This is a genomic window from Lysobacter soyae (assembly GCF_019551435.1).
In the GTDB taxonomy this organism is placed as follows: domain Bacteria; phylum Pseudomonadota; class Gammaproteobacteria; order Xanthomonadales; family Xanthomonadaceae; genus Solilutibacter; species Solilutibacter soyae.
The window spans coordinates 224,573-282,243 of record NZ_CP080544.1 but is presented as its reverse complement, the minus strand read 5'-3'; the positions used below and the strand labels follow the sequence as shown (position 1 = coordinate 282,243).

At 60.0% G+C, this 57,671-nt stretch carries 47 protein-coding genes, 1 pseudogene and 1 riboswitch (2 of these 49 running past the window's edge); of the genes and pseudogenes, 33 read left to right on the top strand and 15 right to left on the bottom strand.

Features of this window, described 5'->3' with window-relative positions; all coding sequences use genetic code 11:
* Positions 1-453, top strand: partial view of a DUF4097 family beta strand repeat-containing protein gene (locus H8L67_RS01365; protein WP_220380017.1) — the 3' portion only. 231 nt of this gene lie to the left of the window's left edge; only the last 453 of its 684 coding nucleotides appear in the window; its start codon lies beyond the left edge, outside the window; the stop codon is at positions 451-453.
* A gap of 57 nt (positions 454-510) precedes the next feature.
* The gene (locus H8L67_RS01360) at positions 511-900 is read left to right on the top strand and encodes an MAPEG family protein (RefSeq protein WP_220380016.1); all 390 of its coding nucleotides are present in this window, start codon (positions 511-513) and stop codon (positions 898-900) included.
* 50 nt (positions 901-950) lie between these two features.
* Here H8L67_RS01360 and tyrS read toward each other — a convergent pair whose 3' ends face one another.
* Positions 951-2,159: a tyrosine--tRNA ligase gene (gene tyrS / locus H8L67_RS01355; RefSeq protein WP_255555988.1), complete on the bottom strand. Its 1,209-nt coding sequence runs from the start codon at positions 2,157-2,159 to the stop codon at positions 951-953.
* 161 nt (positions 2,160-2,320) lie between these two features.
* Between tyrS and H8L67_RS01350 the strand changes: the two genes are divergently transcribed.
* The 10 genes from H8L67_RS01350 to H8L67_RS01305 all read left to right on the top strand — a co-directional run bounded on the left by H8L67_RS01350 (position 2,321) and on the right by H8L67_RS01305 (position 11,322).
* Complete coding sequence (locus H8L67_RS01350; protein ID WP_220380014.1) at positions 2,321-3,748, top strand: M23 family metallopeptidase; 1,428 nt, start codon at positions 2,321-2,323, stop codon at positions 3,746-3,748.
* A gap of 3 nt (positions 3,749-3,751) precedes the next feature.
* Positions 3,752-4,879, top strand: a complete 1,128-nt coding sequence (locus tag H8L67_RS01345) for an anhydro-N-acetylmuramic acid kinase (RefSeq protein WP_220380013.1) — start codon at positions 3,752-3,754, stop codon at positions 4,877-4,879.
* A 353-nt stretch (positions 4,880-5,232) separates the two neighbouring features.
* Entirely contained in the window at positions 5,233-6,282 is a 1,050-nt protein-coding gene (locus H8L67_RS01340; protein WP_220380012.1) for a hypothetical protein, read from the top strand.
* A gap of 158 nt (positions 6,283-6,440) precedes the next feature.
* The gene (qac, locus tag H8L67_RS01335) at positions 6,441-6,773 is read left to right on the top strand and encodes a quaternary ammonium compound efflux SMR transporter QacL (protein WP_220380011.1); all 333 of its coding nucleotides are present in this window, start codon (positions 6,441-6,443) and stop codon (positions 6,771-6,773) included.
* A gap of 991 nt (positions 6,774-7,764) precedes the next feature.
* Positions 7,765-8,172: an OsmC family protein gene (locus tag H8L67_RS01330; RefSeq protein WP_220380010.1), complete on the top strand. Its 408-nt coding sequence runs from the start codon at positions 7,765-7,767 to the stop codon at positions 8,170-8,172.
* A gap of 207 nt (positions 8,173-8,379) precedes the next feature.
* Positions 8,380-8,709 carry a PadR family transcriptional regulator gene (locus tag H8L67_RS01325; protein WP_220380009.1) on the top strand — a complete coding sequence of 110 codons (330 nt, stop codon included), beginning with the start codon at positions 8,380-8,382 and terminating at the stop codon, positions 8,707-8,709.
* Positions 8,706-9,155 carry a hypothetical protein gene (locus H8L67_RS01320; protein ID WP_220380008.1) on the top strand — a complete coding sequence of 150 codons (450 nt, stop codon included), beginning with the start codon at positions 8,706-8,708 and terminating at the stop codon, positions 9,153-9,155. The genes H8L67_RS01325 and H8L67_RS01320 overlap by 4 nt, the downstream gene beginning before the upstream one ends.
* A 186-nt stretch (positions 9,156-9,341) precedes the next feature.
* Positions 9,342-9,644 carry a putative quinol monooxygenase gene (locus H8L67_RS01315; RefSeq protein WP_220380007.1) on the top strand — a complete coding sequence of 101 codons (303 nt, stop codon included), beginning with the start codon at positions 9,342-9,344 and terminating at the stop codon, positions 9,642-9,644.
* Positions 9,645-10,071: 427 nt separating this feature from the next.
* Entirely contained in the window at positions 10,072-10,518 is a 447-nt protein-coding gene (locus tag H8L67_RS01310) for a BLUF domain-containing protein (protein ID WP_220380006.1), read from the top strand.
* Positions 10,519-10,677: 159 nt separating this feature from the next.
* On the top strand, positions 10,678-11,322 hold the full coding sequence (locus tag H8L67_RS01305; protein WP_220380005.1) for a glutathione S-transferase family protein: 645 nt from the start codon (positions 10,678-10,680) through the stop codon (positions 11,320-11,322).
* 6 nt (positions 11,323-11,328) lie between these two features.
* Here H8L67_RS01305 and H8L67_RS01300 read toward each other — a convergent pair whose 3' ends face one another.
* Positions 11,329-12,627, bottom strand: a complete 1,299-nt coding sequence (locus H8L67_RS01300) for an AmpG family muropeptide MFS transporter (protein WP_255555987.1) — start codon at positions 12,625-12,627, stop codon at positions 11,329-11,331.
* A complete protein-coding gene (locus tag H8L67_RS01295) occupies positions 12,624-13,436 on the bottom strand; it encodes an exodeoxyribonuclease III (protein WP_220380004.1) in 813 nt (270 codons plus the stop codon). The genes H8L67_RS01300 and H8L67_RS01295 overlap by 4 nt, the downstream gene beginning before the upstream one ends.
* An 84-nt stretch (positions 13,437-13,520) precedes the next feature.
* On the opposite strand from H8L67_RS01295, the gene pyrE reads away from it, so the two are divergent.
* From pyrE to H8L67_RS01275, 4 genes are all read left to right on the top strand, one after another.
* Positions 13,521-14,183: an orotate phosphoribosyltransferase gene (pyrE, locus tag H8L67_RS01290; protein WP_220380003.1), complete on the top strand. Its 663-nt coding sequence runs from the start codon at positions 13,521-13,523 to the stop codon at positions 14,181-14,183.
* A gap of 15 nt (positions 14,184-14,198) precedes the next feature.
* Entirely contained in the window at positions 14,199-14,849 is a 651-nt protein-coding gene (locus H8L67_RS01285) for a hypothetical protein (RefSeq protein WP_220380002.1), read from the top strand.
* A gap of 41 nt (positions 14,850-14,890) precedes the next feature.
* Positions 14,891-15,094, top strand: a riboswitch (cobalamin riboswitch).
* Between the two features lie 166 nt (positions 15,095-15,260).
* Positions 15,261-17,663, top strand: a complete 2,403-nt coding sequence (locus H8L67_RS01280) for a ribonucleoside-diphosphate reductase subunit alpha (RefSeq protein ID WP_220380001.1) — start codon at positions 15,261-15,263, stop codon at positions 17,661-17,663.
* Positions 17,660-18,673 carry a ribonucleotide-diphosphate reductase subunit beta gene (locus tag H8L67_RS01275; protein WP_220380000.1) on the top strand — a complete coding sequence of 338 codons (1,014 nt, stop codon included), beginning with the start codon at positions 17,660-17,662 and terminating at the stop codon, positions 18,671-18,673. Before H8L67_RS01280 ends, H8L67_RS01275 begins: the two co-directional genes overlap by 4 nt.
* 45 nt (positions 18,674-18,718) lie before the next feature.
* On the opposite strand, the gene H8L67_RS10365 is transcribed toward H8L67_RS01275, so the two are convergent.
* From H8L67_RS10365 to coaBC, 3 genes and pseudogenes are all read right to left on the bottom strand, one after another.
* Positions 18,719-21,061 (bottom strand): phosphomannomutase/phosphoglucomutase, encoded by a 2,343-nt coding sequence (locus H8L67_RS10365; protein ID WP_305068563.1) that lies wholly within the window; start codon positions 21,059-21,061, stop codon positions 18,719-18,721.
* A gap of 12 nt (positions 21,062-21,073) precedes the next feature.
* A complete protein-coding gene (gene dut, locus H8L67_RS01265; RefSeq protein WP_220379999.1) occupies positions 21,074-21,535 on the bottom strand; it encodes a dUTP diphosphatase in 462 nt (153 codons plus the stop codon).
* Positions 21,532-22,743 (bottom strand): annotated as a pseudogene (coaBC, locus tag H8L67_RS01260) (bifunctional phosphopantothenoylcysteine decarboxylase/phosphopantothenate--cysteine ligase CoaBC). Before coaBC ends, dut begins: the two are co-directional and overlap by 4 nt.
* Before the next feature lie 114 nt (positions 22,744-22,857).
* Here coaBC and radC point away from each other — a divergent pair.
* The 4 genes from radC to H8L67_RS01240 are packed head-to-tail and all read left to right on the top strand — an operon-like array spanning position 22,858 to position 26,846.
* Positions 22,858-23,532 (top strand): RadC family protein, encoded by a 675-nt coding sequence (gene radC / locus H8L67_RS01255; RefSeq protein ID WP_434063439.1) that lies wholly within the window; start codon positions 22,858-22,860, stop codon positions 23,530-23,532.
* 45 nt (positions 23,533-23,577) lie between these two features.
* Positions 23,578-25,266, top strand: a complete 1,689-nt coding sequence (gene argS, locus H8L67_RS01250; protein WP_220379997.1) for an arginine--tRNA ligase — start codon at positions 23,578-23,580, stop codon at positions 25,264-25,266.
* Complete coding sequence (locus H8L67_RS01245; RefSeq protein WP_220379996.1) at positions 25,267-26,079, top strand: SPOR domain-containing protein; 813 nt, start codon at positions 25,267-25,269, stop codon at positions 26,077-26,079.
* A 23-nt stretch (positions 26,080-26,102) separates the two neighbouring features.
* The gene (locus H8L67_RS01240) at positions 26,103-26,846 is read left to right on the top strand and encodes an SDR family NAD(P)-dependent oxidoreductase (RefSeq protein ID WP_220379995.1); all 744 of its coding nucleotides are present in this window, start codon (positions 26,103-26,105) and stop codon (positions 26,844-26,846) included.
* A 6-nt stretch (positions 26,847-26,852) separates the two neighbouring features.
* Here the strand turns inward: H8L67_RS01240 and speA are convergent, their stop codons facing one another.
* Positions 26,853-28,742, bottom strand: a complete 1,890-nt coding sequence (gene speA, locus H8L67_RS01235; RefSeq protein WP_220379994.1) for an arginine decarboxylase — start codon at positions 28,740-28,742, stop codon at positions 26,853-26,855.
* Between the two features lie 142 nt (positions 28,743-28,884).
* On the opposite strand from speA, the gene speE reads away from it, so the two are divergent.
* Both speE and H8L67_RS01225 read left to right on the top strand, forming a co-directional pair.
* Positions 28,885-29,733: a polyamine aminopropyltransferase gene (speE, locus tag H8L67_RS01230; protein ID WP_220380675.1), complete on the top strand. Its 849-nt coding sequence runs from the start codon at positions 28,885-28,887 to the stop codon at positions 29,731-29,733.
* An 81-nt stretch (positions 29,734-29,814) separates the two neighbouring features.
* A complete protein-coding gene (locus H8L67_RS01225; RefSeq protein WP_220379993.1) occupies positions 29,815-31,752 on the top strand; it encodes a GGDEF domain-containing protein in 1,938 nt (645 codons plus the stop codon).
* Here H8L67_RS01225 and H8L67_RS01220 read toward each other — a convergent pair.
* Positions 31,749-32,087: a P-II family nitrogen regulator gene (locus H8L67_RS01220; protein WP_220379992.1), complete on the bottom strand. Its 339-nt coding sequence runs from the start codon at positions 32,085-32,087 to the stop codon at positions 31,749-31,751. The genes H8L67_RS01225 and H8L67_RS01220 overlap by 4 nt on opposite strands.
* Before the next feature lie 127 nt (positions 32,088-32,214).
* Here H8L67_RS01220 and ubiK point away from each other — a divergent pair, with 127 nt between their 5' ends.
* Positions 32,215-32,487, top strand: coding sequence for a ubiquinone biosynthesis accessory factor UbiK (gene ubiK, locus H8L67_RS01215; RefSeq protein WP_220379991.1), 273 nt, complete (start codon positions 32,215-32,217; stop codon positions 32,485-32,487).
* Positions 32,488-32,501: 14 nt separating this feature from the next.
* Positions 32,502-33,998, top strand: coding sequence for a YifB family Mg chelatase-like AAA ATPase (locus H8L67_RS01210; protein ID WP_220379990.1), 1,497 nt, complete (start codon positions 32,502-32,504; stop codon positions 33,996-33,998).
* Here H8L67_RS01210 and H8L67_RS01205 read toward each other — a convergent pair.
* Positions 33,982-35,385 (bottom strand): GntP family permease, encoded by a 1,404-nt coding sequence (locus tag H8L67_RS01205; RefSeq protein WP_220379989.1) that lies wholly within the window; start codon positions 35,383-35,385, stop codon positions 33,982-33,984. The two genes, H8L67_RS01210 and H8L67_RS01205, sit on opposite strands and share 17 nt — an antisense overlap.
* A 139-nt stretch (positions 35,386-35,524) precedes the next feature.
* Between H8L67_RS01205 and H8L67_RS01200 the strand changes: the two genes are divergently transcribed.
* From H8L67_RS01200 to H8L67_RS01190, 3 genes are all read left to right on the top strand, one after another.
* On the top strand, positions 35,525-37,819 hold the full coding sequence (locus H8L67_RS01200) for a TonB-dependent receptor (RefSeq protein ID WP_220379988.1): 2,295 nt from the start codon (positions 35,525-35,527) through the stop codon (positions 37,817-37,819).
* 120 nt (positions 37,820-37,939) lie between these two features.
* Complete coding sequence (locus H8L67_RS01195) at positions 37,940-41,260, top strand: hybrid sensor histidine kinase/response regulator (RefSeq protein WP_220379987.1); 3,321 nt, start codon at positions 37,940-37,942, stop codon at positions 41,258-41,260.
* A gap of 51 nt (positions 41,261-41,311) precedes the next feature.
* The gene (locus tag H8L67_RS01190) at positions 41,312-42,139 is read left to right on the top strand and encodes an alpha/beta fold hydrolase (RefSeq protein WP_220379986.1); all 828 of its coding nucleotides are present in this window, start codon (positions 41,312-41,314) and stop codon (positions 42,137-42,139) included.
* Between the two features lie 5 nt (positions 42,140-42,144).
* Here H8L67_RS01190 and H8L67_RS01185 read toward each other — a convergent pair whose 3' ends face one another.
* Positions 42,145-42,810 carry a response regulator gene (locus H8L67_RS01185; RefSeq protein ID WP_220379985.1) on the bottom strand — a complete coding sequence of 222 codons (666 nt, stop codon included), beginning with the start codon at positions 42,808-42,810 and terminating at the stop codon, positions 42,145-42,147.
* Positions 42,811-42,976: 166 nt separating this feature from the next.
* On the opposite strand from H8L67_RS01185, the gene H8L67_RS01180 reads away from it, so the two are divergent.
* Both H8L67_RS01180 and H8L67_RS01175 read left to right on the top strand, forming a co-directional pair.
* Positions 42,977-44,704, top strand: a complete 1,728-nt coding sequence (locus H8L67_RS01180; protein WP_255555986.1) for a D-(-)-3-hydroxybutyrate oligomer hydrolase — start codon at positions 42,977-42,979, stop codon at positions 44,702-44,704.
* A gap of 79 nt (positions 44,705-44,783) precedes the next feature.
* Entirely contained in the window at positions 44,784-46,526 is a 1,743-nt protein-coding gene (locus H8L67_RS01175; protein WP_220379983.1) for a potassium/proton antiporter, read from the top strand.
* On the opposite strand, the gene H8L67_RS01170 is transcribed toward H8L67_RS01175, so the two are convergent.
* Both H8L67_RS01170 and H8L67_RS01165 read right to left on the bottom strand, forming a co-directional pair.
* Positions 46,523-47,401, bottom strand: coding sequence for a BPSS1780 family membrane protein (locus H8L67_RS01170; protein ID WP_220379982.1), 879 nt, complete (start codon positions 47,399-47,401; stop codon positions 46,523-46,525). The genes H8L67_RS01175 and H8L67_RS01170 overlap by 4 nt on opposite strands.
* A complete protein-coding gene (locus H8L67_RS01165) occupies positions 47,398-48,126 on the bottom strand; it encodes a glutamine amidotransferase (RefSeq protein ID WP_220379981.1) in 729 nt (242 codons plus the stop codon). The genes H8L67_RS01170 and H8L67_RS01165 overlap by 4 nt, the downstream gene beginning before the upstream one ends.
* Before the next feature lie 60 nt (positions 48,127-48,186).
* Here H8L67_RS01165 and glyQ point away from each other — a divergent pair, with 60 nt between their 5' ends.
* The 3 genes from glyQ to H8L67_RS01150 all read left to right on the top strand — a co-directional run bounded on the left by glyQ (position 48,187) and on the right by H8L67_RS01150 (position 51,608).
* The gene (glyQ, locus tag H8L67_RS01160) at positions 48,187-49,104 is read left to right on the top strand and encodes a glycine--tRNA ligase subunit alpha (protein ID WP_220379980.1); all 918 of its coding nucleotides are present in this window, start codon (positions 48,187-48,189) and stop codon (positions 49,102-49,104) included.
* On the top strand, positions 49,101-51,173 hold the full coding sequence (gene glyS, locus H8L67_RS01155; RefSeq protein WP_220379979.1) for a glycine--tRNA ligase subunit beta: 2,073 nt from the start codon (positions 49,101-49,103) through the stop codon (positions 51,171-51,173). The genes glyQ and glyS overlap by 4 nt, the downstream gene beginning before the upstream one ends.
* Positions 51,174-51,242: 69 nt before the next feature.
* On the top strand, positions 51,243-51,608 hold the full coding sequence (locus H8L67_RS01150; protein WP_220379978.1) for a hypothetical protein: 366 nt from the start codon (positions 51,243-51,245) through the stop codon (positions 51,606-51,608).
* A 14-nt stretch (positions 51,609-51,622) separates the two neighbouring features.
* Here H8L67_RS01150 and H8L67_RS01145 read toward each other — a convergent pair whose 3' ends face one another.
* From H8L67_RS01145 to H8L67_RS01135, 3 genes are all read right to left on the bottom strand, one after another.
* Positions 51,623-54,706: an efflux RND transporter permease subunit gene (locus H8L67_RS01145; RefSeq protein ID WP_255555985.1), complete on the bottom strand. Its 3,084-nt coding sequence runs from the start codon at positions 54,704-54,706 to the stop codon at positions 51,623-51,625.
* The gene (locus H8L67_RS01140; protein WP_220379977.1) at positions 54,703-55,839 is read right to left on the bottom strand and encodes an efflux RND transporter periplasmic adaptor subunit; all 1,137 of its coding nucleotides are present in this window, start codon (positions 55,837-55,839) and stop codon (positions 54,703-54,705) included. Before H8L67_RS01140 ends, H8L67_RS01145 begins: the two co-directional genes overlap by 4 nt.
* A gap of 74 nt (positions 55,840-55,913) precedes the next feature.
* Entirely contained in the window at positions 55,914-56,714 is an 801-nt protein-coding gene (locus tag H8L67_RS01135) for a TatD family hydrolase (protein WP_220379976.1), read from the bottom strand.
* A 44-nt stretch (positions 56,715-56,758) separates the two neighbouring features.
* On the opposite strand from H8L67_RS01135, the gene hrpB reads away from it, so the two are divergent.
* A protein-coding gene (gene hrpB, locus H8L67_RS01130; protein WP_220379975.1) for an ATP-dependent helicase HrpB crosses the window boundary here: on the top strand, positions 56,759-57,671 show its 5' portion. The gene runs 1,589 nt beyond the window's last position; only the first 913 of its 2,502 coding nucleotides appear in the window; its start codon is at positions 56,759-56,761; the stop codon falls past the right edge of the window.

Here is a 57,671-nt window from a genome sequence, read left to right as displayed (position 1 = left end):
GCTTCCAAAGAAGTCACCACCGTCAACGGTGCGATCAAGCTGGGCAACAATGCCCGCGTCTCCAATGACGTGACCACCGTGAACGGCTCGATCTTCGTGGCCGATCATGGCGTGATCGGCGGCGACGTCGCCACAGTCAACGGCGGCATCGGCCTAGTGCGTTCGGAAGTCGGCGGCGATGTGGCCACCGTCAATGGCGATGTCACCGTGGGCATCGGCTCGCACGTCAAGGGCAAGCTGATCGTCAAGAAGCCGACCAACAACAGCGTGTTGCCGATCTCGATCGGTCCGAACCGCATCCCGCGCATCATCGTGGGACCGAACGCCGTGATCGACGGCGAATTGCGTTTCGAGCGCGAAGTGAAGCTGTACGTGCACAGCTCGGCCAAAGTAGGCAAGATTTCCGGTGCCAAGCCGGTCAGCTTCAGCACGCCCACCGCACCGGCCAACTGAGCCCCGACGCCTGGCGTTCGCCGCGCTACCATGGGCGGACTTCCTTGGAATCCGCCCATGAAAATCGCTTACCTCTGCATCCTGATCGCCGTCCTCCTACCCTACGTCTGGGTCACGATCGCCAAAGCCTCCGGCAAGCGTTACGACAACCGCGATCCGCGCGGCTGGTTGGGCAAACAAACCGACGCCAAAGCGCTGCGTGCCAACGCCGCCCAACTCAATGCTTTCGAAGCCCTGCCCGGTTTCATCGCTGCGGTGTTCATGGCGCAATTCGCGCAAGTGAATGTCATGCACATCACGCTGTGCGCGGTGGCCTTCATCGTCTTCCGCATCCTGCACGGCGTCTTCTATATTGGCAACAAACACCAATTGCGTAGCTTGGTGTGGTTTGGCGGCCTGATCTGCGTGCTGATCTTGATGGGAAGCGCGATCGTCAAAATCGTTTGACGCATTTGCCTGCGCGCCATCGGACATCCGCGATGTCCGATGGCCACACGTCAGGCGTGAATCAGCTTCACCCGCGCAAAATTGCGCTTGCCGACGGCCAACATGCCTTCAAAGCCCGGCGTGAACAGCAGACTGCCGTCTTCGAACACTTCACCGTTCACGCGCACCGCTCGCTCTTTCAATTTGCGATTGGCTTCGGCATTGCTCGGGGTGATGCCGGCGGCCGTCAACAGGGCCGCGATACGCAAACCTTCCGCAGTGACAGCGATTTCCTGCAAAGGGATGTTGTCCAGATTGCCTTCGCCGCGTACCGCCGCTTGCCAACCATCCACCGCGCGCTCGGCCTCTGAAGCGGTGTGGAAACGCGTCGCCAACTCACGGGCCAAACGCAGTTTCAAATCACGCGGATTCAATTGGCCGGATTCGATCTCGCCGCGCAAGCTGCGCGCTTCCTCGATTGAGATGTCGAAGCTCAACAGATCGATCCACTTCCACATCAGATCGTCACCGATCTTCATGGTCTTGGTGACGATATCGATGGCAGGTTCGTCGATACCGATGTAGTTTCCGAGCGACTTCGACATTTTGTTGACGCCGTCCAAACCTTCCAGCAAGGGCATGGTCAACACGATCTGCGGTTTCTGTCCGTGCGCTTCTTGCAGCCCGCGCCCCATCAACAAGTTGAACTTTTGATCGGTACCACCGAGCTCGACATCACTTTGCAATGCCACCGAGTCGTAGCCCTGCACCAGCGGATAGAGGAATTCGTGGATCGCGATGGGCTGTTGGCCGGCGAAGCGCTTGGAAAAATCGTCGCGCTCCAACATCCGCGCCACCGTGTGTTGCGAGGCCAGCTTGATCATGTCGGCGGCCGACATCTTGTCGAACCACTCACTGTTGAAACGGACTTCGGTGCGTTCGCGATCGAGCACTTTGAAAACCTGTTTCGCATAGGTTTCCGCGTTGGCTTTCACGTCCTCGCGCGTAAGCGGCTTGCGTGTCACGTTCTTGCCGGTCGGGTCGCCGATCATGCCGGTGAAATCGCCGATCAAGAAAATCACTTGATGGCCGAGATCTTGGAACTGCCGCATCTTGTTCAACAACACGGTATGGCCGAGGTGCAAATCGGGCGCGGTCGGGTCGAAACCGGCCTTGATGCGCAACGGGCGTCCTGCTTTCAGGCGCTGCTCGAGCTCGTCGCGTTTCAGCAATTCATCGGCGCCGCGACCGATAATCTCCAAGGCATGTTCAACCGTCACTCTCTTTCCTGAATACGTTGTGGTTCTGGGGATGTCGGACGATTCACTGCCGACAATCGGAAAAACGCGAAAACCCATTCAGAATCATGCGGTTGACGCGTCCCGTTCAGCTCCCTATGTTAGCCCGTCATACGGCCTTCACGCGATGCTGATTCTCCTGAATGAAAAACGTTCACCAAGACCCCGCGCGCCAGACCCGACTTCGCGACCTTCGCCAAGCCGCCCTCAGCCGATTTGTCGCCTCCAAATTTCCTGAAGGTCGTTGGAGCCGTCGCCAGTGGGCACAGGCCAGCGTAATCGCTTCGATGGGCCTCTTGGCCGCCGCGTTGGTGCCGGGCATGGAGCACGCCGTCGGTCCGGCCGGCAGCGAACTCAAGTCGTCGGCCTTGTCGCTCAGTATTCCGTTGACGCTGCCGACCGCAGATGCCGGCGCGAACCGTCCGGAACCCGGTGAATGGCAGCGCGTCAATTTGCGCAAAGGCGAAACCCTGACCGCATTGTTGTCGTCCTTGGGATTCAACAAGAAAGACGTCCAGGCCTTTACCCGACATCCCGAGACCCGCACCGAATTGGCGCGACTGTCGTCCGGCTCCGAAATATCGGTGCTGGCCGATACCGCGAATGCCCTGCAAGCCGTGCGTTTTCCGCGCAGCGAAGGCGAAGTGGAATTGCGCCGCAAGGGTGACGGCTTTCTGGTGAAGACGCTGGAAGCCAAAGAAGAGACCCGCACGGTGGTGCTGTCGGGCACGGTGGGTCGCGACTTGATGTCGTCGGCGCGCAAAGCCGGCCTCACGCGCCAAAACATCGAAGAGATGACCGATGAAATCTTCAAGTACGACATCGACTTCGAATCCGATTTGAACGCCGCAGACCGCTTCAGCGTCGTGGTCGATCAAACTTGGAAGAACGGACAGCTGATGGAGACCAGTCCTGTTCTGGCGGCGTCGTTCACGGTAGGCAATGAATTGCATACCGGATTCCGCCATGTGCGTGGCGGCAAGGCCGAGTACTTCAGCGCCGAAGGCCGTGCGTTGAAGCGCCCCTTCATTCGTATGCCGATTCCTTACGCACGATTGAGTTCAGGCTTTGGCGGACGCCGCCATCCAATTCTGGGCATCACCCGCATGCACAAAGGCGTGGATTACGCCGCTTCGACCGGCACACCGATCATGGCGGCCGGCGATGCCCGCGTGAAGTTTGTGGGACGCGGCCATGGTTACGGCAATGTGGTGGAACTCGATCACGGTGGCGGCCAAACCACCTTCTACGCCCACATGTCACGTTTCGCCAAAATACGCGTCGGCCAACATATCGACCAAGGCACCGTGATCGGCTACGTCGGCAGCACCGGCTTGTCGACCGGGCCGCATCTGCACTACGAATTCCGCGTCAATGGTGTTTACCGCAATCCATTGACGGTGACGATGGCACCGCCGGCACCCCTTTCCGGCAAAGACCTTGTGGCGTTCCGTTCGGAAACACGACGTGCGATGGACAAAATTCGCACCGTGGAAAAAATCATCTATCCCGGTTCGGCTAAAGTGGTGGCGGTAAGTACGTCCACTACGAAAGCATCTAGCAAGGGATAGCACATGACTCAGGCGGAAGGCCTGTACATCGGATTGATTTCCGGAACGAGCGCCGACGGCATTGACGCGGCGCTTGTGCGTTTTGGGCCTGATGAATCCGTCGCCATGGTCGCATCCCATGCCCATCCGTGGCCGGAAGCACTGCGCTCCCGCTTGATTGCATTGGGACAAGGCGGACCGCTGAACTCGCTGGAAGAGTACGGCAGTCTGGATGTGCAGGTGGGCGAGCAGTTTGCCGATGCCGCGCTCACCTTGCTGCGTGCTGCGAATGTTGCGCCATCGGACGTGCGGGCAATCGGCTCGCATGGACAGACCATTCGCCACCGCCCCTACGGCGCGGCCGGCGATGGCAAGTTTCCTTTCACTTTGCAAATCGGTGACCCGAATTTGATTGCCGAACGCACCGGCATCACCACCGTGAGTGACTTCAGGCGACGCGACGTAGCCGCAGGTGGGCATGGCGCGCCGTTGCTGCCGGCGTTGCATCGGGCCCTTCTGCATTCCACGGATGAGAATCGCGTGGTGTTGAACCTTGGCGGCATTGCCAACATCACCCTATTGCCTGCGAGCGGCGACGTGCGCGGCTTTGATACCGGACCTGCCAATGCATTGATGGATGCTTGGTGCCACCAGCACACCGGCCAGACCTATGATGCGGGTGGCGCGTGGGGCGCCAGTGGCGAGGTCAACGACGCTTTGCTTGCGCGGCTCTTGTATGACCCTTGGTTCGCCGCGCCCCCACCGAAAAGCTCCGGCCGTGAGCAATTCCACCTTGAGTGGGTGAAGTCTCATCTTCTGGAGTCGCTGAAACCGCAGGACGTCCAGGCGACCTTGCTGGCACTGACAGTGCGCACCGTTGTCGATGCCATTCAAACAACGCAGCCTGACACCGCCCGACTCTTGGTCTGTGGCGGCGGCGTGCAAAACGCGAACTTGATGTCGGCCTTGCAGACGGCGATGAAGGACACGAAGGTTGAATCGACCGCATTGCACGGACTCGACCCGGATCAGGTGGAGGCGATGGGGTTTGCGTGGTTGGCGCGTCAGACTTTGCTTGGGCTGCCGGGGAACTTGCCTTCGGTGAGTGGGGCGAAGGGGCTGAGGGTGTTGGGGACTGTTGCGGTTGGGTGATGGCGCATTCGTGGCGGGGATTCCCGCGGTGTGGCGCTCCGTATTAGGCTGAAACTTTCCCTGTTTGCACTGTTATTGTTGCAACTTGTCGTATAAATAGGTCGGGGCGGGACGAAGGGGCTGGAAATGGCTTGCACAATAGGCGGGAAACGCTCTGATGACCCGGGTCGGGATTGTCTTATACGGCACCTTTCAATCTAAATAGAAGTTAGACCCCACGTGATCCTTCCGATACGCCCATGAACGTAGCTTTCCTCTTCAATTCGGATCACCCTACGTTGGGCAGCTATTACGGCGGCCCAGTAATGGACTCGATTCTAGGCGCGAACGTCCTGCAAGGGGAATCGCGCTCAATGCGTGTTTCCGTTGGCGATATCCTTACGTTCAATGCAGTGTCTCGAAGCAAAGACCGGACTTACAGCGCTCTCGACAGGCTATGTCGCGCTGTATATGTGCCCGTTTCATTCGACCGCCTTAGAAGATCTCAACTGGAGGCGACATACACTGCCGCGACGGTCTATTGCTGGCTTTTTCAGAATATGACGGAAATAGCAGCTGAGCAGCTCCACCTCAAACTTCAGAGCGCCGCCTCATACCTAGGCTGCATGGATGTGGATTTCTCAAATCCGCTTCACTTGCAGTTCTTTCGGAACAGCTTGATCGAGAAGTACAGACTGACGGGAACGCGATGCGCTGTCTTTTATGACATGGGTCACAACGAAGACCCAGATATTTGCATCAAGGATGCATTTGAGCATGAAGGCTTTGAAGTTGAATACGAAGATCAAGGCGCTCGTCGCACAATTTTTGACAACTATGACTCCCTGGATCATTTCAAGCGGGTAGAGTCGTTCAAAGCCTTCTGTTCGAGGCTTCCTGGCCTAAGCAATGATGATGCGTCGGCGCTTGCGCACAGCTTGGAAGAGCTCCATCCAAAACTGTTTGACGCATTCGCGGCAGCGGCACGCACACTAGAGCGAGCGGAGACAGAAGAAGATTATGCTCAAGCATCTCTCTCGGGTCGGCGACTACTCGAACGAACCGCGGATGCCCTTTTTCCTCCTCAAGAGCTTGACTGGAACGGACGCAAAGTCGGCCCCGCGCAGTATAAGAATCGCCTCTGGGCACACATCGAGAAGGCTCTTTCTAGCACTGACTCGGCAGCGGACCGCCTGAATACTCTTGGGAAGGAGGCAGATCGCCTCAGCGAACTTTTTAACTCAGGACTTCACGCTCACCAAACTCGAGAGAATGTCGAGCTCGCGTTCCGTGACCTTGTAATTTGGCTTTCTGCCGTTATTGACATAAACCCTTCGATGGCCCGAGACCCATACCAGCCGTACGGAAGCGAAATTGACTCCTTCGCGCGGTCAGTCTTCGCGCACGCCGAGGGTGGGGTCTAACAATTCATTCAAGCCGACACCGCTTCGCGGCGCGGCTTAATTCAGGCGTTAGATGCCATCTTGCCAACCGTGTGCTCACAGTAAAAATCTTGGCGCAAGACTGTTTTATCGCCCGCTTAATCACCACTATTGCTCCTGAATCCATCAGGAGAAGAGCAATGAAAACTTGGCTGTTTCTGGCTATTGCAATAATCGGAGAAGTAGTCGCAACCTCTGCACTGAAATCTAGTGAGGGTTTCACAAAGCTAGCACCATCCGCTGTAGTTCTTGTCGGCTATGGGCTAGCGTTCTACTTCTTATCTCTTGCCCTCAAGACCATTCCAGTAGGAATTGCTTATGCAATCTGGGCGGGACTTGGCATCGTGCTCGTGGCGGCAATTGCATGGATATTTCACGGGCAGAAGCTGGACATGTGGGCATTTGTTGGCATGGGGCTCATAGTCAGCGGAGTTGCCGTTCTTAATTTGCTATCCAAGGTCAGCGCTCACTGAACCGACTGGCATCTAACAATTCGTCCAAGCCGAGCTCGCTTCGCGGCCGCGGAAATGGCACTAAGATTGAGCCATCGCCGCGGCCGCAAATCGGTCCGGCTTAACTCAGGCGTTCGCTGCCATATGAGGAAACGAGTGACCGTACCTTTAGGAGCACATCGTCTGGCAGGCGAGTTCCTTAGCGCTGCACTCGCCACTAGCCCCGTACCAACCTCGGCGGTGGCGGAGCTGCGGCGACCGGTTTCCCTCGTCGGCTTCTACTTGGTCGGTCACTCTTTCGAGCGCAGTCTCAAGGCGTTTTTGCTCGGTCGCGGCATGTCCATCGCGAAGCTCGGCAACAAACCCTTTGACCACAATCTTGTATCGCTTTCACGGGTGCTCGCAGCTTGCCGCGTTACCCGCTAGCTGTCGCCTTGGCCTCCAAGCTCCTGCAAGAGCTGGCGCCGTACTGTCGTAAGCTGGCAGTTAACAATTTTTCAAAGCCGACGCCGCTTCGCGGCGCGGCTCAACTAAGGTGTTATAGCCCATGGCGGACCTCACGGCGCTCTTGACCATCAAGCGGGACGCAGCGCTTTTGCGGTGGGCCGGCGTGCTGTTTGCTCTGTGGCTCTTCTGCACTGGGCCGCTGCGCTGGGTTGCAGCTCCAACACTTCCGCTGTGGGTCTTGGGTAGCGCACCAAACTTCTTCGCGGGCCTCACACTCACTTTTTGGCAGGCGTTCGTCGTTCCTTCCCGCCCCGCTGGATCCGCTGCCGTCGCGCTTGCCGTGCTCGCGTTCGTAGAAGCGGTGCAGTTGGCGATGCCCCAGCACCGCGCGGATCCGTGGGACCTGTTGGCCAGCCTAGTCGGGTGCTCTTTGGCTGTGCCTTCCTTGCATTGGCGCCGCCGGATGACGCAGCATAGGCTCTAGCAATTCGTCCAAGCCGACGCCGCTGCGCGGCGCGGATTAACTCAGGCGTTAGCCTGCAGAACAAGATTTCGGCAGAAAGCCATGAGAATCTCCGCATTTGTTCATAACTCCACAGAACACGTTGCCATTGTTGAGACGGATGGCATTGAACGCGTTGTAGCGATTCCCGCCAAAAAATCTGGTCGCGGCTCGTCCGTTAACGGGGGCGAACTCCTGATGCTTGCCCTCGCAACCTGCTACTGCAATGACCTCTTCCGGGAAGCAACGCGGCTCGGGATAGAAATTTCGGAAGTGAGAGTAGCTGCTTCAGCAGACTTCTTGGGCGTTGGCCTCGCTGCTGAGAACATTCGTTATTCAGTCGCAGTAATCTCAAGTTCGACGAGCGCTGACATTGACAGCCTGATCGCAGCAACGGATCAGGTTGCTGAGATTCACAACACCATTCGGTCCGCCGTCCCAGTGACACTAGAGCATCGCGCTTCAGGCTAACAATTCTTTCAAGCCGAACCCGCTTAGCGGCCCAACTTAATTCAGGCATTAGCCGCCAGTAGCAAGTCTCGTCGCAGGTCCGAAAACAGCCACTTGGCCTCCTTCAAAAATCCTGAGCGCGATTCAGCTTGATCGGCAATGTTGGGTATTGACTGTGCACTGCACAGTGTGCGATGCTAGGTCAACGTCGCCATCGCTCGGCTTGCAATGATCGAACCTGCACTTCTACAAGAGCTTCGACGGGGAACACTCGTTTTGGCTGTGCTGAGTGTCCTTAAGCATGGGGAAGCCTGTGGCGCCGATGTTCGCGCAACGCTAGCTCAGGCGCTGTTGCCCATCGAGGAGGGCGCTCTGTATCCCATGCTTCGACGGCTCGAGGATCAATCACTGCTGGTGAGCGAAAGGCGGTCTGAAGGATCACGTCTCAAACGCATGTATCAACTGTCCAAGGCTGGTGTGGCTGCTCACGCGGCAATGTCCGAGCAATGGCGATCACTTACCAAGAGCCTCTGTAAACTCAACGGAGACAACGAATGAATATGGTCGATAGCTATCTTTGTGAGGTCGGCCGTTGGCTGCCTGGGTTCAAGCGGAAAGCACAACTGACACGCATTCGGGAGGACTTGAGCGAATTTCTCTCTGACGCGAGAAACGATGCGGATCGCCGGAAGCGGCTAGCCGAATTCGGCCGCCCTGTTGTTGTAGCAGCGCGCTACGCCGACTATCCACATGTCATTCCCGGAATATTGGCACCCTCCTACATCGTGGTTTTGCTCGTCGCCATTGTGACAGCGCTGCTGATTAATGCGAGCCTGGTCATTCCACGCGGCATACACGGCGAATTTTGGCTCAGGAATCTCGGCCTAGTGTTTTCAACCACTCTTCGCGCTCTGCCAATACTGTTCACTGTAATTACATTAGTCTTTGCTGGGCTTGGCTATGCCGTGCAGCGAAGGGCTCGTGCAGCCAAGGATGGTCAATGAGCGCCGAAAGTGGTGAACCGGTTGGCCGCTAAGACTTCGTTCAATCCGAAGCCGCATCGTGTCACGGCTCATTGTGATAGCGTGTAGGACAACGCCGTGCCACTACGGAGCGCGGCTTAACTCAGGCATTAGACCTACTAGAGAATTCCCGCATCGTGATGTCGTTTTAACAACAGGAGACATGCCATGGTCAAAGTAGCCTTGTTCGTTCGCCTTGAAGCGAAACCCGGAAAAGAGAAAGAGGTTGAGAGCTTCCTTTTGAGTGGCCTTCCCCTCGTCAATGAGGAGCCTGCCACCATTGCGTGGTTTGGCATTCGCCTTGGACCAAGCACTTTCGGAATCTTTGATGCTTTCCCGGATGAAGCGGGTCGGCAAGCCCATCTCTCCGGCAAGGTCGCAGCCGCGTTGATGGAAAAGGCAGGTGAGTTGTTCTCCGAGCCCCCGTCCATCGAAAACGTTGATGTACTTGCGGCAAAGCTACCTGGTTAACAAGCCTAACAATTCGTTCAAGCCGAACCCGCTTCGCGGGTCGGCTTACTTCAGCAACTGTTTGGGCGTAAAGACGTGAGATCCGACGTGCCGCCCATGCTGAATTAAGCTGCTCTGGACACCAAAGCGTATCGGGCGCGCATGGAACGAGAAGAGACCGTTTCCAACCTGACTGTAGACACAGACGCTGACATCGCTTCAGTGGCGCGTGATTACACGTTTCTAGCCAACGGCAAGAAAACGAATTGGGGCGTCGCACCGCCACCAAGAAAATCTCGGAAGCAGGCGACAAGCGCTTCCTATCCGATCTTGGCCGAACTACTGCGCTATGTACACCAATTTGTTATCGTACTCGCACGCAGGAGGCTCGACCTTCAACACACTCAAGTCGACGCGAATCATGCGTTGGGGCTCAGGATCACACTTTATGTCAAGTCTGTATGGACTCACTTACGTCAGCGAGTCGACTCGTGACCTGCTTCCCGACGAGCTCGACGCTATTTTGCTCGACGCACGTCTTTTTAATGCCTCGGTGGGGGTCACAGGCGCACTTCTTTACAGCGATGGCCGATTCTTTCAATTGCTAGAAGGCCCTGAAGAGTCTGTCAAGAAGGCATTCGCTAGGATTCTTCAGGCAAAATCGCATTCCAACCTAAAACAAATTAGCTCCTTTGCGGTGCATGAGAGATCGTTCGAATCTTGGCACATGGGCTTTGTTCGTCCCCCAGCCACTGCTATTCAAAGCTTGTCTCAAGCGGCTTGGGAAGGCGCTATCCCTTACACACGCTCTGGGGTTGAGAAATCAGAGGGGCTCGGACTACTTCTTTATTACTGGAGCAAATGGGCTGCTGAGCCTATTCCCTCTGCGCGCTAACCCTTCATTCAAGTTTGCGGCGCGCTCAGTTAATTTTGCGCTGCTCGCGCAAGCGGTTATCCAGGGACAGACCAAGAGGTGTCTGCGGCGTATTCAATAACGTTGCTGCGTCGCAGGAACTAGGCAATCCATTCACAGTTTCACGAGAGGCACCACACGATGATCGAAATCTTCGGACACCCTTTCGCTGCCTTTGCATGGAAGCCGCTGATCGCCGCTTATGAGCGAGGCGTACCTTTCACTTTCAAGATGGTCGATCCAGATCATCGTGACAATCAAGCGCGAATGATCGAGCTCTCACCCACGGGCCAATTTCCGGCTTTGGTGAATGGCGACGTCGAGATCACGCAGTCCAACGCCGTCATCGAATACCTGGATCAATTCGGCACCGCGCCGCCGCTGATTCCCGCGAACGCAAACGATGCGTTGCGCGCGCGCATGCTGACTGAAGTCTTCGACGACTACATTGCACATCCGATGCAACGCGTTGTGGCGGAATCTCTCCGCCCGAGTGATCAGCAAGACCCGCGTCGTGCGGAAGAAGCGCGGCAAGAACTGGAGAGGACCTATCGCTGGCTGTCAAAACGCGTCGGCGGATATTTCGCCACAGGCGATGCGATGACCATTGCGGATTGCGCGGCTGCGCCCGCCCTGTTCTATGCGGACTGGGTGCATCCCATTCCAGAGGGCGCGCTCAAGGCCTATCGCGCGCGTTTGCTTGCACATCCATCGGTGGCACGCGTTGTCGATGAGGCGCGCCCTTATCGGCCATTCTTCCCACTCGGCGCGCCCGACCGCGACTAAGCCGCGTCAGGCGCCCGTGTCTGCCACGCGCGCGCGCAATTGCGGTGTCAGATACACCCATAACATGGCGGCCGGAATCAGCGCCATCACGGTAATGACAAAGTACATGCCGTAGCCCGTGCTCATGACGATGCCGCCGGCAAAGAAGCCCAGCACCTTGCCCGGCAAGTTCACCAACGAACTCAGCAGCGCGTATTGGGTGGCGGTGTGTTCTTTGTTCACCAGCGCGGACAGGAACGCGACGGTCGGCGGACCCAGCATGCCCAAGGTCAGGTTTTCAGCCGAGATCACCAGCGTGAGCACCATCAGATCACCCTTGTGCACGATCAGAAACAGGTAGAGCAGATTGCATGCGCCGCAAATGATCGTCATCGCACCGAGCGATTTCCATGCGCCCCAACGCGCCACCATGGCGCCGCCGAAGAACACGCCGAGGATGCCGACCCACACCCCCCACAACTTGGTGATGGAACCGATCTCGGTTTTGCTGAAGCCCATCTCACGATAGAACGGGCTCATGATGCCGCCGATCGTGGCCTGTTCGGGAATCTTGAACAGCAGGATGAAGGCCAAGATCGTTAACGCGAGTGCCCAGCCATAGCGGCGGAAGAAATCGGCAAACGGGTCGACGATGGCCAGTCGCATCGCCTCGCCCCAGGCTTTCGGCAGTGCGCGATGGGCTTCGGGTTCCTTTGCCAACACGGTGGCGATGATCGGCGCCACCATCAATGCCGCCATCACGTAGTACACGATCGGCCAGGAAATATGGTCCGCCATGATCAGCGCGAACGCGCCCGCCATGATCAGGCCGATGCGATAGCCCAACGAATAGGTGGCAACCAACGCGCCCTGTTCTTCCACCGGCGCGATTTCGATGCGATAGGCGTCGACGGCAATATCCTGGGTAGCGCCAAAGAAGGCCACGGCCAAGGTCGCCCAGATGAAAGCGCCCAAGTGCGACGGGGTAATGAGCCCCATGAAAATCAAGCCCACGACCACGCCGAACTGCGCACACAGCAACCAGCCACGGCGGCGCCCGAGTTTCGAGAAGGCCGGCAATCCGGTGTGATCCAGCAGCGGCGCCCAAAGGAACTTGAAGGCATACAGCATGCCGGCACTGGCAATCATGGTGATTTCTTTCAAGACGATGTTGTTGTCTTTCAGCCACATCGCCAACGTACCTGCTACCAGCAAGAACGGCAGCCCGGAAGAAAATCCGAAGAAGAACATCGTCCAGGCTTTGGGGCCGGTGAACGATTTCCACACCGAGGTCTTGCGCTTCTTTTCCGGTGCGGTTTGATTCATGCGTTGTCGTTCCAGTCGAGTTCTACGAGATAAGGGGCGTGGTCCGAGAAATACGGCTCACGAAAATGCTGTGCGCTTTTCACGTGCTGTGCGAGCTTGGGTGTGAGCAATTGGTAATCGATGCGCCAGCCCACGTCTTTGCCACGCGAGCCGCCGCGTTGGCTCCACCAGCTGTATTCGATGTCGTCCGGGCGCGCGACGCGAAAACTGTCATGCCAACCGTCGGTGGGCTGCGTACTGCCATCGCCGTATGCATCGGCGATCAATCCGTTCAACCAAGCGCGCTCATGCGGCAGGCAACCGGTGTTTTTTTGATTGCTCTTCCAATTTTTGATATCGCGCTCGGAACGCACGATGTTCCAATCACCGCACAAAACGTACTCGCGTCCACTCGTGCGCCAGGCCTCGAGCTTGGGCGCGAGCCACTGCATGACGTCTTCCTTCAGCCCTTGGCGCAATTCACCGGAGGTGCCGGACGGGATGTAAAACGACACAACGCTCAAGTTGCCGAATTGCGCTTCGATATACCGCCCTTCTTCATCGAAATCCGGCCGATCGAGGCTGGTGAGAATTCGGTCCGGCGCGCGCCGTGAATAAATGGCGACGCCGCTATAACCCTTCTTCACCGTCGAATCGCGGAAATGGACGTGATAGCCCTCGGGATTGAACAATTCGCCGGTCAGTTGATGCGCCTGTGCTTTGGTTTCCTGCACCGCCATGACATCGATGTCCTGTGTCCGGAACCAGTCGAAAAAGCCTTTGCTGGCTGCGGACCGCAGACCGTTGGCGTTGAAACTCAAGATGCGCATGGAGCGTCCAAGGAACTATCGAATTCGATGATAGCAAGCAAATTCCGTATCATTGATGCGTCTAATGAACGGTGGACACAACGCATGAATCCGGCACTTCCGGCAACCCGACGTCGCTTTCTCGAACTGGCGATGCGCATGGACGCATTGCGATTCGGCGCGTTCACTTTGAAATCGGGTCGCAGCAGTCCCTACTTCTTCAACGCCGGGCAATTCAACACGGGCGCCTCGTTGCTGGCGCTGGCTGAATGTTATGCGGATGCGTTGGCCGAAAACGGTGTGGCATTCGACATGCTGTTCGGGCCTGCTTACAAGGGGATTCCTCTGTCCACGTCGCTCGCGTGCGAACTTGCAAGGCGCGGCCGCGATTTGGACGTGGCGTTCAACCGGAAAGAGGCGAAGACGCACGGCGAAGGCGGCACCTTGATGGGCGCATCCGTCGCGGGCAAACGCGTCTTGATCGTCGATGACGTCATTACCGCGGGCACGGCGATCCGTGAGGCCATCAGCCATATCGAGACGGCGGGCGGCACGGTCGCAGGGGTGGTTATTGCCTTGGACCGCCAGGAGATTCTCGATCCCGCGCAGCCGATTTCAGCCGTCGATTCGGTACGCAACAGCACCGGTGTGCCTGTGGTCGCCGTGGCGACCCTCGCCGACTTGCTCGCCTTTGCGGCTGACGATGCCACCCTTCAACTACACCACGACGCATTGCTGGCGTATCGTTCAAGCTATGGCAGCAATTGATCGGGGGATCCAGTCATGAAATTTCAAAACGCTATAGCAATATCCGTTCTGTGTTTAAGCGCGACCGCCGCGGTGGGTGCACAAGAGCGCAAGGTGACCTGTTGGCAAGAGGGCGGCCGCCAGGTGTGCGGCGATGCCATGCCGGCAAGTGCGGCAAACAGCGCACGAAAGGTCTATAACGCCCAAGGCGTCATGACTGATTCGCAAGGCCGTGTGTTGTCGCCGGCCGAACGTGCGGCAGCGGATGCAGCCAACGCCGCCCGCACCCGCAGCGATGAAGAGAAGGCTCGCGAGGCCCGCGAGCAGATGGCTTTGGCCGAGTCCTACCCGAGCGAGCAGGATTTGAATCGCGCTTATCAATTGCGGCTGGATATTTCCAAAGGCAGCGTGATGGCCGCAACAGCGTCGCTCTCGACCCAGCGCAAAGCCTTGATCGCGGTTTTGCAGCAAGCGGCCGAGGCCGAAATGAGCGGCAAGCCGGTGAGCAAGGCGCAAGCGGATGCGGTGACCAGCCAACGCAATGTCTTGATCAGCACGATGAATAGTCTCAACCAGATGCGCGCCGAGAAAGACAAGATCGACACCGATTACCAAGCCGCTGTCGTGCGTTACCGCAAGGCCAAACTGGTGCCGTTGGACGGCCCGGTGATTCCCTTGTCGAAATAAAGAAAACCGCCACATCTTGTGTTGCCTAATTCCTACACCCCCTGTATCTTGGGGGTGTCGGTTCCGTGGCCACCCCACGGATGAAAAGGGAAGCCGGTTTGAATCCGGCGCTGCCCCGCAGCGGTACTTGGAAACGAAATCGCAGATTGCACTGGTGTTGTGACGCCGGGAAGCAGCGAAAGTAGGTCGTCCTGATACGGACGGTGTCCATAAGCCCGAAGACCTGCCGACAGCCGCGCGAAGCACAACGCGTGGTGCCGGCCGCAAGGTCTCCGGGGGGAGATGGCTGGTGCAGCAGAACGCGCCGCCGGCGTCTTGGGTTCTGCGACACCATCCGTCCATCCTGAATCTTGCTTGCCGTCTGTTGTCTGCGAGGGCCGACAACGCGTGCATCAATCAGGAGTGGATTGCATGACACAGACCAACGAAAACGCCGTACTTGAACCGGTTTCACCACCCGATCCCGCTTTCGATCTGACGCCGCCCCCGACGGCCTCAGGCATGCGGGTGCGCAAGCGTAACGGCCACGCCGAACTGGTCGATCTCAACAAGATTGTGCGCGCCATCGCGCGTGCGGCGGATGGCTTGCATGCAGTTGAACCCATGCGCGTGGCGACGCGCACCATTTCCGGTTTGTATGACGGCGCGACGACGCGCGAGTTGGACGAACTCTCGATCCGCACCGCGGCCCTGCTGACGGGTGAAGAGCCGGAGTACGGCAAGCTTGCTGCGCGCCTGCTCGCCGAGGTGATCGAGAAGGAAGTCACCGGCCAAGAGATTCACGCGTTTTCGCAATCGGTGATGCGCGGGCACGAAACCGGTCTGATCAACGATCGTTTGCTGGAGTTCGTGCAAACCAATGCGCGCAAATTGAATGCGGCGATTGATCCGGCCTGCAATTTGCATTTCGAGTATTTCGGTTTGCGTACGCTGTACGACCGTTACTTGCTGCGTCATCCGCATTTGCGGTTGGTGATTGAGACACCGCAACAATTCTTCATGCGCATTGCGTGCGCATTGAGCGAAGACGCCGGCGAAGCCATTGCGCTGTACAACACGATGGCGAACCTGGAATACATTCCGAGCTCACCCACGCTCTTCAACAGCGGTACCTGCCACGAGCAATTGTCGAGCTGTTTCTTGCTCGATTCGCCGGAAGATACCTTGGAGGCGATCTACGCGAAATACGGCGACATCGCCCAGCTCTCCAAATTCAGCGGCGGCATCGGCGTCTCGTTCTCGCGTGTTCGCGCCAGCGGTTCCTTGATCCGGTCCACCAACGGCCATTCCAACGGCGTGGTGCCGTTCTTGAAAACCCTCGATGCCTCGGTTGCCGCAGTGAATCAAGGCGGCAAGCGCAAAGGTGCGGCCTGCGTGTATCTGGAACCTTGGCATGCCGATATCGAATCTTTCTTGGAGTTGCGCGACAACACCGGTGATGAAGCACGTCGTACGCACAACCTGAATCTGGCGAACTGGATTCCGGACCTCTTCATGCGGCGCGTCGAAGAAGATGCCATTTGGTCGTTGTTTGACCCGCGCGTGACCCCCGAGTTGGTGGACTTGTTCGGTCAGGACTTCGAGCACGCGTACACGCAGGCGGAAGCGCAAAACAAGTTCGCAAAACAAATGCCGGCGCGTGAGCTCTACGCGCGCATGATGCGGACCCTGGCGCAAACCGGCAATGGCTGGATGACCTTCAAAGATCATTGCAACCGCAAGAGCAATCAGACGGCCAAGCCCGGCAACGTGATTCATCTGTCCAACTTGTGCACGGAGATTCTCGAGGTCACCTCTTCCGATGAAACCGCGGTCTGCAATTTGGGCTCGATCAATCTGTCCCGCCATTTCGACGCCCATGGCGATTTCGATTTCGACAAGCTCGGCGAAACGGTGCAACAAGCTGTGCGGCAACTGGATCGCGTCATCGATTTGAATTTCTACCCGATCGAATCCGCACGTCGCGGCAACTTGCGCTGGCGGCCGGTCGGGCTCGGCATGATGGGTTTGCAGGATGTGTTCTTCAAGCTGCGCCTGCCCTTTGATTCGGACGCGGCGCGCGCCCTTTCCCTACGTATCGCCGAAACCATTTATTTCCATGCGTTGGATACTTCCTGCGAGTTGGCCATCGAACGCGGTGCGCATCCGAATTTCAACGAGACGCGCGCCGCCTACGGTGAATTGCAATTCGACAGTTGGGGTGTGGTGCCTGCCGACAGTGAACGCTGGCAAGCCTTGCGGGCAAGGATTCAAGCGAATGGCTTGCGCAATTCCTTGCTGATTGCGATTGCCCCGACCGCGACCATCGCCTCCATTGCCGGCTGCTACGAGTGCGTCGAACCGCAAACCAGCAATTTGTTCAAGCGCGAAACTTTGTCCGGCGACTTCCTGCAGGTGAACCGCTACTTGGTGGATGAGCTCAAGAAACTGGGGCTTTGGACCGCTGAAATGCGTGAATCGATCAAACATGCGGAAGGCTCGATTCAAGGGATCGCGTCGATTCCGCAGGTGTTGCGAGACGTGTACCGGACGACTTGGGAAGTGCCGATGCGCGGCTTGATCGACATGGCCGCCGACCGCGGTGCATTCATTGATCAGTCGGCCTCACTCAATTTGTTTATGGAAAATCCGAACATCGGCGCGATGTCGTCGATGTACATGTATGCCTGGAAGCGCGGCGTCAAAACGACCTACTACCTGCGTTCGCGTCCGGCGACCCGCATCGCCAAAACCACCTTGGCCGGCACTGTCTCCGATCAAGCGGCGCTCGCCTGTTCGCTTGAAAATCCTGAAACCTGTGAGGCCTGCCAATGACTGCTGGAAAACACCTGCTCGATCCGGGTTTCGAGCTCACCCTCCGTCCGATGCGCTACCCGAAGTTCTACGAGATGTATCGCAGCGCCATCCGCAACACCTGGACGGTGGAGGAAGTGGATTTCTCCTTGGACGTGAAAGATCTGGCGCACAAATTCGGCGAGGCCGAGCGGCACCTGATAGAACGTTTGGTGGCATTTTTCGCCACCGGCGATTCCATCGTCGCCAACAACCTGGTGCTGAATCTTTACCAGCACATCAACGCACCGGAAGCGCGGATGTACTTGTCACGGCAGTTGTATGAAGAAGCCCTGCACGTGCAGTTCTATCTGACCTTGCTCGACACCTATCTGCCCGATCCTGCGGCACGTGCCAAAGCGTTCGCCGCTGTCGAGACGATTCCGTCCATTCGCAAGAAAGCGGACTTCTGTTTCAAGTGGATCAACAGCCTGCAAGATTTGCAGCGCATCGAGACACGTGAGCAGCGCCAGACATTCTTGCTCAATCTGGTGTGCTTTGCCGCCTGTATCGAAGGGCTGTTCTTCTTCGGTGCGTTTGCCTATGTGTATTACCTGCGCTCACGCGGACTCTTGCATGGGCTGGCCTCGGGCACCAACTGGGTGTTTCGTGATGAGAGTGCGCACATGGCGTTCGCGTTTGAAGTGATCGACACCGTACGTGCCGAAGAACCCGGCCTGTTCGATGCGGATTTGCAGGCGCGCGTGGTCGAGATGCTGAAGGAAGCCGTCGACTGCGAGTACGCCTTTGCGGAAGACACCTTGTCAGGCGGCGTGGCCGGCTTGTCGTTGCGGGATATGCGCGCCTACCTCGAGTACTGCGCCGACCAGCGTTTGCAGCAACTCGGTATGCCGAAACACTTCCATGCGCACAATCCCTTCCCGTTCATGGATCTGCAGGACGTGCAGGAGCTCACCAACTTCTTCGAGCGGCGCGTGTCGGCGTATCAGGTGGGGGTTAGCGGCGAGGTGGCGTTCGACCAGGCGTTCTGATCCACGTTTCAAGCACGCGCCCCGTGTCGGGGCGCGTGCGTTGTCTTAGAACGTCAGCGTCAATGCCGGATCAATTTCAAGCAACTTGGCGCGGAAAATGCCTTTGATTTCTTCGAGGCGTTCTTCGCTCTTGGCTTCAAAACGCAACACCAGAATCGGCGTGGTATTGGATGCACGCACCAAGCCCCAACCATCGACCCAGTCCGCGCGCAGGCCGTCCAACGTGGTCAGCTTTGCGCCATCGAAATCATTGAACTGGGCGAAGCGCGCGACAAAGGCATGCGGGTCTTCGACCGGCACTTTGATTTCCGGCGTGGAAATGCCTTCGGGAATTTCCGCGAACACTTCGTCTGCACTCTCGGTACGTCGGGCCAGAATTTCGAGCAGGCGCGCCGCGGCGTAGATGCCGTCGTCAAATCCGTACCAACGCTCTTGGAAGAAGAAGTGGCCGCTCATTTCACCGGCGAGCTCGGCTTCCTCTTCCTTCATTTTGGCTTTGATCAACGAATGCCCTGTCTTCCACATCATCGGGCTGCCGCCACGCCCCATGACGAAGGAACCGATCGCGCCGGTGCACTTCACGTCGTGGACGATCACTGCGCCCGGGTTGCGGCTGAGGACATCGTCAGCGAACAGCATCAACAAGCGATCCGGGAAGATGTTGTGCCCGGCGCGCGTGATCACACCCAAGCGATCACCGTCGCCGTCGAAGGCCACACCGAGATCCGCATCGCGTCGGGCGACCATGTCCACAAGGTCTTCGAGATTGTGCGGTTCGCTCGGGTCGGGATGATGGTTCGGGAAATGACCGTCAATCTCGCAGTACAGACGTTCGACGGTGGCACCGATGGCCTCCAACACAGCCGGCCCGACTTCGCCGGCAACACCATTGCCGGCATCGACGACAATGCGCAAAGGCCGTTCAAGCTGAATATCTGAAGCGATACGTTCGATGTAGGCTGGGTTGATGTCACGCGACTCGAGCGTGCCTTCCTGACCCGCTTGATGCAGTCGTTCTTCGCTGATGCGCGTGTACAAATCGGTGATGGCCTCCCCCGAGAGGGTGGTGCCGCCGACAACGATTTTGAAGCCGTTGTAATCCGGCGGATTATGGCTGCCGGTGACTGCCACGCAAGTTCCGGTACGCAGTTCGTATGCGCCGAAATACACCACCGGCGTCGGCGCCATGCCGATGTCGATGACGTTGCGGCCGGCCGCACGCAGACCCGCCGTGAGACCTTCCACCATGTCCGGGCCCGACAAGCGGCCATCACGTCCGACCACGATGTCTTTCAAGCCTTTTTCATGCATCAAGCTGCCGATGGCCTGCCCGATCTTGTGCGCCACCTCTTTGGACAATGTGTCGCCGACCACACCGCGAATGTCGTAAGCGCGGAAGATGCTCTTGTCGACGCCCGAAGCGGCACGTACAGCAGCGATCTCACGCAGTGATTGTTCGCGTGCGGCGCGCGCGGCCTGATTGGCTTGCAAACGTTGGTCAACCAAATCGGAAACGGTCACCGTGCTGCCGTCTGCAGTTTTCACAGCACCGGAGTCTTCTTCGGGCACCTCGGCTGCGCGCGCCTCGGCCGCTGCCTTTCGGCGTTTTGCTTGGGCCATCAGCAAGGCGATTCCGCCGAGCAATCCGAGCAAACCAAGAATCAACGACGGCCACGTACCGAGCCCGAGCACGCCCGGCGCAACCTCACCGGCCACGCCCAATACTTTCAGATGCGTCCCTTCGACGTCGGTGCTTTCTCCACTGGCTTTGTCGGCGATGCTCGCATCACCGGCACTCGCCAATGTCGAACGACCCTGAAGCAGCGCGACGTAGCTGCCATCGGTTTGCGTGCCAGTGACGACCGCCAAGGCCGGCGCTGCAGGTACATGCGCCAGTGCCACGTCGCCGTTGCTCAACGGCACACCCACGGCGAGCACCGTGGCGCTGCCGACTTTGACGAAGGACAAATCGGTTTTCTTGCTGTTGATGACGGATTCGGCCAGAGCGGTACGGCCGTACCCGCTCGCCGGCAAACCGGCGTACAAGGGTTCGAGATCGGGCGATAGCACTTCCGCGGCACTGGCCTCAGGCCACGCGCTTGCGAAGGCGCGTGAAGCCGCGGCACGATCTCCGGCCGCCAATGCGGATTCCACGGCGGGCGCATGCGCCGCTTTCTCTGCCGCGGTCACAGCTTTCTTCAGCACCGGGCGTAAGGCCGTCACCACCCCGTTGCGCAGATTGCCGACATTGCCCAAGCGGTCGCCTTGCTGCTTTTGACTGATGCCTTGCCAAAGCAGAAAGCCGCCGAGTCCGAGCAGCAACACGCCCAGCACCGTTTTTGCCGAATCACCGCCGGCTTTGCCCATGTTCAATTTCAAGTTCGCCATGAATAGTCCTTGTCAGCGCACGCCCGTGTGGCCGAAGCCACCTTCCCCGCGTCCGCTCGCGTCAAATGTCTCCACCACGTCCAGTGTCACACGGACGATCGGAAGTACCACCAATTGGGCGATACGATCGCCCGGTTCTATCGTAAAAGCCTCGCTGCCGCGATTCCAGATGCTGATCATCAGCGGGCCTTGGTAATCCGCATCGATGAGACCAGTGCCGTTGCCGAGAACGATGCCGTGTTTGTGACCGAGACCGGATCGCGGCAGGATGACTGCGCACAAGCCGGGGTCTTCGACATAAATGCTCAAACCCGACGGCAGCAGCTCGGTTTGACCCGGCTGCAAGGTGATCGACGAAGGCACGGCCGCACGCAAGTCCAAGGCCGCGCTCGCAGACGTCGCGTATTCCGGCAAAGGCCACTCGCTGCCGAAACGGGAATCCAGGATTTTGACTTGAAGGCGATGCGGACTCATTTCGGAAAAATTTCCTGGATATGTTGGACAAGACGGCGGGCGATGGCATGTTTGCTGTTGGGACCCAAGGTGACCTCACCGTCGGCCCAAACCAATTGCAAGGTGTTCCGGTCTGACTCGAAACCGCTGCCCGCCACGCCGACGCGGTTGGCGCAAATCATGTCGAGATGTTTGCGTTCGAGTTTGCCGCGCGCATATTGAACGACATCTTGCGTTTCGGCGGCAAAGCCGACCACGACGCGCGGTCGCAACGTATGCACGGCGACCTCGGCCAAAATATCGCGCGTGCGCGTCAGTTCAATCGTCAGGCCGGTGGTGTCGGGTTGTTTCTTGATTTTGTTTTCAGCCACGTGCGCGGGCGTGAAGTCGGCCACTGCGGCCGCACCGATATAGACATCCGCAGGCAAGGCACCCATCACCGCGGCGTGCATGTCGGCCGCGCTTCTGACATCAATACGCGTGACATCATCCGGTGTTTCAAGATGCACCGGACCCGCGATCAAGACAACCTCGAAGCCGGCGTCGCGCGCCGCCTCAGCCACGGCAAAACCCATCTTGCCGCTGCTGCGGTTGCCGATGAATCGCACCGGATCCAGATCCTCATAAGTGGGGCCGGCAGAAATGACCCATCGTGCGGCGTGCATACGCGTTTACCGACTCGCGCCCATGACGGCGTCAACCAAGGTCTCGGGTTCGACCATGCGCCCCGGCCCGTGTTCACCGCAGGCCATGTCGCCATTGTCGGGCCCGACGATCTGTGCGCCGCGGGACGTCAAGGTTTGAACATTGCTTTGCGTGGCAGCGTGCAACCACATCCGATGGTTCATCGCCGGTGCGATGTGCAGCGGCGCGGTCGAGGCGAGACACAGGGTCGTGACCAAATCGTCGGCCATGCCCCAGGCAAGTTTGGCCAGGGTGTTGGCGGTGGCGGGGGCGATCACGATGCAGTCGGCCCACCGTGCAAGCTCGATGTGCCCCATGGCGGCTTCCGCGTTCGAATCCCACAACGAGTGGCGCACTGTGCGGCCTGAAACCGCCTGCAGTGCGGTCTCACCAATGAACTGGTGGGCGTTGTCCGTCATCGCCACTTGCACTTCCGCACCGCGTTCGCGAAAACGGCGGACGAGGCTTGGGGTTTTGTAGGCCGCGATGCCACCGCAGACACACAGCAGAATCCGCTTGGCTTGATCGGCGCCACTGTCTTGCATCGGGAAAATCCCACTGGAATCGAGGTAACAGCTTACCCGAAGCGGCGCAGGCAGCCGACTGTGAGGACGCGGCGCGGACACCACACTGATGCCATTGAAATGGAGCGGCAACCCGTGCATATCCGAGATTGGCCTGTGGAAGAGCGTCCACGCGAAAAGCTGTTGAAGCGCGGCGCCATGACGTTGTCAGATGCCGAATTGTTGGCGCTATTCATCGGCAGCGGCGCGCGTGGCGAAGATGCGGTATCGGGCGCGCGCGCCTTGTTACTGGCCTGCGGCGGCATCCGCGGCTTGCTCGACAAACCGGCGGCAAGCTTGCAGCACCTCAAGGGCTTGGGGCCTGCCCGTGCCGCCTTGCTTGGGGCCGCCCTTGAGCTTGGCAACCGTCATCAGGCCGCGATGCTCGCGCGTGGCGACGCACTCACCGATCCGGCATCGGCGGCGCGCTATTTCAGCAGTCGCCTGCGCGCTTCGCCGCACGAAGTCTTCGCGGTCTTGTTCCTCGATACCCGCCATCGGGCCATCCAATTCGAAGAAATGTTTCGGGGCACCATTGACGGCGCTGAAGTTCACCCGCGGGAGATCGTCCGGCGTGCGCTCGAATGCAACGCTGCGGCGGTGATGGTCGGCCACAATCATCCCAGCGGACATAGCGAGCCAAGTGCCGCCGACCGCGCCGTCACCCAACGCTTGAAGCAGTCCTTGGCCTTGGTCGATATTCGCCTGCTCGATCATTTCGTGATCGGTGACGGGCCGCCGGTCTCGCTCGCGGCCAGAGGTTGGGTGTGAGCGCTCCGGTACAATGGCGTTCTCTCCCAAAACGCCGACAGACCTGTGAAATCCCAGCTGCGCGCCCTCGTCGAGAAGGCCATCCAATCCCTCGTTGAAGCCGGTACTTTGCCCGCGGATGCCGTCATCCCGGAATTCGTGATCGAGCGCCCGAAGGATCGAAGCCATGGCGATTTTTCGACCAATGCCGCGATGGTGTTGGCCAAGGCCGCACGGGGCAATCCGCGTCAACTGGCCAGCGCCTTGATCGAAGCCTTGCCCGAAGGCGGCTTGGTCGATCGCGTCGACATCGCCGGGCCGGGTTTCATCAATTTCCATGTCTCCGCCGATGCCTGGCGTGAGGTGGTGCGTGATGTCCATGCGCGCGGCGCCGCGTTCGGCCACAACACCTCGGGCAACGGTCACACGGTCGGTGTGGAATATGTGTCGGCCAATCCCACCGGTCCGTTGCATGTCGGTCACGGTCGGGCTGCGGCCATTGGCGACTGCATCGCGCGCGTCTTGCAGGCCAATGGCTGGAATGTGGCGCGCGAGTTCTATTACAACGACGCCGGCGTGCAAATCGAAAACCTCGCGTTGTCGGTACAAATGCGGGCGAAGGGCTTGAAGCCCGGCGACGCGAATTGGCCGGAAGCGGCGTACAACGGTGATTACATCGCCGATGTCGCAAACGCCTATTTGGCCGGCGAGTCGGTCACGGTCGAAGGCAAAACCGTCAGCGGCAAAAATGACGCCGATGATCTCGATGCCATTCGCGCCTTTGCCGTTGCGGCGTTGCGCTTGGAACAAAATGCCGACTTGGCCGCGTTCGGGGTCAGCTTCGACCGTTACTTCCTGGAGTCGTCGCTGTACTCGGATGGCAAGGTCGAGGAAACCGTCGAACGACTCAAGGCCGGCGGGCATACCTACGAGGAAGGCGGCGCGTTGTGGCTTCGCACGACCGACTTCGGCGACGACAAAGACCGTGTCATGCGCAAGTCAGATGGCACCTACACCTACTTCGTCCCGGATGTCGCCTACCACTTGAGCAAATGGCAACGCGGCTACGAGCGCGCGGTGACCGAACTCGGCGCCGACCACCATGGCTCGCTGGCGCGGGTTAAAGCCGGCTTGCAGGCCTTGGAATCGGGCATCCCGGCGGGTTATCCCGAATATGTGTTGCACCAGATGGTGACCGTCATGCGCGGCGGTGAAGAGGTGAAACTCTCCAAACGCGCCGGCAGCTATTTGACCTTGCGCGACTTGATTGAAGAAGTGGGTCGCGATGCGACGCGCTGGTTCCTCGTGGCACGCAAGCCGGACTCGCAACTGGTCTTCGATATCGACCTTGCCAAGACCCAATCCAACGACAACCCCGTGTATTACGTGCAATACGCGCATGCGCGGGTCAACAGTTTGTTGCGACAAGCTGCCGAGAAGGGTTTCAGTGTCGACCTCGCACAGGGACTCGCGCAGTTGGGCGTGATCGACGACGAAGCGTCGTTGAGCCTGATGATGGAATTGTCACGTTTTGCCGAGGTGGTGCAGAACGCCGGCATTCAGTTGGAACCGCATACCGTCGCGCAATACTTGCGTGAACTGGCCACCGCGTTCCACACCGCGTACCATGCGCGACCCGTACTGGTGGCAGATGAAGCGGAGCGCAACGCGCGTCTCGCTTTGTGCACAGCCACTGCGCAAGTATTGAAGAATGGTTTGGATTTGTTGGGCATGTCTGCCCCGGAGAAGATGTAAATGGCACAGAACCGTGGTCGCCAACCGGCCCGTCGCAACTACAACAGCAACCGCAACGCCGGGATGCCCGGCTGGGCTTGGTTGCTGATCGGCGCACTGATCGCCGCCTTGTTGTTCTTGTTCGTGCCCCGTTTCATGAACAAGGACGAGGGCGGTTTCTTCAAGCCCCAACCCAACCCCGACGCGCAGCCGATTTCCAGCAGTGGCGACGAGGCGGAAATGACGCCGGACGCACAAGCCACTGCAAAGAAATCGGCGGCCGATAAAAACGCGGCGGACCCGAACTATTCGTTCTACGACATGTTGCCGGGCGATGAAGTCAAACTGACCGACGCGCAATTGGCGGCCATGGCGAAGGCCGAAAAAGAAAAAACCGACGCCTCCGCCGCGAATGCCGACGCTGCGGCCGCGGACACCGGCGCTGCCGCTTTGCCGGAACCCATCGACACCGCCACAGCCTCCACAACGCCAGCATCGGCGCCGGCCGTGCCCGCCGCGAAGCCGACGACTGCGACCGAAAAGCCGAAGACGACTGAAGTCGCCAAGACGACGACGGCGAAAACCGTCTCGCCGAATACATCGACGCCTTACATCCTGCAAGCCGGTGCGTTCGGCCAAGCGTCGCAAGCCGACGAGTTGAAGGCCAAGGTTGCACTGCTGGGTCTCAACGCCCGCGTCGAGGAAGCCACGATCAACGGCAAGACCATGTTCCGCGTCCGCATGGGGCCTTACGCCACCGCGAGCGAGCTCTCTGCCGCGAAAACAAAACTGGGCAATGGCGGTTTGAGCGCCATTCCGATCAAGGCCAAGTAAGTCAAAACGCGCCGGAGTTAGCCATGAACACTTTATGCGTCACCGGCGCGACGTCGGGCTTCGGCCAAGCGATCGCCGAAAAATTTCTGTCTGAAGGCTGGCAAGTCATTGCCACGGGCCGCCGCGCCGATCGCTTGGCGGCGCTTAAATCGCAATGGGGCGACGCGGTGCACACGGCCGTTGTGGACATGCGCGATGAGACCGCGATTGCCGGTTTCGTGGCGGCCCTCCCCGAAGGCTTCAAACGCATCGCGGTGCTGGTGAACAATGCCGGTTTGGCATTGGGCACTTCACCCGCGCAGCGCGCCGAGCTCGCGCAGTGGAAACAGATGATCGACACCAATATCACCGGTTTGGTGACATTGACCCATGCCTTGCTGCCGTCGTTGATCGACAGCAAGGCGCTCATCGTCAACATCAGCTCGATTGCCGCAACCTACCCCTACACCGGCGGCAATGTGTACGGCGGCACCAAAGCCTTCGTATCGCAATTCTCGTTGGGTCTGCGATCCGACCTGCACGGTACAGGCGTGCGCGTCACCAGCATCGAGCCCGGCCTTGCCGAAACCGAATTCACCCTGGTCCGCAACGGCGGTGACCAAGCGGCGTCAGACACCCTGTACAAAGACGCCGCACCGATCGTCGGCAAGGACATCGCCGATCAAGTGTGGTGGCTATCGCAACTGCCGCCGCACTTGAATATCAACCGCTTGGAAGTGATGCCGGTGAGCCAGAGCTTTGCCGGATTCCAGATCCACCGGGGCTAAGCCGCCTCAGTCCAGCGGCGTGTCGTCCAAGTAGGTGTAGGCCGTCAGACCCGACTCCAATGCGGCATTCAAGCGATCGGCTTCCGACTTGCTCAAGTCCACCGCGCCCACACGGGCACGATAGATTCGCCGCAGGTCATCCAGCTTGTAGCCGACGTAGTCGAGCATCACGTCGGTCGTGTCGCCACGACGTTGCTGGGTCACGCGGCATTCGCCTTCGTGCACTTTGACCTCGATGGCATCGGTGTCGCCGAACAAGTTGTGGATGTCGCCGAGAATTTCCTGATAGGCGCCGACCAGGAAGAAGCCCAGACGGTAGCTTTCGCCTTTGCGCAGCTCGTGCAGCGGCAACGACGTATCCAGATCTTCGTTTTCGACGTAGACATCGATCTTGCCGTCCGAATCACACGTCAGGTCGGCGATGATGCCGCGCCGTGTCGGTGCTTCGTTCAAGCGCTCGATCGGCACGATCGGAAAGACTTGGTCGATCGCCCAGACATCCGGCATGGATTCAAACACGCTGAAGTTGACGAAGTACTTGTCGACCAAACGCTCGTTCAACTCATCAAGCAAGTCACGATGGCTCTTTTCGTCATATGTCAAACGCGATTTCACCGCGTGCGCGATGGCATAGAACAAATCATCAATGCGCGCACGTTGCACCAGATCAATCTGTCCCAGCGCATACAGCGACAAGCCTTCGGCATGTGCCTGGGTGGCTTCATGGAACACTTCAACCGCCGGACGTTCAGCCAACTCGGCGTGCAGCTCGCGCAAATCGCGCACCGGCTGAGACTCGTCCTCATTGTGCGGCGGCACGCGGCCTTCCGGCGCCTGCTCGACTTCGCTCACGTTGGCCACCAACACGGCGTGGTGGGCGGTCATGGCGCGACCGCATTCGGTCACGATGCGCGGCGGCGGCAGATCGTTCTGTTCGCAGGCTTGCGCCAAGGGTTGAACGATGCTCGAGGCATAGTGATGCACGCCATAGTTCACCGAGTTGTAACTGCGCGAGCGCGTGCCTTCGTAGTCGATGCCGAGACCGCCGCCCACGTCGACGTGGCTGATCTTCGCACCCAACTTCGACAATTCGACGAAGTAGCGCGTGGCTTCGCGCATGCCGTTGGCGATATCACGCACATTGGAAATTTGCGAACCCATATGGAAGTGCAGCAATTCCAGGCAATCGCCGAGCTCGGCGTCGCGCAGCGATTTCCAAAGGTCCAAAACCTGACGCGGATTCAAGCCGAACTTGGCTTTGTCGCCGCCGGAGTTCTGCCACTTGCCCGCGCCCAGCGACGCCAGGCGCATGCGCACACCCAAGCCCGGTTTGACGCCGAGGTTCTTGGATTCTTCCAGCACCAATTTCAGTTCTGACGGCTTCTCGATGACGATGTAGGTTTGCAGCCCGAGCTTGCGGCCGATCAAGGCCAGGCGGATGTATTCGCGATCCTTGTAACCGTTGCAGACGATCAAGCCGCCCGGACGCGACAAGGCCAACACCGCCATCAGTTCGGGTTTGGAACCGGCCTCGAGGCCGAAGCCTTCGCCATGATGGCTGGCCAAGGTGCCGGCGACGCCCGCGTGTTGGTTGACCTTGATCGGGTACACCGCGGTATAGCCACCGCGATAGTCCCAATCCTGCTGGGCTTGCGCGAACGCGCCCTGCAGCTTGGCAAGACGGTGGCCCAGGATGTCGGGAAACCGCACCAGCACCGGCAAATGCGCGCCGCCCTGCAAGGCGCGATTTACCGCCTCGGCCAGCGCGATTTTCGGGCCCTCGGCGCCCAGTGGCGAGACGACAACGCGGCCATCGCCGTCCACGTCGAAATACCCTTCAGACCAATGCGGTATGGAGTAGGTCTTGCGGGCGGCTTCAAGGTTCCAAGCGGACATGCGGCGAATCCAAAACGAGGGAAAGACTGCCGCCATTCTACGGTGCCGCGCATTCGCGAAACGTTGCGCCGTGTCTGCACCCGGACGCCACCTGCGCTCCGCTACAATCCGCGCTTCAACTCGCAAACGCATGGCTGAAGAGATGACTCCCAACGATTGGCACTACGAACCCTTCGAACCCACCGGCTCGGCCATCGGCTTCCGCATCAAAGGCAAGCTCGATGAAGTGCAATCGCCATTTCAGAAGATCGAGATCTACGAATCGACCGACTGGGGCAATCTGATGCTGATTGACGGCGCGATGATGCTGACCACGCGCGACAATTTTTTCTATCACGAGATGATTGCGCACCCCGTGTTGTTCACCCATCCGGCGCCCAAGCGCGTGGTGATCATCGGCGGCGGCGACTGCGGCACCTTGCGTGAAGTCTTGAAGCATCCGGGCGTGGAGAAAGCCACGCAATGCGACATCGACGAGCAAGTCACGCGCATGGCGGAAAAGTATTTCCCCGAGCTATGCGAATCCAACGGTGATGCGCGCGCCGACATCCTGTGGGACGACGGCCTCGCCTACATGAAAAATTGCGAACCCGGCAGCGTCGACATCGTCATCGTCGATTCCACCGATCCCGTCGGTCCGGCCGAAGGGCTGTTCAACGCCGCATTTTTTGCCGATTGCGCCCGTGCGCTGAAAGACGACGGCATTCTCGTCCAACAATCCGAATCGCCGTTGGCACTTCTGGATTTGATCAAAGAGATGCGCGTCGAGATGGGCAAGGCCGGTTTCACCACGTTTGAAACCCTGCCCTTCCCGCAGCCTTGCTATCCGACCGGCTGGTGGAGCGTGACGATGGCGCGCAAGTCCGGCGGTTTCGATTTCCGCGAGGCGGACGCACGCGCCAAAGCGTTTGATACGCGTTACTACACCGCTGACATCCACATCGGTGCGCGCCATCTGCCGCCCTTCGTGGCGGACGCATTGAAAGCCTGAACGAACGCGCCCGCCGGATCTTTTCGGCGGGCCGGCTTCCCACGACCCATACAGGCTGCGCGGCATACTGATCGGATGCTGGTGCGCTTGCTACTTTCGAGTTCCGCTGCCCGAGCTGCGCAATGGTTGGCGCTGCTCTGGTTGTCGATGCCCGCAGTTGGCGCGACCACAGGGGCAGTGACGCCGCCCAAAGTGGCGACGCAGATCTCCTCGACCGCAAATTTCGAGCAGGCCTTGTTCGAGTTTCATCAGGCCGAGCAGGAGAACCTGCCCCCCGAGGAATATTTGCGGCAACTCTCCGCGATTGAAACCCGGTTCGCCGGATCGCGGCGCACTTCAAAACGCAAGATCGTGATCGATGCCGAGCGCTGCCCGTACTTCGCGTTTTCAGGTGCGCAAGAATCGGCCACCTACATTGCCAGCGGCATCGAACGCGCGACGCACGCCAAGATGCCCATTGCCGAAAACATGTTCCGTCTCTGCGAGCTTGGGCTTCAAGGCGATACCTTGGATAGCATTGCCTTGGACGGCGTCATTGCGCGTTTCAACGCGCTTGAATCGCCCTATCAAAAGGCGCGCGCCTTGGCGCTTCGTGCCGACGTCAATTCTGTGCGCGGCGACATCGCAGAAGCCCTGCTCGACTATCAACGTGCACGCGCCGCCTTCGCACGCGCCGGCATCCCCGGTGCGCTGCCGAACATGGCGGTCGGTGAAGCCATCGCGCGCCGACGCATGGGCGATCTGGCCGGTGCAGAAGCGACCTTGGTCGCAGCGTTGCCGCATTGGCGCACGGCCGACAATCCGCGCGAGCTAGCTTACGTCAACATCCAGCTGGGCTTCGTGAAAATCGAAGCGGGCGATTCCGCAGCCGCAAAGGCCGCTTTGCGGCAAGCGCTACTCGAGGCGCGCCGCGCCAAAGACCCGAATATTGAAGGCGCCGCCTTGATCGGTTTGGGCTATGCACAAGTACGTAACAGTGAGTGGGCCGAGGGCTTGGCCGCCGCGCGTCAGGCCCGTGCCCTGTTGAAAGTGGAAGATCCGGCCGCGCGTCGCGACGTGGCGATGTCGCGTTACGTCGAAGGGGTCGGCTTGGCGGGAATGGGTCAACTGAATGCGGCGAGCTACGCCTTGGACGCTGCACTGAAAGATTTCCAAGCCCTCAAGAACGACCGCCTGACCGCATTGGCGCTGAAAGCCAAGGCCGACTTGTTGGCGGACCAAGGACAGCCGCAGGCGGCACTCGAAACGTTTAAGCAGTACATGGCGATCGAGGCACGCCTGCACAAAAAAATGTTGATCGAGCAGAGCACCTTGCTCCGGCAGGAGTACGAGATTCAATCTCAGGCGTTCGAAACGCGGGAGCTGCGCATAAACCGCTTGGCACAGGAACGACAACTTTCCGTGCTGCAGACGGCGCGACGTTGGCAGGGCTTGGCGCTGGTGGCGACATTGGTGTCGTTGGTTTTGGTCGGCATGTTTGCCTGGCGGCAGTGGCGGCGCGGTCGGAAATTGAATGTCTTGGCGCATCAGGATCCGTTAACGCGGCTCGCCAACCGCAATCGCATGGAACATTTCGCCCAAACGCATATGAGCCAAGCCGATGCTTCAGGTGCGCCGCTCAGTTTGCTGATTCTCGACCTCGATCATTTCAAAGTGATCAACGACACCTACGGTCATCTGGTCGGCGACATCGTGTTGAAGGAGGTCACGCGGGTGTGGAGCGACACCATGCGCTCAAACGACTTGCTTGGACGTTTCGGCGGCGAGGAATTTTTGGCCTTGTGCCCCGGCGTCGATCTCGGCACCGCCGTTGCGGTTGGCAATCGTTTGCGTCAAGCCGCAGCCAACATGCAGTTGGGCGCGATTGACCCGAATTTGAAAATCACCGTCAGTGTCGGCGTCGCGCAATACGTGAAAGGCGAAACCCGGGATCAGTGGATTGAACGTGCCGATCGCGCGCTGTACGCCGCCAAACAGAATGGGCGTGATCGCGTTGAGGCCGCCCCGCGAGCGGTTTAGAGCGCGTCGCCGTCCAATTCGCCGGTGCGAATGCGCACCACCCGTTCGAGATCCCAGACGAAAATCTTGCCATCGCCGATTTTTCCGGTGCCGGCGCTTTGCATGATCGCTTCGGTGACGGCTTCGACTTGATCGCCGGCCACGGCGACTTCCAATTTCAGCTTGGGCAGGAAATCGACGACGTATTCCGCGCCGCGATAGAGCTCGGTGTGACCTTTTTGCCGACCGAAACCCTTCACTTCCGTCACCGTGATGCCGGCCACGCCGACGTCCGCGAGCGCTTCGCGCACGTCATCGAGTTTGAACGGCTTGATGATGGCCATCACCATTTTCATCGCGGGGCTCCTTTATGCTGTTGCAAGCTTAATCGGAAACACCCGATGCGTGCTCGGGCATTTCGCCTACTGTGTTCGCCATGGGCGCGACGCAGGATGAGCACACACCCATCGAAAGGACACACCCATGATCGACTTCAGCCAATTGGATGACCTCGCCCGCCGCCTCGGCAATTTGTTGCCGCCGGGAGTGCGCGAGAACCGTGAAGAACTGCAGCAAAACTTCAAAGCGGTGTTGCAATCCGGCTTGGCGAAGCTGGACCTCGTGACGCGCGAAGAGTTTGAAGTGCAGCGCGCGGTGTTGCTGCGCACGCGCGAAAAGATCGAGATGCTCGAGCGCCGCCTGGCCGAAATCGAACGCGGCGACGACGACGCCAACACCCAGAATTTCGCCCACTAAGGTCGCCCGCCATCATGGCTTTGGCCGTCGTGCACAGTCGTGCGCGCTTGGGGGTGCGTGCGCCTGAAGTGGCCGTCGAAGTGCATTTGGGCGGCGGTTTGCCGCGCATGTCCATCGTCGGCCTGCCCGAGGCGGCGGTACGCGAATCCAAAGATCGTGTGCGCGCCGCCTTCGCCAGTGCGCAGTTCGACTTTCCGGCGCGCGCCATCACGGTCAATCTTGCGCCGGCCGATTTGCCCAAACAAGGCGGCGCCTTTGACCTGCCGATTGCCTTGGGCATTTTGGTGGCCTCCGGTCAGCTGCCGGAGAAGTGCTTGCGCGGGCGCGAGTTCATGGGCGAGCTCGGACTGACCGGCGATCTAAAACCGATACGGGGCGTGTTGCCTGCGGCATTGGCCAGCGTCCAATCCAAACGGCAGTTGGTGGTGCCGAGCGCCAACGCCGTTGAGGCCGCGCTCTGTGAAGTGGCCGATATTCGCACTGCAACCGATTTGCGCGCGCTGGTCGATCAACTCAAACGCAACGCACCGGCACCGGCCTTGCCTGCGCGCTGCGTCAGCGGAGATGACAACACGTTCGCGGACATGGCCGATGTGCACGGGCAATGGTCGGCGCGACGCGCATTGGAAATTGCTGCCGCGGGTGAACACCATGTGCTCTTTGCCGGCCCACCGGGCTGTGGCAAAAGCATGCTGGCCGCGCGGCTGCCGGGGATCATGCCGCTCGCCAGCGATGCCGAAGCTTTGGAGACCGCGGCGATCGCGTCCTTGTCCAGCCATGCCGACCCCAGCGCACCGTGGCGACGGCGCCCGTTCCGCTCGCCCCACCACACGGCAAGTGCGGTGGCGCTGATCGGCGGGGGCAGCGATCCCCGCCCCGGCGAAGTATCGCTGGCGCACAACGGCGTGTTGTTCTTGGACGAGTTCACCGAATGGAGCCGCCATGCCCTGCAATGCCTGCGTGAACCGTTGGAGTCAGGCGTGGTGCACATCGCGCGCGCATCCAAACAATTGACCTATCCGGCGCGCTTTCAATTGATTGCGGCCATGAATCCCTGTCCCTGCGGCCATGCCGGCGATCCGTCGCAACGTTGCGCCTGCATGCCGGATGCCATCGCACGCTACCGCGCGAAAGTCTCAGGTCCTTTGTTGGATCGGATTGATCTGCACGTGTCGTTGTCGCGCATCAGCGCGGCTGAACTGCATGGCGCGCACGCTCGCGGTGAATCCAGCGCGGACATTCGTGCCCGAGTCATCCGGTCACGCGATCTTCAATTGCAACGACAGGGATTTCCGAACGCCCGCCTGCAAGGGGACGCACTCACGCACCATTGCACAGCGCAAATGGCAGACGCCCCGGGTTTCCACGCAGCGGGCGAACGTTTGCGGCTATCGGCGCGCGCGAGCCACCGCGTGATTCGGGTGGCGCGCACGATTGCCGATTTGGCCGGCACCGATCACATCACGCAGGCGCACTGGATGGAAGCGTTGTCGTTCAGACCCATCCAGTGAGATAGAAAGTTGCAATGATCAAAAACACCGCCAGGGTTTTGACAATCGTGATGGCAAAAATGTCTTTGTAGGCTTCCCGGTGGGTGAGGCCAGTGACCGCCAACAAGGTGATCACCGCGCCGTTGTGCGGCAGCGTGTCCATGCCGCCCGAAGCCATCGCCGCGACGCGGTGGAAAACTTCCAATGGAATTCCCGCGGCTTCGGCGTTGCGGATGAAGGTATCGGCCATCGCCGCCAACGCGATGCTCATGCCGCCTGAGGCGGAGCCGGTGATGCCCGCCAGCGCGGTCACGGTCACCGCTTCGTTGACCAACGGATCCGGAATCTTGCGCAGCGTTTCGGCGAACAAGAGGAAGCCGGGCAACGCGGCAATGACCGCACCGAAACCGTATTCACTCGCAGTGTTCATCGCCGACAACATTGCGCCGCCGATGGCGTCCTTGCTGCCTTCGGCAAAGCGCTGGATCACGGTTTTCCCTGCGAAGACAAATACGGTGGCGATGCCCAACAACAACGCACCCTCCACCGCCCAGATCGCGGCAATCTTGGACACTTCCTGCACAACCGGCGCGGGCGCGCCGATAACGGCAGGAATAAAACTGGTCGATTCTCCGTAGAGATTCGGAATCACCACGGTCAAGACTTTGTTGGCGACCCCGACCACCAGCAACGGCAGCAAGGCAATCAAGGGGTGTGCCAAAGCGCCACCGGTGAACTCGGCCGGCTCATTGCGCAAAGGTGTCTTGGTGGCATATCCCTCGCCTGCGGCGAGCGCACTTCGGCGCCGCCACTCGAGATACAGCATGCCGACCAGCAAAATGAAGACCGCGCCCACCGTGCCCAACCACGGCGCCGCCCAGGTGTTGGTCTTGAAGAAAGTCGTCGGGATGATGTTTTGAATTTGCGGTGTGCCGGGCAGCGCGTCCATGGTGAACGTAAACGCGCCAAGTGCGATCGTGCCCGGAATCAGCCGTTTCGGAATATCGCCTTGGCGGAACAGTTCGGCCGCAAATGGGTACACGGCGAAGACCACGACGAACAGCGACACACCGCCGTAGGTAAGCAATGCACAAACCAGCACGATCGCCAACATGGCACGGCTCGCGCCGACCACCCGGATCGTCGCCGCCACGATCGACCTTGAGAACCCGGACAGTTCAATCACTTTTCCGAAAATCGCCCCGAGCAGGAACACGGGAAAATAGTTCTTCAAGAAGCCGACCATTTTGTCCATGAACAGGCCGCTGAACATCGGCGCGACCAAGCTCGGGTCGGTCAGCAACACGGCGCCGAGCGCGGCGACCGGTGCGAACAGGATGACGCTGTAGCCCCGATAAGCGACAAACATCAGGAAGACCAGGGCGGCCAGCACGATCAGGAAAGCCATGGCGGCCTCGGAGAATGGGAACTGTCACGCAGTTTGGCAGTGCGGCCCTGCCGCTGCCCTTGTCCGAAAGTACGATGCGCCGTGCGCCGCGGCAGGCGGATGATCAGCGGGTACGTATTTCGACCCTGAGGGGGAATCCATGAAAGCAACACATTTGAGTATCGCGATCGCGCTGGCGATCACCGCAACCGCACAGCCCGTCCTCGCCCAGGATCAATCCTCGTCGACCACCGCGACTGCCACCAACGAAACCGCCAAGAAAGAGGCGGAGTCCAAGAACACGCTCAACGCGGTGACGGTCACCGCCCGCCGCCGTGCGGAAACTGCCAAGGACGTCCCCGTCGCCGTCAGTGCCTTCAGCGAAGACGGCCTGAAAGATTTGCAAGCCTCCGATGTCAGCGGCCTGCAAGGCGCGGTACCGAACATGAACATCGTGCAAGGCCGTGGTTCGGCCAACTCCGTCAACGTGTTCATTCGCGGCGTCGGCCAACCGGATGCGCTGCAAACCTTCGACCCGGGCGTCGGCATGTATGTCGATGACGTGTACTACTCGCGGATCAACGGCGCGCTGTTCTCCTTGTTCGATGTCGGCCAAGTCGAAGTGCTGCGCGGCCCGCAAGGCACTTTGTACGGCAAGAATTCGACCGGCGGTGCCATCAAGATTTCAACCAAAGACCCGTTCGTTGATGCCGTGCGTTCGGTGGAAATGACGGCGGGCAGCTTCGGTCGCTTGGAAGGTCGTTTCTACATGGCCGGCAAGCTGAGTGACACCTTCGCGGCGAGCATCGCCGGCGGCGTCATGAAGAATGACGGCTACGTGCGTGACCCGCGCAACGGCAAGGAATACAACGGCGACGACACCAAAGCCGTGCGCGCCAAACTTGCCTTCCGCCCGAGCGATACCTTCAATGCCACGTTGTCATTGGATTACACCAAGCAGGATGCACCGCTGACCATGGGCCATCCCACGGCGCCGTTGACCGCCGTCGACCTCGCCACCAGCACCGTGGCGGTGTTGCAACCGGTGCCGCCGACCTATGACTATCGTGCCAGCACCTCGTTCTCTCCGGACAAGGGTCAGAAGATGACGCATTCCGGTGCCTCGCTCAACTTGACTTGGAACCTGTCGCCGGCATGGGCGCTCAAGAGCATCAGTGCCTATCGCAAGCTGAAGACCGATTCCTATATCGATATCGACGCATCGCGCTTTGAGCTCGGCGATGTGCTGGTGTCCATCGATCAGAAGCAATGGAGCCAAGAACTGCAACTGCAATACAGCAGCGATACCGTGAACGCCATCGTCGGCGCCTACCACTTGGACGAAAAAGTGCCGTCGCATCAGGAAGCCTATGCCGACGACTATTTGCGTTTCCTCGGCAGGCCGATGACCTTCACCCGCACCATCGACGACGATCTGCATAACAAGAGCAGCGCAGTCTTCGCCAATGTGGATTGGAAATTCGCGCCGACTTGGGCCTTGGCCGCAGGCATCCGCTATACGCGTGAAACGAAGACCTACAGCCGCACCACCAGCGTGTTCTACGGCGCGCCGTTTAGCGCGTTGAGCGGCCGCGACCGCACCGCCGACATCAACGATCGCAGTCAATCGTGGAGTGCCGTCACGCCCTCCTTGTCCATTACCAAGGCCTTCAGTGACGACCTGACCGCGTATGTTTCGGCCAATCGCGGCTTCAAGTCGGGCGGCTTCAACGGTCGCGCCAACAACAAGTTCGACGCCGACCATGCCGTCTTCAATCCGGAATATGTCTGGACCTATGAAGCCGGCCTGAAAATGCAAAGTGCCGATCGTCGCTTCTCGGCCAACATCGCCGCATTCCACAGCGACTACAAGGACTTCCAAGCACGCGTTTCGGAACACACCGCACCGGGCTCGGCCACGTTCTCGTTCCCGGTATTGAACGCCGCGTCGATGAAGGTCGATGGTCTCGAATTGGAAGGCAAAGCGCTACTCGGCCAAGACAAGAACACCGTGGTGTCCACGCAAATCGGTTGGATGCATGCACGCTACGGCGAGTTCAACGATCCGATCACGCAGGTCAATCCGGCTTTGGCAAACCTACACGATCATGTGCCGTTCTCGCCGAAGCTGACCGCGCGTCTCGCCCTGCAACACACCTTTGACCTCGGCGCATCCGGCGGCCTGACCTTCGGCAGCGATGCGTCCTATCGCAGCCGTACTTGGTTGTCGGTGGACAACCGTCCGGCCTTGTCGCAAGGCGGTTACACCTTGTTCGGTGCGTTCGCCTCTTGGGATTCCGCCGATTACACTTGGCAAGTGCGCGCCGGCGTCCGCAACTTGGGCGATCGCATGTACAAGACTGAAGGCCAGGAGTTCTCGAGCGTCGGCAACATCCAAACCGTGTACTACGGTGCACCGGTCAACGGCTATGTCAGCGTGCGCTATAACTTCTGATTGGTCTTGCACTGATCGCTTCAAGCAGAGCCCGGCACATGCCGGGCTCTTTTTTTACGATCGGCGCGGCGCAAACGATATGCTTGGAATGATTGTGTCGAAACGGGAAATCGAACCGCGATGTTGAGCGCCAGCGTTGTCATTCTGTGCTGCTTGATTTGGCTGACCGTCTTGTTCGCCGCAGCGATGTTGGCCGATCGCAAGCCGGCGTGGTTGTCGCGGCATTGGGCGTGGATCTACGCGCTGTCGTTGCCCGTGTATTGCACCTCTTGGACATTTTTCGGCACCGTGACCCAAGCGGCACGCTATCAATCGCCGCTGCCGCCGACCTTCGTCGGCACCATCTTGTTGTATGCCTTGGGCGGCGCGGCGGTAGTAGGTCTGGTGCGCCGCGCGCGCGAGGTCCATGCCAGCTCTCTGGCCGACTTCATCGGCGCACGCTTGGGACGCAACGCGCCTTTGGCCGCGCTGGTCACCTTGGTGGCGATTCTCGGTTTGATTCCGTACATCGCCTTGCAGCTCAAAGCGGTCTCGATGGGCTACGACCTGTTGGTCAACGGATTGCAATCCACCGAGGGTGGCCAACCGGATACCGATATCGCACCCATTGTCGCCTGCGTCGTTGCCGGGTTCGCGATTTTGTTCGGTACGCGCAAGGCGGACATCGGTGGTCACAGCCACGGACTGGTCTTCGCCATTGCGCTTGAATCGGTCTTCAAGCTCCTGGCGATGCTGGCCTTGGGTTTGTTCGTGGCGCGGCAAGGTCCGGATGCGTTTGTGGCGTCGAATGTCGCGACCCGTCCCGATCTGCAAGGCTTCGCGCCACTGGTGGTGCTCGGCATTCTTGCGATGTTTACCTTGCCGCACCAATTTCACGTCGGCATCGTGGAATGTCGTGACGAACGCGATTTGCGTTTGGCGCGCTGGGTGTTTCCGTTGTACATGGTGCTGATTTCGCTGCCGCTGCTACCGCTCGCACGCGCCGGCGCGGCGCAATTCGCAGGCTCGGCCGTGAATTCCGACCTGTACGTGTTGGCTCTGCCGATGGCACAGGGCGCCAATGGTCTTGCCTTGTTCGCTTTTCTCGGCGGCTTGGCCGCTGCCACCGGGATGACGGTGATCAGTTTGTTGGCGCTCAGTTTGATGATCGGCAATCACTGGCTCGCACCTGGCCTGCTTCGCGGTGCCTGGGCACGCGAAGCGGGCGATTTGCGCGGCCGCGTGCTGCTGCTGCGCCGCGCCGGCATCATCGTCATTGTCCTGTTGGCTTGGATCTACGGGCGAGCGGTGGCCGGCGAAGACGCATTGGCCGATGTCGGCGCCGTGTCATTTTCGGCACTCGCCACGCTTGGGCCCGCGGTGTTAGTGGCGGCGTTGTTGCCGCATACCCCCGCACGCGCGGTTTCCCTTGGCATCATCGCCGGCTTCATCGCATGGAGCTGGGCAATGTTGTTGCCTTTGTTGGGTGACGCCGGTTGGATCTCGAAAGCGTGGTTGGCCCAAGGGCCGTTCGGCATCCAAGCCTTGGCGCCTGACAGCTTGTTGGCTTTGACCGGCTGGGGTCGCTTGGCCCGCGCCGTGGGCGTCAGCTTGTTGGTGGCCTCGTTGACGACCGCACTCGCCGCCTTCGGTCTGCCGCGCACCACCGGATTGGCGCGTCGGCGCTTCGATGCGCAGACCTTGCGTCATGCCAGTTTGCGATTCCTCGGCACCGAACGCGTCGATGCCCTGCTGAAATCGGCACCGGCCACCGGCGCAGTGGATTTCGACACCTTGAACGCGGTCGAACGCGCGCTGGCCGGCGTACTTGGTAGTGCCTCCGCGCGTTTGTTGCTGGATACCGCCCAACGCAAAACCTCGGCAGAGCTCGACACGGTAGCGAGCATCGTTGGCCAAGCCTCGCAAGATCTGAAATTCAATCAGCGTGTGCTCGAAGGCGCGTTGGAAAACATGAGTCAGGGCATCAGCGTGGTGGACGCTGACTTGAAGTTGGTCGCGTGGAACACGCGTTATCAGGAGCTGTTCGGTTTCCCCGAAGGCATGTTGTCGGTGGGTATGCCAATTGCCGATGCCAGTCGCTGGGCATTGGATCGCATGGGGCAGGCAGCCACGCGCGAACAAGCCTTGGCACGCCGCCTTGCGCACATGCGCGCAGGCACACCGCATTTGTCCGAACGCATCTTTCCGAATGGCGCCACGATTGAAATCCGCGGCAATCCCATGCCCGGCGGCGGATTCGTCGCGACCTTCACCGATGTGACCGCATTCCGACGCGCGGCTGCCGACTTGCAGAACATCAACGCCACCTTGGAGCAACGCGTCGTCGAACGTACGCAGCTCTTGGATGAGGCACGCGATGAAGCCGAGCGCGCCAACGAGGCGAAATCGCGTTTGCTCACGGCGATCGGCCATGACCTGTTGCAACCCGTGCACGCGGCGCAATTGTTCACTGACGTGCTGCTGCAGCAGACACCCGAGCCTGCCAAACAACGCACACTCTCGCAGATACAGGGCGCCTTGGACGCCACGAGTGATTTGTTAGGCGACTTGTTTGATCTGTCGCGGATTGAATCGGGCGGTCTCATCGTTGAAAAGCGCGCCTTCCCTCTTAACGAGCTACTGGATCCGCTTGCCGCGCAGTTCAGCGCATTGGCCGGCGCACGCGGGCTGCGATTCCGCTACCGACCTTGCGCGCTCTGGGTGGACAGCGACCCGTTGATGTTGCGTCGCATTTTGCAAAACTTCATTGCCAACGCGGTGCGCTATACGCCACAGGGACGCGTGTTGTTGGGTGTACGTCGTGTGGGTCGCGAAGTGCGTATCGAGGTGCACGACAGCGGCGTCGGCATCGCGCCCGATTCACTCGAACGCATCTTCGAAGAGTTCAGCCGCGGCGAGGATGTCCCGGGACAGGGCCTCGGTCTCGGCTTGGCCATTGCGAAACGCTTGGCTGATCTGTTGGGCGCGCCGTTGTTGGTGCGCAGTGAGCGCGGTCGCGGCAGTAGCTTTGCGGTGTGCGTCGCCACGACAGCACCGGTCGCGCGCGCACCATTGGAGCGCGACCCGACGTTGCGCACCTTGTTGGCGGTCGATAACGACCCGGTGGCATTGGAGGCTTTGTCGCAAACCCTGCGTGGCTGGGGCTACCAGGTTCTGACCGCACACGATCTTTCCGGTGCCGCCACGCAGATGCGCGCGCATGCCGTAGACGCTTGGCTCTTGGACTTTCATTTGGACCACGGCGCGACCGGACTCGAGGTGCAAGAGGCATTGAGCCGTGAGTTCGGTGAGCGCCCAACCTTGGTGCTCACCGCCGACGACAGCGCAGCCATGCGCCGTGAAGTGCAAGAGCGCGGCCTCACGTTATTGCGCAAACCGGTGCGCGCTTTGGCGTTGAAATCGGTTCTTGACCGGATGCTTGCAGCGGTTGTGCCACCCTGACCGAACCGGGATGACAGCTTGTCCGATCCCTCCCCTCGACAAGGAGCCGATATGACCGCCCCAAACACAGCCGAAGCGCGCGTCCGTTTGCATGTTGAAGACACCGGCGGCGACGGCGCCGTGGTTGTCTTGATTCACGGCTGGCCGCTCTCGGGCGCCTCCTGGCAAGCACAGACAACCGCACTGCAAGACGCGGGCTATCGCGTGATCGCCTATGACCGTCGCGGCTTCGGTCAATCCGACAAACCGGCCACCGGCTACGACTACGACACCCTCAGTGATGATCTTGCCGATCTGCTTGATTCGCGTGATGTGCGTGACGCGACGTTGGTCGGCTTTTCGATGGGTGGCGGCGAAGTGGCCCGTTATGTTGCGCGGCATGGCACCGCACGTTTGGCCAAAGTGGTCTTCGCCGCGGCGATTCCGCCGTTCATGATGAAAACCGCAGACAACCCCGAAGGTGCAATGACACCGTCTGCCGAGGCGGACATGGAAGCCGGCCTGAAAAAGGATCGCGCCGCGTTTTTTGATCAGTTCACTCGAACGTTCTTTTCAGTGGACGGCGAGTTGAAAGTGACCGAAGCGCAACGACAAGCGGCGATCACGCTCTGCCATCAGTCGGATCCGAATGCCGCCGTGCAATGCATGCACGCGTTCTCGGAAACGGATTTCCGCGATGATCTGAACAAGGTGGATGTTCCCGCCTTGATTCTTCACGGCGACGCCGATGTGATCGTGCCGCTCGAACATTCGGGCGCACTCACCCATGCACGCATTCCCGGCAGCGAACTCGTCTTGTTGAACGGCGCACCCCACGGTTGCAACGTCAGCCATGCGCAGGCCTTCAACGATGCATTGTTGGCGTTCTTGAAGAAGTAATCAGATCAAGCCGGCAGGTGTCGGCTTGGATCACCCAACTCGAGTTCGCGAAGAATCACGCCGGCGTGGGTGCGATTGCGCGCGCCAAGGCGCTCCAGAATCGCGGTGACATGCGCCTTCACCGTGCGTTCTTGGATATCCAAACGGTCGGCGATCTGCTTGTTCAACAAGCCCTCCGCGACCAACTGCAACACACGGAACTGCTGCGGCGAGAGGCTCGCCAAACGCGAAGCCAACGCACGATCATCCGGCGAGGATTCCGCACGCTGTACCGCGGCACGCATGCCCGGCGGCAACCAGCGTTCGCAGGCCAACACCGATCGAATCGCATCGTGCAAATCATCAAGGCCGGATACCTTGGGTAAGAAGCCGGCCGCGCCATGATCCAATGCCCGGCGCACCACGCGCGGATCATCATTGGCGGAGACGACGATCACCGCCACCGCCGGGTACTGCGCGCGAATCGCGGCGAGCCCGGTCAGGCCGTGGTTGCCCGGCATGTGAAGGTCGAGCAGGATCAAATCGATATCGGGCAACTGCTCGAGCTGCGCCATGACCGCATCCAAGGAATCGGCTTCGTACATTTTCATGTCGCTCACCGCGTCGGCGGCCACCTGTTTTAAGGCGGCGCGAAACAATGGATGGTCGTCGGCGATAAGCATCGAAGGCATCTGTCGAGCCTATCAGCCCGCGCGCCATCGCGGCGTTGCACCAAAGTACGATGCAGCGACACGCAGCTCGCGCTAATGTCAGCGTATGAAAATCCTGATCCCTGTAGCCGCTGCGATGTTGGCGTCCGCTTGCGCGATGACCGGCACGAAATCCGAGGAACCGATCATGTCCGCACCTGTGACTGTTTCCGAGCATCGGCAGGGCGATGATCTGTTGACGGCCGGCCTCGGCCTCGCCGGCTTGCGTGAGATGACGGCGCCGAAGTTCGCCGATCCGGAACATCCGACCGCCGCCGAACTGCGCCGACGTGCGATTTGGTCGAACTGGCGCGGCATCGCCGACCTGTCGCCGCAAGGTGGCTATGGCGAGGTGTATGGCAGCGTCGCCAACATTCCGGGTCGCGAATTTTCAACCCTGTTGCGTTTGCCGGGCGCCACGCAACCCCACCGCGTCGTCCTGCAGTTGCCGGACAACTTCGATGCCGGCAAACGCTGCCTGATTGTGGCCGCGGCCTCGGGCTCGCGCGGCGTGTATGGGGCCATTTCCGTCGCTTCTGCCTGGGCGTTGCCGCGCGGTTGCGCCGTGGTGCATACCGACAAGGCCGCAGGCAGCGACTTGTTCGATATCGATGCCGGTGAAGGCGTCGATGCCTCGGGCATGCGCGTTGCTGCCGGCAACGCCGCGGCATTTGAACCCCGCCTCGCCGAAGGTGCCACCGGCGTTGCGTTCAAGCACGCACATTCGGAAGACAACCCGGAAGCGGATTGGGGACGCCACGTGAAGCAAGCGGCGCAGTTCGCTTTGCATCAACTCAGCGAAGCCCTGCCGAATCAAGCGCCGTTTACCTTCGAAAACACGCGCGTCATTGCCACCGGCATTTCCAATGGCGGCGGCGCGGTATTGCGCGCGGCCGAACTCGATGGCGACTGGCTCGATGGCGTTGTGGCCGGTGAGCCCAACGTCTATGTCGAGGGCAATCGTCCCTTGTATGACTTCGCGACTGAGGCGGCCATCTTCATGCCGTGCGCACTGCTCGATCTGCCGGTCGATGCCTTGCCGCAGCCGCCGATGCGCGCGCAAGTGGAGCCGCTGTGGAAACAACGCTGCGCGAGTTTGAAGGCGCAGGGACTGATTGACGGAACGACCGTGGCGCAACAAGCCGCCTCGGCGCGTGCAGTGTTACGCGCCAGTGGTTGGAAGGACATTTCGCTGACCGCGGGTGCCGCTTCGACCGGTTTCGATTTGTGGCGCGCGGTGACGGCTGCGTACGCTTCGGCTTATGGCCGCTATCGCGCAGGCGAACACCCGTGCGGCTACAGCTACACGGCGATGACGGCGCAACTGCAGCCACGCCCGAGCACGGCGGTCGAACGCAACACTTGGTGGAGCGAATCCGCCGGCATTCCGCCGGGGAATGGCATTCTGCTGAAGGACCCGCGCATGGCGCCCCCGGATTTCACTTTGGCGGGCGAACAATGCTTGCGCGCGTTGTGGACGGGCGACAATGCGGATGCACAGCGCGTACGTGCGGGCATCGCAGCGACACAAACCAAAATGCCACGACGCGGTCTGCCGGTTCTGGTGATCCACGGTGATGAAGACGGCTTGGTGCCACCGGTGTTCAGCAGTGCACCGTATGTCGCTGCCGCGCGCGCAGCGGGTCGCCCGGTGGCCTACTGGACCGTCGGCAAAGCCGAGCACTTCGATGCTTTCCTCGCCTTCCCTTCTTATGCAGCGCGCTTTGTGCCGCTGTTGCCCTACATGTATGCCGGCTTGGATCGGATGTGGTCGACGCTTGAGCACAAATCCACGCTCGATGGCGACTTGCATATCGAGGCAACACCACGTGGCACCGGTGCCGTCACCGCCACGGATTTGAAATTGCCGCAATAAGCGAGTGAAGAAAATTCGGATGACGCATTCAGCGTAGCTTGTTTACACTCGAATCTTTGCGAGGGCCTGGATTCGACCAATGGATGCTTTGCACCACATTGATGTCCGACTCCTGGGCTACGCCCTCCTCGTGCTCGCGGGCGTCGCTTCTTCACTGCTGGCACGCCGCTTCGGTGCGCCGTTGTTGTTGGTGTTCCTGGTCATCGGCATGTTGCTCGGCGTCGATGGCATCGGCGGTATTCGTTTCAGCGACACGCGCCTCACCTTCCTGATCGGTTCGGTGGCACTGTGTGTGATTTTGTTCGACGGCGGCTTGCGCACCCGCGCCGATGCGGTGCGCGGCAGCGTCACACCGAGCATCGTGCTGGCAACAGTGGGCGTCTTGATCACCGCCGCACTCACCGCGGTCGCCAGCCACTACTTGTTGGATCTGAATCTGTTGCAGTCGCTCCTGCTGGGTACCGTCGTGGCCTCGACGGATGCGGCGGCGGTGTTCTTCCTGATTCGTGCCGGTGGTTTGCATCTGGAGAAGCGCACCGGCAGCACCCTCGAACTCGAATCGGGCGCCAACGACCCGATGGCGATTTTTCTCACCACCGCGATCACCGTTTGGATCGCCGGAACCGAAGCGCAAACGTATCTGGGCCTGTTGTGGAGCATCGTGCTCGCCATCGGTGCCGGTGTGGTCTTGGGCTATCTCGGCGGACGCGTCATCGTCTGGGCACTCAACCGCTATGACCTGCCCGCCGGACTACATCCTTGGTTGGCAATTGCCAGTGCACTGACGCTGTTCGCACTCACCAATCTGGTCGGCGGCAGTGGCTATCTCGCCGTCTATATCGCCGGTGTCTTGGTCGCGAATCGACCGGTTCGCGCCCGCAGTGATGTCATGTCGGTGCAGGATGCCGCCACGTGGTTCGCACAGTTGGTGATGTTCCTGTTGCTCGGTCTGCTGGCGACACCGCATGACTTGTTGAAAATCTTGTGGCCCGCCCTGGGCATCTCCGCCTTCCTGATGCTGGTCGCTCGCCCCGTTGCTGTATTCGCTTGTTTGATGCCGTTCAAATACCGGCTGGGCGAGATTGGTTTCATTGCCTGGGTCGGCTTGCGCGGTGCAGTCGGCATCTTTCTGGCCTCCATTCCCCTGCTCGCCAAACTGCCGAACGCGTGGATGTATTTCAATGTCGCCTTCGTGGTGGTGCTGACCTCGCTGGTGGTGCAAGGCTGGACCCTGCCGCGCGCGGCGCATTTCTTTGGTATTGCCGTACCGCGAAAAGACCCCGATACACGTCGCGTACAACTCGATCTGCCCGGTCAACTTGAATATGAATTGCTCGGCTATCGCGTCGCCCCGGGGTGCCGTGCCTTGAACCCGGTGCATTGGCCGCTCAACGTCCGTTTGTTGATGGTGGTGCGCGACGGCAAGATTCAATCCGCGGAAGAATCCGGCGGTGTGCAAGTTCAAGACTACGCGTACCTGCTCGCCCCGAGCGCGAGTGCACAACGCTTGGACTGGATGTTTGTCGGCAACGAATCGACCGATGCGCAGGGGTCGCGATTCGGCGAGCTGGTCTTGCCAGGTGATGTGGAACTCGGCACTTTGGCCGAGTTCTATGACCTGCACGTGCCGGCGCGTTTCAGGAAATTCACCGCAGCAAACTTGTTTGCCGAACGTTTCGACGACATGCCGCAGATCGGTGATCACTTGGGGATCGGGCCCGCCACCCTGACGGTGCGGGCCACGAAAGATGATCGGGTGAGTGAAGTCGGCTTGCGCCTGCTGTCACTCGGCGAGCGCCTGATTTCAGGCGCGAACGCTTAAGCCTCGAACTGATTGGACGAACGCGCGCTGTCGATGGCCGGCGTGTTCGAAGCGTTGCCGAAGATCGACTTCCATGCCGCGTAGGTGATCAAACCCTGCAACGGCAGCAACACCAGAATTTGCAGGAAGCTGCCGATCAAATCGGCGGCACCGCGCCCGGCGACCACGCTGATCAGACCCGACACGATCATGAACGCCACGAGGATGGCGAGCACCGTGATCACGAAGAAGATGAAGCCGAGGATGACGGCGGTGAGATTGCCGGTCACGCCGCGGAAGCTGTCACGCATCGCATCCATGGAGCGGCGACCGTTGAACAGGATTTGCGGAATGGCGAGGAACGTGAACATCGCCGCGATCAATCCGAGCACCAAGGACAACAGCGCCCAGCGGCCGAATTCGGCAAGCGGCAGTTCTTTCATCAATTCGGTCTGTGCTTGCGGATTGTTCTGGATGGCTTCCAACACTTCGATGGTATGGCTGAGGTTTTGGCTACCGACCATGAAATACAGCAAGAAGCCCGAAATCAGACCGGCCGTGATTTGCGGCAACAACGTCAACAAAAGTTGCGACATTTTGCCGGTCGCGTGAACACGCGGCAGCAAATCCATGCCCGGACGTTGTCCGGCATCTGCCTCATGTGCGCCAAGTACCAAGGCCGCCACGAAAATCGGCTGCATCAGCGTCAGTACCAGCAACACCAACATGCCGAACACCGGCGAGCCCTTCATCAGCAAGGTGGCCACCAAAACGCCGGCGGCATAAGTGCCTGCAACCAACAGGTAGGGTCCCGGCGCTGCTCGAAAGGCGGCAAAGCCATCGAGGATCCACTGCGCACCCGACGACGCCGGCACTTTGTTCGATTGATTATTCACGTCTTCCCCAAAAGTCTTCGATGTGCGATCCGGACGAAACGACGAAGCAACCCCCTCGCTTCCGGTGTCGAACGTATGGTACCCAAGAGGCTGTCAACGTCGCCACCTTCTTCCTGAATCCGTGCCGCGCGCGCTTTGACATATGTCCGCGTGATTTGCGTCGAAAACTCCGGATGGAACTGCAGGCCCCAGCAATTGGGCGCATAGCGCACCGCCTGATGCGGTTCCAGCGCCGATCGTGCCAAGACCACCGCATCGTCCGGCAAGTGGATGACGCTTTGCATATGGCTTGCATGGGCCGGAAACTGCGCGGGCATCCCTTGCATCAACGGGTCCTCCTCGGTCATGGACCGGGTGATCTCGACCGTACCGATTTCCCGTCCCGCAGGGTTGTTGTCGACGGTTCCGCCCAGCGCGTGTGCAATCAGCTGATGCCCGTAGCAAATGCCTAATGTGGGGATGCCGGCAGCGATGCGACCGCGCAGCCATTCGGCCGTGCTTTCGCTCCAGGCTTGGCGATCCGTCACCATGGCCGGCGAACCGGTGACGAAAATGCCGGCATAGGGCACGCGCTCGGGTAAAGGCTCGCCATTGGCCACGTTGATGACGTCTGTGCCATCACGGGGAATCTCGCCCGAGACGCGAATCCAGTGGGGAAATCCACGATGACGGCGAAGTTCGGGGACCGGTTCCCCTGTTTGCAAAATCAGGAAAGGGGCGTGCATCGGTAGGGAAGCTGTGGTGTCCAAACTATACTAACGGGCTTGCAAGTACGGATGCACCCCATGTCTGTCGCCATCACTTTCCAGCAACTGATCCAGCGTTTGAACGCCTATTGGGGCGAACAAGGTTGCGTCCTGATCCAACCTTTGGACATGGAGGTCGGCGCCGGGACCTTTCACGCCGCGACGTTTTTGCGCTCGCTCGGACCGGAGCCGTGGAATGCCGCCTATGTGCAGCCCTGTCGCCGCCCGACCGATGGCCGTTACGGTGAAAACCCGAACCGGTTGCAACGCTACTACCAATATCAAGTGGCGATGAAACCGTCGCCCGACAACATCGTTGAACTGTATTTCGATTCGTTGAAATCCCTCGGTATTGATCCGCAGGTGCACGATTTGCGCTTGGTGGAAGACAACTGGGAATCTCCCACGCTCGGCGCCTGGGGCCTCGGCTGGGAAGTGTGGTTGAACGGCATGGAAGTCACCCAGTTCACTTACTTCCAGCAAGCCGGCGGCTTGGAATGCAAACCCGTGCTCGGTGAAATCACCTACGGCCTCGAGCGTTTGTGCATGTATCTGCAAAACGTCGACAACGTGTTCGACATCGTGTGGACGTATGGCCCGGATGGCACGCCGGTCCTGTATCGCGATGTTTATCACCAAAACGAAGTGGAACAGTCCACTTACAACTTTGAATATGCGGACGTCGAAGAACTCTTCCATCGCTTCGATGCCTGCGAGCGTGAGGCGGTGAAATTGGTCGAAGTCAACTTGCCGCTACCGGCGTACGAGCAAGTGATGAAGGCCTCGCACAGTTTCAATTTGTTGGATGCACGCCGTGCCATCTCGGTGACGGAACGTCAACGTTACATCTTGCGCGTGCGCAAATTGGCGCAAGCGGTGGCCGAGAGCTACTACGCGCAACGCGAAAAGCTGGGATTTCCGGCATTGAAAAAGCCAGCGACGGAGGCCTCGGCATGAAAACGCAACCGCTGCTGATCGAACTAGGCACCGAAGAATTGCCGGTCAAGGCCTTGCCGGTGTTGGCGCAGGCATTTTTTGACGGCGTGTTGGCCGGTTTGGAAAAACGCGGCATCGCGTTTGTGCGCGGCAATGCCAAGCCGCTCTACACCCCGCGTCGCCTCGCTGTGTTGTTGTCGGATGTCGCCAGCCAACAACCCGAACAAAAGAGCGAAGTGCTGGGCCCGTATTTGAACATCGCGCTCGATGCGGAAGGCAAACCGACCAAAGCGCTGGAAGGGTTTGCCGCCAAAGCCGGCATTGACTGGCAACAGCTCGAGCGCACCACCGACGGCAAAGGTGAGCGCTTCGTCCATCGCGCCGTCAAACCGGGTGTGGCCACTGTCGACATCCTCGGCGAGATCGTGCAAGAAGCCATTGCCGCCATGCCGATTCCGAAGCCGATGCGTTGGGGCGCGCACCCTTACGCCTTTGCCCGTCCGGTGCACTGGTTGGTGTTGATGCTCGGTCACGACGTCGCGCCGGCCAGCGTGTTCGGCGTGACCGCCGGCAACCGCAGTCGCGGTCATCGCTTCATGCAGCCCGGCGACATCACGCTCGATTCGCCGACGCAGTACGTCGAAGCCTTGCAGCATGCGTTCGTCTTGGTCGATCCCGACACGCGTCGTGCCCGCATCGTCGAACAGGTCAATCAGGCCGCCACGGAAGTGGGTGGCCGCGCGCGCATCGATGCCGACAACCTCGAACAAGTGAACGGCCTGGTGGAATGGCCGTCGCCGATTCGCTGCGCATTCGAGCCGGCCTTTTTGGCTGTTCCGCAAGAAGCCCTGATCGAAACCATGGAAACCAATCAGAAGTATTTCCCGGTGCTCGATCGCGACGGCAAGTTGACCGAACATTTCATCGGCATCGCCAACATCGAATCGAAAGCCCCGGATGAAGTCCGCAAAGGCTACGAGCGGGTCATTCGTCCGCGTTTCAGCGATGCCAAATTCTTCTTCGACGAAGACTTGAAGCAAGGCTTGGTGGCCATGGGCGACGGACTCAAGAGCGTCACCTACCAAGCCAAACTCGGCAGCGTCGCCGACAAAGTCGAACGCGTCGCGAGCTTGGCCTCGGCGCTGGCTCCGGTGCTCGGTGTGGACGCCGACGCGGCCGCCAAAGCGGCACGCCTCGCCAAGAACGATTTGCAATCACGCATGGTGAACGAGTTTCCGGAGCTGCAAGGCATTGCCGGACGTCACTATGCGGCCGCACAAGGTGAAACGGGCGACATCGCCGCCGCCTTGGACGAGATCTACATGCCGCGCAACGCCGCGGACGACATCGCGCCGTCCAAGCTCGGTCAGACCTTGGCAATTGCGGAGCGCTTCGATACTTTGGCGGGCGGCTTTGCCGCGGGCTTGAAGCCCACCGGCAACAAGGATCCGTTTGCCTTGCGTCGCAATGCCCTGGGTCTTGCCCGCACCTTGCTGGAAGGCGGTCACGATCTGTTGCCGAACGAATGGTTCGAACGCGCGTGGGCCTTGCAACCGTCACACGTGGCCGACGTCCATCCGTTTGACGTCACCCAGTTCCTCTACGACCGCTTGCGGGCCTACTTCGCCGAGAAAGGCGCGACGCCGCAGCAATTCGAGTCGGTGATGAATGTTGTCCACGATTCGCTGCCGGATTTTGCAGCGCGCTTGGATGCCGTCAAAGGGTTCGCACGCTCTGCCGATGCGGAAGCCTTGGCGGCAGCAAACAAACGCATTCGCAATATTTTGCGCAAGTCGGAAGCCGACATCGCGGCGAAGATCGACACCGCATTGCTGGTTGAACCGGCGGAACATGCACTGCATGCCGCACTGCAATCCACCTTGTATGACACTCGCGCCGCGCTGGCTGCACGGGATTACAGCGCCGTGCTGTCGCGTCTGGCGCAATTGCGCGCGCCCGTGGATACGTTTTTCAACGACGTGATGGTCAACGCCGATGACGTGGCGGTGCGCGGCAATCGCCTGGCTTTGTTGAATGCATTGGCCGGCGCGCTGGGCTCGGTGGCGGCCATCGAGCACTTGTCGGTTTAGTCTGATTCTTTCGCGCGCCGCCGGGCGCGCGACGTAGACTTCGTGACTTGTCCGGGGAGGGATGAGTCCGTGCGTTTTCTTCTGTTGAGCTTCGTTTGTGTCTTCGCCGGCAGCGCTTTTGCGGCCGACAAACCGTATTACGAGCAAATCCGCTTTCGCGACAATGATCCCTTCGTGTTCTGCACGCAAGGCATCAAAGACAATCCCCGCGCTTGGTCACCCGAGCAACCGGTGCGCGCGCTATGGCGCCTTACGCCCGGTTATTGCCCGGTGCCGAGCACCGGTACCTGCCCTATCTATCCGTACACCTATCAACGCTGGTCAGACAACGACGTCAATTCGCTGCAGCAGTACATGAGCGTGTGCCCGCAGGCAAAGCGCGAAGGCCGTTGGCGCGGCAAGGGCAAGCCGGAAAACTCGCCCTATTCGCATTGACGCGCGCGGTTGGGTCAGGCCGCGTGCGGATGGCGCGCTTGGCGACCCAACTTGCGGTTCACCCAATCACCCAGATCATCCAACACGGTGTACGCAGCGGGAATCACCACCAAGCTCAACGCGGTGGAAGTGATCAATCCGCCAATCACCGCCCAGGCCATCGGCGCACGGAAACTGGAGTCGCCCGAAAAGCCCAGGGCCAAGGGCAACATACCCGCGCCCATTGCGATGGTGGTCATGATGACCGGACGTGCACGCTTATGGCAGGCATCCAACACTGCTTCATGTTGGCTCATGCCCTGTTCGTCTTCCGCCATCACCGCGTAGTCCACCAACAGAATCGAGTTCTTGGTGGCAATGCCGATCAACATCAGCAAGCCGATCAATGCCGGCAATGACAAGGCGTTCTGGGTAATCAACAACGCGCCGAAGGCACCGGCCGCACACAAAGGAATCGCGCACAGAATGGTGATCGGTTGCAACGCGTGGTTGAACAACAACAACAGCACCATGTAAATGCACACAATGCCGGCCACCATGGCCAACGCGAAGCCGACAAACAGTTCGATGAAGATTTCCGCATCACCGGTGTTGATGAACTTCACGCCCGGCGGCACACTTTTCACCGAAGGCAATTTCTGCACTTCGCCCATTACCTCGCCCAAGGGACGTCCGTTGAGCTCAGCCGTGAGCGTGATGTTGCGCTGACGCTGATAGCGCGAAATCACCGAAGGACCACTGCCCTGGCGGATATCGGCAACGGCATCCAACGGCACCGGACCGCCCTTGCCGCGAACACGCAGCTGCGAAATTGTGGCCGGATCGCGCAAGTCCTCACGGGCGAAACCGACCCGGATCGGAATCTGACGATCCGGCAAGTTCAACTTCGCCATCCGTTGGGTGTAGTCGCCGGCGGTGGCCACACGCGCCGCCTCCGCGATGGCCGCAGTGGCCACGCCGACATCAGCCGCGCGTGCCGAATCCGGGACGATTTGGATTTCAGGACGCAACAACGATGCGGAAGACGAGATGCTGCCCAGACCCTGGATGTTGCGCAAATCGCGTTCAACTTTGGCGGCCGCATCTTCAAGTTTCTGCGGATCGTCGCCGGAGAGCACCAGCATCATCTGTTCACCGGGCTCACTGCTGATGTAGCTGATCTTGGCGCCCGGCAAATCCGACAGTTTTTCACGTGCGATACGCTCCAGATCTTTCTGGGTCTTGTCGCGATCGCCTTTGTCCGCCCACTCCAGCACCAACGTGGCGCGTCGTGCGTCGGCCACGCCGGATTTGCTCGGATCACCGACATCCGGCACCGCGCCGATCATCGCGAAGACCTGCTTCAACTCTTTGATGCCGGAGAGTTCCTTGCGTGCCCGTTCGGCCACCTGGGTGGTGGTTTCGATGGTGGTGCCCGGCGGCAGTTCAATGCTGAGGTTGCTGCGACCTTGGTCGGCCACCGGAATGAAGGTGGTCGGAATGAACGGAATCATTGCCAACGACGCGAAGAAAAACACGGTGGCCATCAACAGCGTCTTCCAACGGTTGTGCGTGGCCCAAGTGACGATGCGCATGTAACGCTGCATGACGCGGCCGTCTTCACCCTGATGATCGGCATGCGGCTTCAACTGGTAGGCCGCCATCATCGGCGTCAACAAGCGTGCCACCAACAGCGAGAACAACACCGCGGTGGCGGCCGTCCAACCGAATTCACGGAAGAACTTGCCGGCAATACCCGGCATGAAGGCCACCGGCACGAACACCGCCGCCAAGGTCATCGAGGTGGCGATCACGGCCGTGCCGATTTCGTCGGCGGCGTCACGCGCCGCGTCGATCGGGCTCTTGCCCATGCCGAGATGTCGGACGATGTTTTCGATTTCGACAATCGCATCGTCCACCAAAATGCCCACCACCACCGACAACGCCAACAGCGTGATCATGTTGAGTGAGAAGCCGAGGAAGTAGATGACGGCGAAGGTCGGGATGATCGACAACGGCAACGCGATGGCGGACACCCAGGTGGCGCGCCAATCGCGCAGGAACAGATACACCACGATCAACGCGAGAATCGCGCCTTCGAACAGCATCTCCATCGACGAGTGATACGAGGTCTCGGTTTCCGTCGTCATGTCGCTGACGATTTTGAAGTTTGCGCCCGGGTGCTCTTTGGCCAACGTGGCCAAGGCGTCTTTGACCCCGTCGCGAACTTTGAGCTCGTCAGAACCGCGCGTGCGCGCCAAGGAGAAGCCCACGACCGGGCGGCCATCCAACAGCGCCGCTTGGCTGGGGTCGGCGGCACTGTCCGTGACGGTGGCAATCGATGACAGTCGCACCGAGCGGCCATCGGCCAAGGTGATGCTGTAATCACGCAGTTGTTGCGCGTCTTGCACGGTACCGATGGTGCGAATGGTCTGTGCTTCGCCGGCGAGCTCCGCTTTGCCGCCGGGGCGCTCGACTTGCGAGAGCGCCAACTGTTGCGACACTTCGCCTGCGGTCACACCGAACGCCTCAAGGGCCTGCGGATCCAGATCGACGCGGATTTGCCGATCGACACCACCGATTCGCTTGACCTGTGCAACGCCTTCGACGCCATACAAGGCACGCGAGACATCGCGATCGACAAACCAGGACATTTCATCCGCGGTCATGTTCGGCGCATCGACGGCATAGGTGAGCAATGATCCGCCGATGTCGATTTTGGAAATGATCGGTTCCTGAATGTCTTGCGGCAGATCCATGCGGATGCGGGTGACCGCATCCTTGGTGTCATTCAATGCTGTCATCAGATCGGCGTTCAAATTGAATTCGATCGCCGTCGTGCTGACGCCTTCCACCACGGTGGAGGTAATGCGTTTGATGTTCGGAATGGTGGCGACCGAGTCTTCCACCTTGCGGGTGACTTCGGTTTCCAACTGCGAAGGCGATGCGCCGGGCTGCATCACCGTGACCACGGTCATCGGAAAGGCAATGTCGGGAAAACGCGCCACCGACAGTTTATGGAAGCCGTAGAGCCCCGCCACGCACAACACGAAGAACAGCATGATTGCCGGCAGCGGACGTTTGATCGCCCACGACGAAAGATTGCCACCCCCACTCACGGTTGCGACCCTGCCGTTTGCGGCTTGGCTGCTGCGCTGGTTGTCGGCGCGACAACACGGACCGTATCGCCGTCGGCGAGGAAGCCGGCACCTTCGGTGACCACCGCTTTGCCGGTCTCAAGACCGCGGGTGATTTCGACCAAGTCGCCGGTTTTTTGTCCTTGCTCAACGCGGATCGCGCGCGCTTTGTTGCCGTTCTCGATCACGAAGACCGTCGGGAATCCATCGCGCATGACAATGGAAGAAGCCGGCACGACTTTCGCACGGGTGGTGCCGGTCGCGATATGGCCTTGCAAGAAGGTGCCGGGTTGCAGGCCTTGCGGCGCCGGCAGGTTGGCATAGACGGTGCCGGTGCGTGTCGTCGCATCGACACCCGGACTCACCGCGCGCACCACGCCATCGACGTTGACACCCTCACGCGAGGTCAGCCGGATGGTGTCGCCCGGCTTCACCGCCGCCAACTGACTGGCCGGCAGATCCGCACGCCATTCCAATCGACCATCGCGGATCAAACGCATCAACTCCATACCGGCAGCGACCACTTGGCCGGATTGCACCAAGCGTTTTGAAATGACGCCGTTGGCCGGCGCACGCAAATCCGCAAAGCTGCGACGCAACGACGCGGCATCAAACGCCGCGCGGGCGGTGGCGACGCGGGCTTCGCCTTGGGTGCGTGCCGCGCGCAGCTCATCCAGTTGCATCGCCGAGATGTATTTGTCGGCCGCAAGGTTCTGACCGCGGGCAAGGTTGGCGCGTGCCAAGTCCGCGCCGGTTTGCGCTTCACGCAATGCGGCGCGCGCTTGCGCGAGATCAGAATCCAAGGTGCGATGGTCGAGCGTCAGCAGCACTTGGCCTTGGCGCACGCTTTGGCCGACGTCGACGTTCAAGCCAGTTACGCGCAGGCCCGAGAGCTCGACGCCGAGTTGCATTTCTTCCACCGCGGCCACCGGTCCCGAGACCGTGATGCCGCTGGCCATGTCGCGCTCGACGACAGGCGTCGTGGACACGGCGAGGGTCGAGGCACTGGCTTCCGCAGCCGCTTTGCCGTCTTTGCTTTCCGCGTCTTTTTTGCACGCGGGCAACGACACGGCGATTGCCAAAACCAGAAGGGCGGAGATTGGATGAACGCGCATATGCAAGCCTAAGCCGGATCAGCCCGCAAGTTTACTGCGCACCTGTGTTGCCGCGTGCAAACGCCTTCGCGGGCTCAGCCCGGCAGTGCGGGCAAGCCGAAAAACGTACGTGCGGCGCGTGTCGAATCGGTCGCCGCTTGATCCGCCGTTATGCCGCGATCGCGTGCCAGTTCCTCAACAATATGCGGCAGGAAACGCGGCTCATTGCGGCGATCCTTCGGCATCGGTTGCAAGGTACGTGGCAACAAATAGGGCGCATCCGTTTCCACCATCAAGCGGTCTGCCGGAATGTCTTTCACCATCTCGCGCAGATGCCGGCCACGACGCTCATCGCACAACCAACCGGTGATGCCGACATACCAATCCTGATCGAGATAGTCATACAAGGCTTCGCGGGTAGCGGTGAAACAGTGCACGACCGCGCGAGACAACTGGCCGTCAAACTGCTTCATGATGGCCATGAAATCCGCATGCGCATCGCGTTGGTGCAAGAACACCGGCTTGCCGGTGTCGACGGCGATCTGCAATTGGCGTTCGAACGCTTTGCGTTGCGCCGGTCGCGGCGAGAAATCCCTGAAGTAGTCCAGACCGCACTCGCCAACCGCCACGACTTCCGCGTGCGCCTGCAGTGCGCGCATTTCGGCGTCGCATTCTTCGGTGTATTCGACGGCGTGATGCGGATGCACACCGGCTGTGGCAAACAACATGCCGGGATACTGCAACGCCAGTTCAAGCGCCATCGGCGAATGCTCGCGCGAGGCGCCGGTCACGACCATTTGCGCCACGCCGACCGCGCGCGCCGCTTGAATCACCGCATCGCGATCGCGATCAAAGCTGTCGTGGGTGAGATTTGCACCGATATCAATCAATTCCATGCGCGTATTATCGCAAGTCCAGAACGCACAGGGCTCGCGGGCGGATGCCGCACATCGATCCGACATTGCCGATCGCAGATGTGATGCCGGACATCTTGGCGTCTTTGGGAAGCCATACACGCTTGGTGCTGGAGGCGCCCCCCGGCGCAGGCAAAACCACACAGGTGCCGCTGGCCCTATTGGATGCGGCGTGGCTTGAGGGCCGGCAAATTGTGATGCTGGAGCCAAGACGCGTCGCCGCACGTGCGGCGGCAAGCTTCATGGCGAAGCAATTGGGTGAGGCGCCGGGCGATCGCGTCGGCTACCAGATCCGCTTCGAGCGTAAAGTCTCTGCGAGCACGCGCATTTTGGTCGTGACCGAAGGCCTGCTGGCACGCATGATCCAAGAAGACCCCATGCTTGAAAGTGTGGGTGCGATTGTGTTCGACGAATTTCACGAGCGCCACCTCAGCGCCGATTTGGGATTGGCCTTGGCCTTGGATGTGCAATCGGGCTTGCGTGAGGATCTGCGCATTGTGTTGATGTCGGCGACGCTGGACGGGGAAGCACTTTCCACGTGGTTGGACGCACCGCGCGTCAGCAGCGCGGGGCGCGCCTATCCGGTCGAGATCCGCCATGTCGACGCCCAGCGCGAGGAAAAGCTGTCACAGCACATCCGACGCGCGCTCGCCGACGCCACGGCGAACATGGCAGGCGACGCCTTGGTGTTTCTGCCGGGCAAGCGCGATATCGCCTTGACCCAAGCGGTGCTTGAGCAGGCCATGCCGGAGGTCGATATTCGTGCGCTGCACGGCGACCTCCCGGTAGAAGAACAAGCGGCGTTGCTATCGCCGTCCGCACACGCGCGTCGCGTCGTACTCGCCACCAATGTCGCGGAATCGAGCGTCACCTTGCCCGGCGTGCGTATCGTCGTCGATTCCGGCCTCGCACGCGAACCCGCATTCAACAGCGACACCG

Coding starts and splice junctions, on each gene's coding strand:
- H8L67_RS01360 (WP_220380016.1), top strand. CDS start 511: ATGAAAATCGCTTACCTCTGCATCCTGATCGCCGTCCTCCTACCCTAC.
- H8L67_RS01350 (WP_220380014.1), top strand. CDS start 2,321: ATGAAAAACGTTCACCAAGACCCCGCGCGCCAGACCCGACTTCGCGAC.
- H8L67_RS01345 (WP_220380013.1), top strand. CDS start 3,752: ATGACTCAGGCGGAAGGCCTGTACATCGGATTGATTTCCGGAACGAGC.
- H8L67_RS01340 (WP_220380012.1), top strand. CDS start 5,233: ATGCGTGTTTCCGTTGGCGATATCCTTACGTTCAATGCAGTGTCTCGA.
- qac (WP_220380011.1), top strand. CDS start 6,441: ATGAAAACTTGGCTGTTTCTGGCTATTGCAATAATCGGAGAAGTAGTC.
- H8L67_RS01330 (WP_220380010.1), top strand. CDS start 7,765: ATGAGAATCTCCGCATTTGTTCATAACTCCACAGAACACGTTGCCATT.
- H8L67_RS01325 (WP_220380009.1), top strand. CDS start 8,380: ATGATCGAACCTGCACTTCTACAAGAGCTTCGACGGGGAACACTCGTT.
- H8L67_RS01320 (WP_220380008.1), top strand. CDS start 8,706: ATGAATATGGTCGATAGCTATCTTTGTGAGGTCGGCCGTTGGCTGCCT.
- H8L67_RS01315 (WP_220380007.1), top strand. CDS start 9,342: ATGGTCAAAGTAGCCTTGTTCGTTCGCCTTGAAGCGAAACCCGGAAAA.
- H8L67_RS01310 (WP_220380006.1), top strand. CDS start 10,072: ATGTCAAGTCTGTATGGACTCACTTACGTCAGCGAGTCGACTCGTGAC.
- H8L67_RS01305 (WP_220380005.1), top strand. CDS start 10,678: ATGATCGAAATCTTCGGACACCCTTTCGCTGCCTTTGCATGGAAGCCG.
- H8L67_RS01300 (WP_255555987.1), bottom strand. CDS start 12,627: ATGAATCAAACCGCACCGGAAAAGAAGCGCAAGACCTCGGTGTGGAAA.
- H8L67_RS01295 (WP_220380004.1), bottom strand. CDS start 13,436: ATGCGCATCTTGAGTTTCAACGCCAACGGTCTGCGGTCCGCAGCCAGC.
- pyrE (WP_220380003.1), top strand. CDS start 13,521: ATGAATCCGGCACTTCCGGCAACCCGACGTCGCTTTCTCGAACTGGCG.
- H8L67_RS01285 (WP_220380002.1), top strand. CDS start 14,199: ATGAAATTTCAAAACGCTATAGCAATATCCGTTCTGTGTTTAAGCGCG.
- H8L67_RS01280 (WP_220380001.1), top strand. CDS start 15,261: ATGACACAGACCAACGAAAACGCCGTACTTGAACCGGTTTCACCACCC.
- H8L67_RS01275 (WP_220380000.1), top strand. CDS start 17,660: ATGACTGCTGGAAAACACCTGCTCGATCCGGGTTTCGAGCTCACCCTC.
- H8L67_RS10365 (WP_305068563.1), bottom strand. CDS start 21,061: ATGGCGAACTTGAAATTGAACATGGGCAAAGCCGGCGGTGATTCGGCA.
- dut (WP_220379999.1), bottom strand. CDS start 21,535: ATGAGTCCGCATCGCCTTCAAGTCAAAATCCTGGATTCCCGTTTCGGC.
- H8L67_RS01245 (WP_220379996.1), top strand. CDS start 25,267: ATGGCACAGAACCGTGGTCGCCAACCGGCCCGTCGCAACTACAACAGC.
- H8L67_RS01240 (WP_220379995.1), top strand. CDS start 26,103: ATGAACACTTTATGCGTCACCGGCGCGACGTCGGGCTTCGGCCAAGCG.
- speA (WP_220379994.1), bottom strand. CDS start 28,742: ATGTCCGCTTGGAACCTTGAAGCCGCCCGCAAGACCTACTCCATACCG.
- speE (WP_220380675.1), top strand. CDS start 28,885: ATGACTCCCAACGATTGGCACTACGAACCCTTCGAACCCACCGGCTCG.
- H8L67_RS01220 (WP_220379992.1), bottom strand. CDS start 32,087: ATGAAAATGGTGATGGCCATCATCAAGCCGTTCAAACTCGATGACGTG.
- ubiK (WP_220379991.1), top strand. CDS start 32,215: ATGATCGACTTCAGCCAATTGGATGACCTCGCCCGCCGCCTCGGCAAT.
- H8L67_RS01210 (WP_220379990.1), top strand. CDS start 32,502: ATGGCTTTGGCCGTCGTGCACAGTCGTGCGCGCTTGGGGGTGCGTGCG.
- H8L67_RS01205 (WP_220379989.1), bottom strand. CDS start 35,385: ATGGCTTTCCTGATCGTGCTGGCCGCCCTGGTCTTCCTGATGTTTGTC.
- H8L67_RS01200 (WP_220379988.1), top strand. CDS start 35,525: ATGAAAGCAACACATTTGAGTATCGCGATCGCGCTGGCGATCACCGCA.
- H8L67_RS01195 (WP_220379987.1), top strand. CDS start 37,940: ATGTTGAGCGCCAGCGTTGTCATTCTGTGCTGCTTGATTTGGCTGACC.
- H8L67_RS01190 (WP_220379986.1), top strand. CDS start 41,312: ATGACCGCCCCAAACACAGCCGAAGCGCGCGTCCGTTTGCATGTTGAA.
- H8L67_RS01185 (WP_220379985.1), bottom strand. CDS start 42,810: ATGCCTTCGATGCTTATCGCCGACGACCATCCATTGTTTCGCGCCGCC.
- H8L67_RS01180 (WP_255555986.1), top strand. CDS start 42,977: ATGTCCGCACCTGTGACTGTTTCCGAGCATCGGCAGGGCGATGATCTG.
- H8L67_RS01175 (WP_220379983.1), top strand. CDS start 44,784: ATGGATGCTTTGCACCACATTGATGTCCGACTCCTGGGCTACGCCCTC.
- H8L67_RS01165 (WP_220379981.1), bottom strand. CDS start 48,126: ATGCACGCCCCTTTCCTGATTTTGCAAACAGGGGAACCGGTCCCCGAA.
- glyQ (WP_220379980.1), top strand. CDS start 48,187: ATGTCTGTCGCCATCACTTTCCAGCAACTGATCCAGCGTTTGAACGCC.
- glyS (WP_220379979.1), top strand. CDS start 49,101: ATGAAAACGCAACCGCTGCTGATCGAACTAGGCACCGAAGAATTGCCG.
- H8L67_RS01140 (WP_220379977.1), bottom strand. CDS start 55,839: ATGCGCGTTCATCCAATCTCCGCCCTTCTGGTTTTGGCAATCGCCGTG.
- H8L67_RS01135 (WP_220379976.1), bottom strand. CDS start 56,714: ATGGAATTGATTGATATCGGTGCAAATCTCACCCACGACAGCTTTGAT.